This is a genomic window from Acinetobacter sp. ANC_7655 (assembly GCF_056784015.1).
On the sequence record NZ_JBWYJB010000001.1, the window covers coordinates 516,319 to 573,989 of the forward strand.

The following is a 57,671-nucleotide window of genomic DNA, read 5'->3' on the forward strand; positions in this document are numbered from 1 at the left end:
TTTTTCCCCTGCATATCCCCAAAGCCATAAAGAGACATAGCAGACCATAAAATAAATCAAAACAAAAAGCGCTAAATAAACACTATTCTCTGAAGCTGAAAATAGAGCTGTACCTGAAACAGCGGCAATCCAAGCTTTTGGATTCAGCCACTGCATTAAAGCACCTTGCGTAAAATTTGGAATTTTCTCTAGATCTTGTTGATCCGTTTTAATTTTCTCGTCTTTAGCACTTAAAATATTCCAGCCAATCCAAACCAATAGAGCCGTTCCTAACAGCGCAATAGCATCCAAAAGAACCGGATACAATAAAATAATCTGATATAGACCAAAGCAAACTGCTGCAAGTAAAGCAGTAAATCCAATGGTAGCACCTGAAATAAAAGCAAAAGTTTTTCGAACACCAAAGTTCATACTGCTACTGAGAATAGTTAAATTAACAGGTCCAGGAGAGATAGACATCGATAATGAAAAGGTAAACATAGAGAAAATTAAAGCCAGCATATTTTTTTATCTTTTAGTGTTTTTTAGTTTTATGGGGCTATATCAACCAGTTTCAATCAATCTTTTAAATTTAAATTATTTTTAAAATGGTTGGATCAACGCATTAAAGCAGTTTTAAAATCAAAAATAAGTTAAAATATGCGATTGCTTTATTTGTCTTTGGGAATGTTCATGAATTCTAAACCTCGTCTTTCTACATATTGGGTTACCTGTGCAGATGGGCTTGAAACCTTACTTCAAGAAGAAATTGAAGGTTTAGGAGTACAAAACGTTGAACGTTTCCCTGGGCGATTGGTTTTCAAAGGTCAATTGGCTGATGCCTACCGCATTTGTATGTGGTCTCGTCTTGCATCACGTGTTTTGACGCCTATTCATACGTTTGAAGTTGAATTTACTCACGATGCACGCGATGTAGCTGAAGAACTCTACGAAGGTGCAAATAGTTTTGACTGGTCGCTTATTTTTGCACCTCAAAGTACATTTGCTGTGCGTTTACATGTTGAACGTGAGATCAAGGTCAATAGCCAATTCGCCACATTACGTGTAAAAGACGGTATCGTAGATTCCTTCATGGAGGCTGTCGGTAAACGTCCAAGCATCGATATCAAACAACCAGAAATTACCATTTATGCTTTGGCTGGTAAGAAAGAACATACTTTTTGTTTAGATTTGTCTGGTGATTCATTGCATAAACGTGGCTATCGCCACTATATGACTGATGCACCCATCAAAGAAAACTTGGCTGCAGCCATCCTTCAACATGCAAAATTAATTGAAAAGAATCCAGATATTGTTCTTGATCCAATGTGTGGTTCAGGAACATTCATTATTGAAGCTTTGATGATGTTAACTGACCGTGCTCCTGGTTTGGTTCGTCGTTTCGGCTTTAATGGCTGGAATGGTCATGATCATGATCTTTGGATGCAAATTAAAGGTGAAGCTGCGGAACGTCACAAAGTTGCCTTAGAAAAACCGCTTCCAAAATTCTATGCCTTTGACGCAGATTGGGAAGCAGTAAAAGCAACCAAAAATAATATCCGCGCTGCAGGATTTGAGGCATTGCTAGATCAAATTCAAATAGAAGAGCGCACCCTTTCTGATTGGCCAGATTTTAAGGCAGAAGGTAAATCTGTGGTCGTTGTCACTAACCCACCTTATGGTGAGCGTCTTGGTGATAAAGGCTCTAGCCGTTCATTCTATCTTGGTCTATCTGGCTTACTTCAAAAGAACTTTGCCAACCAAACTGCCGCAGTTATTGCAGCTCAAATTGAACAAGCAGACGTGTTGGCATTTAGCGAAACTCAAACACTTCGCTTAATGAATGGTAAGCTACCTATTTATATTCGCTCAGGTAAGATTAAGCCGCCTGTTGTGACACAACCTTTCTTAGCCAATTGGCAACCACTTCAATTCGATAAAATTGAAGGTGCTGAAGATTTTACAAATCGCCTGCAAAAGAATATGCAGAATTTGAAAAAATGGGCAGTAAAAGAAAATATCTATTGTTTGCGAATTTATGATGCTGATCTACCAGACTTCAATGTCGCCGTAGATCTATATGGTGACCGATTGCATGTTCAAGAATATGCCCCACCAAAATCAATCGATCCTGAAAAAGCGAAAAAACGTTTTAATCTTGCTTTACAAGCTATCCGTGCTGTCACAGGTTTAGGTCGCGATGCCATTTTTATCAAGACTCGTGCTCGTCAGGAAGGTAAAAACCAATACACAAAACAAAGTACTGCCTCTAAACGCTTTATCGTTCAAGAAGGCAAAGCGAAAATTTTGGTTAACCTCACAGATTATTTGGATACTGGCCTTTTCCTCGACCATCGCCAAATTCGCTTACGCATCGCTGCTGAAGCAAAAGGTAAACATTTCCTTAATCTATACAGTTATACCTCAACTGCAAGTTTACATGCTGCGTTAGGTGGTGCTGCGAGCACGACCAGTGTCGACCTTTCAAATACTTATTTGAACTGGTCTAAAGAAAACTTTGTCTTAAATGGTTTAACGGTTGATCATGCTGACCAACAACACCAGTTCTTTGCCAGCGATTGTTTTGAATGGTTAAAAGAAGGTCATGAACAATATGACTTAATCTTTATCGATCCGCCAACGTTCTCGAACTCTAAAAAATTCCATGGTACGTTTGACGTTCAACGTGATCACTTATCCCTGATTAAACGTGCAATGAATCGTTTAACCACTGGTGGTACGCTGTATTTCTCAAATAACTATCGTGGTTTCGAATTAGACGACGAAATCAAAGCGTTTTATGACATTGAAGAACTCACCCATGAAACAATTGGTCTAGACTTTAAACGTAATACTAAAATTCATCGTTCATGGAAAATTAGACACCTTCAAGCCTAATGACTAGAGAGCTTGACCAATAAAAAAAAGGGCAATTCGTTTGCCCTTTTTTTATTTTTTTAAATTTTTTGAAGGTGAATATTCCTTTGTCACAATAATGGTTGGATCTGTTGAAACATAGACAGTGCGTGGTAGCGTATCATAAGGATAATACGTCAGTGGTTTAATGGTTTTGCTAATCTGCTCTGGATCTGCTTTTTTGCTCAATTCAAAATCAGAAACTGCATTTGAAACCAATTGCTTCTGATTAAACTCTTCTGCTTGAGTCTGAGCCAAATGTTGTTGATTTTGTATTTGTACCTCAGCGCTCTGTGATACTTCTTTTTTTAATTCTTGCACTAAATTTTCATTCAAATTCTGATCAATCACTTGCTGTTCGATGAGTTCAGATTCATCTAATTGCTGTGCAGTTGCCCATTGGAAACCACACATCAGCATGCAAGAAATTAAAATTGACCGTCGAAAAGTAACACTTATGAATTCCATTTTTTATCTCGAGAATTATTATTGTAATTTTATTTATATATTTATTAATTACAGCTAATCAAGTGCGTTCACTCGCATTCCGATGAACGCACCATATTCTTAAATACGACTCACTTCAAAGTAAGAGTATTTAGAACGATCAATCACGTCATAGGGTTTACTTTCATAACTATGAAGCGTGTGAACTGCTTTCATTTTATGTGATGAACACTGCTCTAGAACTTGCTTACGTGGGTCATTCTCAACCACAGTCACACAAAATGATGTTTTACCCTGAGCTTTCACCAATGTATTTACTTTGGTCAGCATAAACTTTAGTACGTCTAACGCACTTGGATCACAGAGGAAACTATGCGTCATGAGATAATCAAAGGATTGCCCTTCTTCGGGAAGCGTTAACTGTCCAGTAATTCGAGCATAAGTGTTATAGACAGGTTTTAACAGTTTTAACGTTGTAGAATAACTCGCCACTTTAGTTTGTTTGAAATCTTTTTGATCCCACAAACCAAATAAACCTACGATTTTATGATCTGAATTGAGCACTAAATGAAAGTCTTCTAATCTCAGCCCATACCAAAAAGGATGATTAGCTTCCAATAACTGTCTAAAGTCATAATCAGGTAAAAAATTATAATGGGAAGCCATTTCTTGTATAAAACCATTGACCGCATCAATCTTATCTATGGTCATTGTTTCAAGGCGAAGTTCAGCAGACTGCTTAAACTTAGGCACCTTAGAAATGGTAAAAGTGGTCATCGAATCAAAGATATAAGGTAAAGCATATCCTTCTCTTTCACGATGCATCATATTACGAGCTACTTTATTATCTTCTAAAATCACACTCTGGAAGATAATTTCACGAGGGAAACATTCAAAAATGTATTCCATAAATACATTAAACGCTTTTTTACCCCGAGCTGTAAGTTTGATTCGTAAATCTGATACATAGCGTAATTGTTCAGTGACGCCATTGATCCAATACGATTTCCAACCGATGTTCATCATGGCAATAATTTGATCAGGCTGATCTTGATGTACGACAACCAAAATTTCAGGCTTATTATATTGTGCATGTGTAGCCCGAAAATAACTCGGTTTCCGCTCAAATGAAATCACCATACCGTTACTCGGCATACTTTCAGAAATCAGCTCAATCAATTGAGGATCATCTTGCTCCGCAGCATAACGTAGATAAAATTCAGGCGAGATTTTTGATCGATATAGTAAATTTTGCTCTGTCATTTTTAAATTCTTAAATAAATTTCATTTTCTTCAACGGTTCTGGCTTGATATTCCCCTCAATCATGCCATTGCGCATTGCGATTGTCTTATATTCATGCCATGCTTCTTCCACATGCATCACGCGTGCTTCATCTAATTGCCCTAAATTACGTGCCAACTCATAGTGAAAATTTTGTTTTAGCAATTGATCTAACTGTTGATCGGACGGCTGCCCACTCACACTACCCTCAGAAAGCAAAACATAATAAGGTTTCGATTCGGTCTGTTCTATACCGAGTAAACTAATGGGTAAAAAACCGTTTTGTTTAAATGTATCGATCACACTCAAAGCAACAGATTGATCAATCTTTTCTCCGACCAAATCAACTGTCATCTTTCGACCGAGAAATTTAAAGCACGGAATGCCCTGATAAAAAGAATCAACCAATAATTCATCATCAATAATGTAGCGTTTTAGGCCAGACCCTGTCGTAATAATCGGACTCACGATTTGACCTGGTTTAAGCTGCCAAGCAGGATAAATTTGCTGAGTATCTAAATCTTGAAACTCATAAAAATGAGCTTGATACATCAAGGGATAATGATCATCTAAAGGTATAGTCACTACGCCTTCAGTGGCCCAAAGCCCTTTACCTTCAAAACTTACACCCTTAATTTTGGTTTTTAAAATTTGTGCCCAGTGCTGTGCGCTTGCGGTATCCCAAGATGAAATTAAAAATAGCTTTGGCCACAATTTTTTCCAACAAGTCGGATCTTCCAAATCTAATCGTTCTAGAATCTGGCTACGTTTTACTGATTTTTTGATTTTTAAAAAATCTAAACTTTGACGACTCCACTGACCAGTCGATAAAACCTCAACGATTTCACTCTTATTTTCTTGGATAATTTCGATCAGTTGCAGTGCAAAAGTTGGGCTCCACACTGAAATCATGCCGAGATTTTCATCTCTGACTAAATATACAGCCGTAGCGAACATCGCATCTTCAGCAGTTTCTGCCAAAGCAATGTCAGCAGGCACGGCCTGCGTAATTTGAGTTAAAATTCGTTTTGAAAAAGAAAGTAAGGCACTATCATCATTTAAATTATGAGTGGTCGTCAGTTGACGCTGGCTTTCAGGCAACCAAGATACAGACCAATAGTGAGTTGTACGTTTTAGTTCAGGATAACGACGATATAAACTCGTGAGCCATAAACCAATCGCCTGATCTATTTCATCTAAAAATTGTTGGGTATATGGAATAAATTTGAGTGCTTCACTTGAACCACTTGTAGGCTGGAATCGGATAATTTTACTTTTATTAAGTAAATTTACGCCTTGATTACGTGATGCTTCAACTTTCTGCTTCCAATCAGCATAACGTGTTACTGGAAAATGTTGAGCAAACGACTCATATTCCATCTTTGGATCATCACATATAACTTTTAATTTATCACGCTGAACTTTTTCCAATTGATCAGCGTATTGATAAAAGTCTTTAAATGATTTTTTACAGGCCAAATTTAAAACTTGATGAGCTGCAAATATCACAGACATTAGGCCACCTTAGAATCTTGATCTTGATCTTTGGTTTGAGCCGATTTAGATAATTTATCTTTATTCAGATTCGACTTATTTTTTTTGAGCGATGATTTTTTCACAAACCTTACCGCTGTTTGCAAAATATCAACCCAACGCAGCTCACCAATACACGGTAATTCAGTACCTTGAACCCAAGATGGATTGCATTCCTCAAAAAACTCAATTTTACGATTTTTCTGGCGCATTTCTTCTGTTATTGGGGCCACATCAGGTTTCAGACACTGATAGTTTTCTCCAAAATCAATCAGCTTTGATTCATCATCATAGTATTCTGCAAAATACTCACGACAATACGCTTCAACATAATCTTTTAAATATTCATCTTTATTTTCTGGATTTGGATAATAGTGATAATAATTATTTGCAAGAAGTAAGTAGGTCTTAAAGCCCTTTGAGATCAGCATCCAATAGATCGGTACCCCCGTATGACGTAATTTGAAGGTCATTACATAACGAAACATCGCACGTTGTAATGCTCGACTACCCCAATACGCCTCCTCAATAATGGTATCACCACTAAAAAAAGCATGGGCAGTTTTACCATTCACGGTAAAATTTCGCTCCATTACAGTTGAGAAACCCACTAAAAAATCTTTTTTGGGTTCTCGAATGATAAACACACCAGTCTTTTCCAGAAGGTCTCTTTCAAAAATTTCAAAGACTGTATTTGAATAATAGTTACTGTAAATATTGAACATCTTTTCAATATCACGGGGTTTTAAATCTTTTACCTTAACAAACTCACTATAAGGTTCTTTTTTTAATTTTCGGAGTCGTTTTAATTCTAGCATATTGATCCCATTAAGCTAAACAATGAATTCCTTTTGTGAATCAATAAACAAATTAAACATTTATTCACAAAAATATTGAGTGCAATCTTATACTTAATAGATTTGAGTAGCAATTTTATTAAAAAATAAATTTATTATTTTTAAATCACTTAAATGAAAAAAAACCTGAACGAATTCAGGTTTTCTAAGTTTGTTTATTAAATTCTAATTTAATTTAAGTTTACTAAAACTCAAATTTCCATCAGTGCTTTGTATAACAATTGTATCTCCTGGCAAAAATTCTCCCGCCAAGATTTTTTGAGCCAATGTATTTTCAACCTTTTGTTGAATAGCACGTTTAAGTGGTCGAGCCCCATAGATTGGGTCATATCCTGCCTCAATTAATTCATCGAAAGCAGTGTCATCTACAGTCAAACTTAAATCACGATCAGCCAAACGAGCACGTAAGCGATCTAACTGAATATCCGCGATACCTCGAATCTGCGATTTTTTCAGTGCATGGAAGATTACAAGCTCATCAATTCGGTTAATAAACTCTGGTCTAAAATGCTCAGAAACAGCAGCCATCACAACACTGCGTACATCTTGTTCCGTCGCCATGTCACCTAATTCGCGCACTTCATTTGAACCTAAGTTTGAAGTCATGACGATCACGGTATTTTTAAAATCCACCACACGCCCTTGCGAATCAGTCAAGCGACCATCGTCAAGTACCTGAAGCAGAATATTAAATACATCTGGATGAGCCTTCTCTACTTCATCAAATAACACCACGCTATAAGGCTTACGGCGAACTGCTTCAGTTAGCACACCACCCTCTTCATAACCAACATAACCAGGAGGTGCTCCCACCAAACGACTAACAGAATGTTTCTCCATAAATTCAGACATATCGATACGGATCATGGCATCGTCACTGTCAAATAAGAAGTTTGCTAAAGCTTTAGTTAACTCAGTTTTACCGACACCTGTTGGACCTAAAAATAAGAATGAACCACTTGGGCGATTTGGATCTGAAAGTCCAGCACGTGAGCGTCGTACAGCATTAGAAACTGCAACTACCGCTTCATCTTGGCCTACGACGCGGTTATGTAAAAATGTTTCCATACTGAGTAATTTTTCACGCTCACCCTGTAGCATTTTTGCTACAGGAATTCCTGTTGCTGCACTTACAACTTCGGCAATTTCATTGTCCGTCACTTTATTACGCAATAATTTAGGTTCAACTTTCTCTTCAGATGCTTCTTCACTGAGTCGTTTCTCCAAATCAGGAATTACTCCATATTGAAGTCGTGCCATTTCAGCTAGATCATTTTCACGTTGTGCCTTTTGCATCGCAATACGTGCTTGATCAAGCTCAGCCTGAGTTTGTTGATCGCCTTGGACCAAACGCTTTTCAGAAATCCACACTTCTTCAAGATCGCTGTATTCCTTCTCCACTTCAGCAATTTGTTTTTCTAAGTGTGAAACTTCAGCTTTACTTCCCGCATCTTCGTCTTTTTTTACAGCCTCAAGCTGTAATTTGAGTTGAATAAGACGACGCTCTAATTTATCTAGAGACTCAGGTTTTGAATCAAGCTCCATCTTAATTCGAGATGCCGCCTCATCAATTAGATCAATCGCTTTATCTGGTAGTTGACGATCTGTAATGTAGCGATGTGACATTTTAGCTGCAGCAATGATGGCAGAATCTAAGATTTTGACACCATGATGTACTTCATAGCGCTCTTTTAATCCACGTAAAATTGCAATCGTGTCTTCAACGCTAGGCTCGTCAACCAATACTTTCTGGAAACGACGTTCAAGTGCTGCATCTTTTTCAATGAATTGTCGATATTCATCTAAAGTTGTAGCACCTACACAACGTAATTCTCCGCGTGCTAAAGCAGGTTTCAACATGTTACCTGCATCCATTGCACCGTCGCCTTTACCTGCACCGACTAGAGTGTGCAACTCATCGATAAACAGAATAATTTCACCATCATGTTTAGCAAGATCTTTTAATACTGCTTTTAAGCGCTCTTCAAATTCACCACGATATTTTGCACCAGCTAAAAGCGATCCAAGATCAAGTGATAAGACACGTTTATTTTTTAAACTTTCAGGCACTTCTCCATTAACGATACGCTGTGCTAAACCCTCAACAATGGCAGTTTTACCGACACCCGGCTCACCAATCAAAACAGGATTATTTTTTGTACGGCGTGATAAAACTTGAACTGTTCGACGAATTTCATCATCTCGCCCAATCACTGGATCAAGTTTGCCAGAAAGTGCTCGCTCAGTGAGATCGATGGTGTATTTGTTTAATGAATCACGTTGATCTTCATGATTGTTACTCATGACTTTTTCATCACCTCGAACTTTAGTTATCGCCGCTTTTAAACCTGCGGATTGAACTCCAACCGCATTCAAAATAGTTTTGGTTGCACCCGTTTCCGCTAAACCAAGTAACACCCAATCTGTTGAAAGAAACTCATCACCCGATTTTTGTGCATAACTATCTGCCAAGTTAAGCGCTTTAACCGCATCTGGACTGAGATTGATATCCCCAGTTGGATGGGCAAGTGTTGGTGCATCAGCAAGCGCCTGTTGCAACTTTGTGCTCAATTCTCGTAAATTCGCCCCTGCCTGCTGCAACAAACTCATATTTGATGGCTCTTCAAGCAGGGTCGATAGTATATGGATGCCTTCAATCGCTGTATGATCCTTGCCCATTGCTAAAGATTGCGCATCAGATAAGGCTTGCTGTAAGCGATTTGTAAATTTTTCAAAACGCATTATTATTTTCCTCACAACAAATTTGGTACTTGCTTAGTTAATGGGTGAGAAGCGTCATATTTCAAGTCGGTTTTTAAATTATTTTCTTACATTTCAATTATTTAAAAAATAAAGATAGATTATAATTATAATATTTGTGCTGCTCATACATTTTTCAATACCACTTCACAATTTTTTCATGGTGATTATGATATTTATCTACTATTCACTAGATATGGATATGACAAAGAAAATATATTCTCAGTAAACGGTCATTATTGTTCTCAAATCATCACATAGGAGTACGCCGAACTTATATCGACCTAATCGGTACATGTTGTGCAAAATCATTCAATATGAATTTATAAGATAAACAATCAATTTTATATTTATTTAAAGAATATAGATAAAACTTATAATAATCACCGTTTTCCATAAACGGATGATTTAATCATTCAGGCATACTTACATGAATCATTTTATAAATCTCTCAGAAAATAAAGTCCATCAAGATAAAATTAAATTTATTTTATCTGAAGCAAAAAAAAATGTAGAAGATCATACACTCCTCTTTGCAGGCTCTTTAAAACCCCAAGATGCGTGGCTTTTGTTCCAATCCCAACAAGCGATCATTATTGATGTCAGAACACATGAAGAGCGAAAATTCGTAGGTTATGTCGAACATTCTGAACATATTCCTTGGCTCACAGGCATCTCACTTGAACGTAACCCTGAGTTTTTAGAGAAGTTACAATCTTTTGTTAATGCATATGACATCATTTTGCTCATGTGCCGTAGTGGAAAGCGCTCTGCAGCAGCAGCGAGTGTGGCGTATAACGCTGGTTTCACAAACGTATATAATATCGATCAAGGTTTTGAAGGTGATTTAGATCCCAACTCCCATCGTGGTACTTACAATGGCTGGCGATTTCATAATCTGCCATGGGTACAAGAGTAAAATTGATTCGCTCAAATTACATAAAAAAAGCAACCTTAAGGTTGCTTTTTTTAACTCGATAAAATCAAGCTTCGGCTTCAATGATTTCAAAATCATGTGTAATTTCAACACCGCCATCTGAAAGCATTTTACTTGCTGAGCAATATTTTTCTGCAGATAGCTCAACAGCTTTAGCGACTTGCTTTTCTTTAATTGCTTTTCCTGTAACCACAAAATGCAAATGTATCTTCGTGAAAACCGCAGGAATTGTGTCTGCCCTCTCAGCTTTCAACTGACATTGAACACCAGTCACATCTTGTCTAGATTTTTTTAATATGGTCACAATATCAAACGAAGCACACCCACCAAGCCCCATTAAAATGAGTTCCATCGGACGTGGACCACGGTTTTCACCACCGTAAGCTTCAGCACCATCCATGATAATTTGGTGACCGCTTTCAGATTTTGCTTCAAAAGCAACATTCTCTAACCAATGTACGCTAGTATGCATTGCAACTACCTAAAAAAAACTATAAATTTACTTAGGACTGTACACTAGCATATATTGAGCTGATAAGGAATTTCACCTCTTATGCTTCACGTGGCAAGTTTATTTAGGTCTAAAGATCTAGTTACTATCCAAATCGGAATTTAAAAAGCATGACTTCTAATTTTTCACAACTTAGTACAGATGCTTTGTCGCCAGGTCAATTACCTGAATCTGTCAAAGCTTTGCTCAAGCGTGCGCACATCAATAGATTTCCAAAACGAACTTCAATTATTGATGCGGGCTCAGAGTCGAAATCTCTGTATCTAATTTTAAAAGGGTCGGTTTCAATTATTTTACGTGAAGATGATGAACGTGAAATTGTGGTAGCCTATTTAAACCCAGGGGACTTTTTTGGAGAGATGGGATTATTTGAAAGTAATCCTCAGCGTACTGCAGAAGTACGTACACGTGATGTATGTGAGATTGCTGAAATTTCATATGCTAACTTCCATGAAGTAAGTAAGCAGTATCCAGATCTTAGCTATGCGGTGTTCGCACAGCTCGTTCGTCGCTTAAAAAATACAACTCGAAAAGTAACTGACCTAGCATTTATTGATGTATCGGGTCGTATTGCACGTTGTTTAATCGACTTGTCAGCTCAACCTGAAGCAATGATTCTTCCAAATGGACGCCAAATTCGTATTACTCGTCAAGAAATTGGTCGTATTGTAGGTTGTTCACGTGAAATGGTTGGTCGTGTTCTTAAAACACTTGAAGAACAAGGCATGATTGAAACTGATGGTAAAGCTATCTTAATTTTTGATTCATCATTAGAAGCAGTAAATTCTGTTGAAGAAGACTTTGACAACAATGATGATGAATAAATTTTCATCTGATCTACATTCAAAAAAGCAAATCTGACGATTTGCTTTTTTATTGCCTTTTCTCTGAAAACTTTCGAATTTATTTTACATACGTTTTGAATCTTAGATTAGGTATGATTTAAATATATCAACTTAAAAAATACAGCAAGGATGTTGAGCATGAAATTTAATCGACTTGGGCAAACAGATATACACGTTCCCGAAATTTGTTTAGGAACAATGACCTTTGGTGAGCAAAATAGCCAGTCCGAGGCTTTCCAACAACTGGAATATGCACTCGAGCGGGGGTTAAATTTTTGGGATACTGCAGAGATGTACCCAGTACCACCTAAAGTCGAAACTCAAGGAGCGACGGAAGAAATTATCGGCAATTGGATTCAGCAGCGCGGCCAACGTGATCAACTTTTTCTTGCTTCAAAAATTGCAGGTCCAGGCCAAGGTGGTAGCAATATTAGAGGCGGCACAACTCGCTATACTGCCAGCGACATGAGCTCAGCCTTAGACTCAAATCTTAGACGCTTAAAAACTGACTATATTGATCTTTATCAGCTGCATTGGCCTCAACGCCCAACCAATATGTTTGGTCAATTGGGTTATACCAATCACCATGCTCACAGTACACTAGATATCACACCACTCGAGGAAACCTTATCTGCCCTTCAAGCGGAAATTAATAGAGGTAGAATTCGTTATATCGGACTCTCCAATGAGACACCATGGGGAACCATGAAATTTCTACATTTAGCTGAAAAGTTAGGGCTGTCTAAATTTGTTTCTGTACAAAACCCCTATAACTTATTAAATCGTACCTATGAAATCGGCATGTCGGAGATTGCTAAATTTGAAGGCATCGGTTTACTGGCCTATTCACCGCTCGCTTTTGGCTATTTAACAGGAAAATTTAGACATGGTGCGAGACCTGCAAATGCCAGAGTCACCTTATACTCTAGATTTGTGCGTTATAGTAATCCTGAAAGTGAATGGGCAACTGAACAATACGCCCTCTTAGCAGAAAAACATGGACTGACATTAACGCAATTGGCGTTAGCTTTCATTAAGCAGCAGTTCTTCGTGACCAGCACAATCATTGGTGCAACCGATTTAAATCAACTCAAAGAAAATATTGATGCTTTTAATGTGTCATTGTCAGCAGAAATACTTCAGGAAATTGAGATCATCCATAAACAACAGCCAAATCCAGCACCTTAAGTGTCTAATAAATTCGATTTCAATACATTTGAATCAAAGCCATACTGTGATAACAATTTACTAAGTGGTGAATATAAAAAAAAGGATGCTAACGCATCCTTTTTTAGCTTTATTCTTTTAACGGCGACTTTGGTTATAAATCGCTTGAGCTGCAGGTAAGTTTTTACGCATCGCCTCAATTCGTTGAGCATTTGAAGGGTGTGTTGATAAGAAAGATGCATTGCCACCATTACTTGCTTTAGCCATTTTCTCCCATAATGTAATCGCTGCTTGTGGGTTATAACCAGCTCGAGCCATTAACATTAATCCACCCTGATCAGCACGGCTTTCCAAGTTACGTGAATAAGGCAACCCTACACCCAGTTGAGAACCAATTTGTGCAACTGCTGCGCCACCTTGACCTACCCCAGCTGCACTTAAACCAACACCTAAAGCCAAGTCAGTTAAAGCTTGAGCACCCAATTTACTTTTTGCATGCTCTTCCAAAGCATGGATCATTTCATGTCCCATGATGGCCGCAATTTCAGCATCTGTTAAATTTAAACGTTCCACAATACCTGTATAAAAAACAACTTTACCACCCGGCATGACAGAAGCATTTAATTCACTTGATTTAATTACAGATACCTGCCATTGGAATGGCTGACCCGTTTGATTCATTTGATCAGCATATGGACGCAAACGATTGTAGACATTGGTAATACGCTTATAGGTATTTGAGCTTGTATCCAATAAGCCCTTGCTGCGAGCTGTATCAATGGCTTGCGAGTAACTTTGTGCAGCAGCTGCATTTAATGTCGCTGAGTCCGCACCCGCCATATCCGCAAATGTTGTACACCCTGAAATCGAGATCACCGCAGATGCTGTAAGACCGAGCAATAATTTGTTCTTCATTATAATGTTCCAATCTACTTGAAAGTACTTGTTCATAATTATAGACAAACTCAACTAAGCTTAATATCTCATTTTTCTTCACTTTTTTATTTGTTATGTAATTTAGTAAACAAATTGATAGCTGATCCAAAAGACCAAACAAAAAATATTAAGCACGAGATAGGTTTGACTCCACGGTTTTAAACAAGTTTCAAGCTTCTCATCTTTACGTTTAAAAAATAAATAGGTGTTCTGAATTAAAATAATAGGGACCAATATGCAAGCGATCATAATCGACAGCCCAATAAAGACTTGGTAGACCACATCTTCGGCTACTGTTTGAGATCGAATTATCATCATCGCAATCGTGGGTGCCCCCCCCATTGCAAATAACAACGAATAAAACATTGTTCCAGAAATATTTTTATGCATCCTGCACACTCTATTATTTTATACATTCGATTTTAACAATCTCTAAGATTCAGCACAGCCAATTTTTATACAACTTTGGTCGTTGTTTAGATCAAAAAAAGCCCTGTGATATCACAGGGCTTTTTTAAAACTTTTAATTAAGCTTCAAACGGGTGACGAAGAATAATCGTTTCATCACGGTCTGGACCAGTTGATACGATGTCGATTGGACATTCGATTAACTGTTCAAGTCGCTTAATATAGTTGATTGCTGCTTCTGGCAATTGGTCTAAAGATTTAGCACCAAAAGTAGACTCAGTCCAACCAGGCATTGTTTCGTAAATTGGTTTTAAAGTTTCAAATGCAAGTGCATCAGAAGAACCTACGCAGCCCGAATCTGCAGCTTCATAACCTACACAGATTTTGATTTCTTCTAAACCATCAAGAACGTCAAGTTTAGTCAAGCAAATACCCGAAAGTGAGTTTACTTCTACTGAACGACGAAGGATTTCAGCATCGAACCAACCACAGCGACGTTGGCGACCAGTAGATGCGCCAAATTCTGAACCTACAGTACCAAGGTGCTTACCAATTGCATCACCAACATCGTTTGCAGCATCATAAACCAACTCAGTTGGGAATGGACCTGCACCTACGCGAGTTGTATAAGCTTTGGTAATACCCAATACATAGTCAAGGTGTAATGGACCAAGACCAGAACCAGAACTCACACCACCAGCAGTCGTATTTGAAGATGTTACGTATGGATAAGTACCATGGTCAACATCAAGAAGTGAGCCTTGAGCACCTTCAAACATGATGTTGTCACCGTTCTTACGATATTTATGCAATTCGCCAGTAACATCAACAACCAGTGGAGCAACAACTTCACGCCATTGATCACATAACGCAAGCACGTCTTCAAGCTTAACCGCTTCTACACCGTAGAATTGTGTTAATTGGAAGTTATGGTATTCAAGTAACTCTTCAAGCAATGCTTTAAGATGATCACCACCACGCACTAAATCAGCGACACGAACCGCACGACGTGCAACTTTATCCTCATACGCTGGACCAATACCACGACCTGTTGTACCAATCTTGGCATTCCCACGTTTTTTCTCACGTGCTTGGTCTAATGCAATATGGTTTGGCAAAATTAATGGACAGTTTGGAGAAATACGTAAACGTTCTTTAACTGGCACACCTTGCTCTTCAAGAATCGTCATCTCTTTGATTAACGCTTCAGGAGAAAGCACTACACCGTTACCAATTAAGCAAAGTACGTTTTCACGTAAAATACCAGATGGAATGAGGTGTAAAACAGTTTTCTTACCACCTACGACGAGAGTATGACCTGCATTGTGTCCACCTTGATAGCGAACAACTGCAGCCGCTTGATCTGTGAGCAGGTCAACGATTTTACCTTTACCTTCGTCGCCCCATTGGGTACCAAGTACCACAACATTCTTGCCCATAATAGCCTCATTGCATCATGCTGTTAAAATTGAAGAACATGATTTGAAATTTAGTATTCAAATCAGGTGATTAAATCTGTTCGAGTTTCCACTCACCCGCTTGATTCACCAACTGGTGAGTCGCGTTAGGTACTGAATTCAACTCATCTTGACCAAGCAACTGCACAACGCTTTTGCCTTGATCACGTAATCCTTGAATTGCTTTGACTAGGTCAGCATTATTGCCCTTAGGTGCAACGATCACTTCCAATGCTTTAAATTGACCAGCGCTTAAAGCGTATAAGTCACATGAAAAGCCAGTTGCTGGACGTGCACGACCAAAATGCTCACCAATACCATCATAACGTCCACCTTGAGCTAATGGCGCAGCACGATTTGGTGCATACACTGCATACATTAAGCCAGTGTGATAGTGATATGAACGAAGCTCTACTACATCGATACCAATATGCAGATTTGGCCAACGTTGCTGAATCGCATCTTGTGTGCTTTGAACTGCATTAAATGCTTCTTGGAATGCCGAATCTTCTAAGATTTCTTGGCTTAAATGTGATTTTAAAGCGACTAAATCACTTGCATAACGACCAAGCGAATAAAAATCAGATCCGAATTTAAGTTGTTGCGTATATTCAGCAAGTTCTGGCAATGCTTTACGCTGATATAAATCAGATAGATGCGACTCTGTAGCTTTGTTCAATCCTGCATGTTTAACTAAGCTACGGAATAGACCAACGTGTCCAATATCTAAATGGATCGCCTCAGTTACACCTGTATTTTTTAATAATTCCAACATAACATCGATCATTTCGACGTCAGCATCGATACTGTCTGAACCAAACAACTCAGCACCGAGCTGTAAAGGCGCACGTGTGGTATTGAAACCTTGTGGTTTGGTATGAAGTACCGTTCCAGCGTAGCAATAGCGTGCAACACCTTCAACTGGATACACGTGTGCATCTATACGCGCCACCTGAGGCGTCATATCTGCACGCACACCAAGTAAACGACCTGAAAGTTGATCGATTACTTTAAATGTGGCTAAGTCTAAATCTTGATTCGATTCTGAAAGAGAAGATAGAGATTCGATGTATTCAATAAATGGCGTGTACACCAATTGATAACCTCGAGCTGCGAGGAAATCTAACGCGGTACGACGCAAAGTTTCAATAACTTGCGCTTGCTCTGGTAATACATCAGCTACACCATCAGGTAATAACCATGTCTCTGAAATGGGCATGTTGTAAACCTAAATTCTGTCAGCGCGGAACAAATCCGCATAAAAAAATCGGGAACACACCCGATTTCTCCTAGTCTATCACGATCAACCCCCATGTGCATCAGACTTTTAAATAATTAAATCGGAATTTTAGATTATTCATAAGCTTCTATTGGTAATTCTGAACGCACTAGCAGTTGATCTATGTTATAGACTTAAGCCTTTATAAAAGACACAGCATTTCAGTTTCATGACTGATCTGGAAATGAATGACATAAATCTAGTAAACGATTGGTATATCCCCACTCATTATCATACCAAGCATAGACTTTAGCTTGCTTCCCGACCACCATGGTTTGAGTTAAATCTACAATGAGTGAAAACGGAGAATGATTAAAGTCAGATGATACTAAAGGCTCATCTGTTACCGACATAATTTCCGAAAATTGCTCTCGTGCTGCTGAAATTAACGCTTCATTTAACTGATGGTCTGTAATTGGCTGTTGCGCTATAAATGTCAAATCAATAGCTGCCACATTAATGGTAGGAACACGAATTGAGTAACCGTCTATTCGCCCTTCCATTTTTGGCATGACACGTTTGATTGCACCTAGAGCAGATGAAGTCGTTGGAATAATGTTTTGCCCAGATGCCCTCGCACGACGTAAATCGCGGTGAACATGATCTAAAACGGATTGATCCGCTGTAACAGCATGAATTTCTGTCATTAACGCACTTTCTATGCCAAAGGCATCGTCAATAATTTTGACCAGAGGAACCAATGCTTGTGTCGTACATGAAACACTCGAAATAATCTGATCCGTAGTTTTAACCTCTGTATGATTTACCCCGTAGACAATTGCAGCATCAACCGTATCAAAAGGTGCAGCCCCAATTATCACACGTTGAGCGCCAGCATTGAGATGGCGTGTCGCTTCTGCTCGAGATCTAAATAAACCAGTACACTCTAAAACAACATCAACGTTTAAACGCTTCCATGGCAGTTGATCAGGTTCTGTTTGACAGTGGACTTCAATAGTTAATTTTTTTTGATAGGCATGAATATTGAGAAATACTTGCTCTGCAACATAACTCAACTCCACTTCCCCATGAAATCTTCCATGTGTGGTGTCATATTTAAATAAATGAATTAAAGTTTCTACATCAGCCACATCATTAATCGCAACGATTTCAAAATTGAATTGTTTTGGATTTTCAAACCAAGCTCTTAAAACATTTCGCCCGATTCGTCCAAATCCATTAATTGCGATACGCTGCATATGTAACCTTCAACTCTTTAATACAAGTTCTTGAAAGCTCTATGTTAAAGTATTTCTAAAATATTCAGTAATAAATAATGGTCTTATGACTACTCAATATTTTTGATTGATCTTCGTGCGAGATACACTGCTTAAGCATTTGAAAATGATCTCAACACCAATAATGATTAAAATTTCACCTAAAATCAGAATTAAAGAGAATTGTCATTAAAACACTTTAAAATCATTGGTACAGGTGGCAAATTCCGTTATAATTTGGCGTTTTTAAACTTTTAGCCCGGTATGCTGGGGTGAATTTTTTTGTGAATTCGCACTTTATTTCCCAGACATATTATTTGCCAATACAGAATTAATGGAGTGACTTGGTTGTGAGTACTCGTTTTATGACATCAGCTGAAATTCGTGAAGCATTTTTGCGTTACTTTGAATCGCAAGGCCACACACGTGTCGCGTCGAGTTCTCTAGTTCCTGCCAACGACCCAACTTTGCTCTTTACAAATGCTGGTATGAACCAGTTCAAAGATTGCTTCTTAGGCCTAGAAAAACGAGATTATGTACGTGCAGTGTCATCACAAAAATGTGTTCGTGCTGGCGGTAAACATAACGACTTAGATAACGTGGGCTACACAGCTCGTCACCATACGTTTTTTGAAATGTTAGGTAACTTCTCTTTCGGAGATTACTTTAAACGTGACGCGATTAAATTCGCTTGGGATTTCTTAACCAATGAAAAATGGTTAGGTCTACCTAAAGACAAATTATATGCAACGGTTTATCACACTGATGATGAAGCATTCGACATCTGGAACAAAGAAATCGGTCTAGATGAGTCTCGCATTATCCGTATCGGCGACAACAAAGGCGGTCAATACGCTTCAGATAACTTCTGGGCAATGGGCGATACAGGTCCTTGTGGTCCATGTTCTGAAATTTTCTATGACCATGGCGATCACATTTGGGGCGGCTTACCAGGTACACCTGAAGAAGATGGCGACCGCTTCATCGAAATTTGGAACAACGTATTCATGCAGTTTAACCGTACTGCTGATGGCGTACTCCATCCGCTTCCTGCTCCGTCTGTCGATACAGGTATGGGCTTAGAGCGTATTTCTGCTGTTTTACAACACGTCAACTCAAACTACGAAATTGATCTATTCCAACACCTATTAAAAGCTGCAGCTGAAATTATTGGTTTAGATACTGCTGAACTTGAAGCGAAAGCGCAAGCGGAAGGCAAACCAGTTGAATACCCAGCATCACTTAAAGTCGTTGCCGACCATGCACGCTCGTGCTCATTCCTAATCGCTGATGGCGTAAACCCATCAAATGAAGGGCGTGGCTACGTTCTACGTCGTATCATCCGTCGTGCAGTTCGTCATGGTAACAAGTTGGGTGCGACAGGTTCATTCTTCCACAAAATGTTAAAGCCTTTAATTGAGGTGATGGGCGCTGCCTATCCTGAACTTGAAGCACAACAAGCGCGTATCGAAGCGCAACTTTTAAAAGAAGAAGAGCAATTTGCTAAAACCTTAGAACAAGGTTTGAAATTGCTTGAGGGCGAACTTGCGAACTTAAAAGGTTCTGTAATTCCAGGCGAAGTAGTATTCAAACTTTACGACACGTACGGCTTCCCAACTGACTTAACGGCTGACATCGCACGTGAACGTGATTTAACGATTGACGAAGCTGGTTTTGAAAAAGAAATGGCTGCTCAACGTCAACGTGCACGTGATGCGGGTAAATTCGCAATCGACTACAACAACGTTGTAAAAGTTGAAGGCGAAACTCAGTTTGACGGCTACGATGCAACTGCTGGTGAGGGTCAAATCATCGCAATCTATAAGGATGGCGAACAAGTTGATGAAGTCGTTGAAGGTGATGAAGCTTTAATCGTTCTAAACCAAACACCTTTCTATGCAGAAAGCGGTGGTCAAATTGGTGATACAGGTATCTTTAAAAACGATACAGGTATTTTCGAAGTTCAAGACACGAAAAAATCTGGTGGTGCGTTCGTTCACCAAGGTATCGTGACCATGGGTAACTTTAAAGTTACTCAAAATGTAGAAGCAACAGTTAAAGCAGACATTCGTGCAGCAACAGCACGTAACCACTCTGCGACTCACCTTCTACATGCTGCACTTCGTCAAATCTTGGGTTCACATGTTCAACAAAAAGGTTCATTGGTTGCTTCTGACGTGTTACGTTTCGACTTTGCCAATGATCAACCCGTGACATTTGAACAGATTCAAGAAATTGAACGTCTGGTAAATGCTGAAGTGATTGCCAATACGCCTGTAACAACCGAACTCCTTGACATCGAATCTGCAAAAGCTAAAGGTGCGATGATGTTGTTTGGTGAGAAATATGGCGAAGAAGTTCGCGTACTTTCTATGGGTTCAATCATTGAAGAGAAAAACTTCTCGATCGAACTTTGTGGCGGTATTCACGTAAAACGTACAGGTGACATTGGTCTGTTCAAAATCACTTCTGAAGGCGGTGTTGCTGCAGGTGTACGTCGTATTGAGGCAGTTACAGGTACGAAAGCAATTGAGGTGGCTCAAAAAGCTGATCGAGACATCAACACGATTAATGGCTTATTGAAAGCACAAAAAGATCAAACGATTGAGAAAGTTGAAGCCTTAGCGGACACAGCATCAAGCTTACAAAAGCAAATTGATCAATTGAATCAAAAACTTGCACATTTACAGGCGGCTGAACTACTTAGCCAAGTTAAGGAAATTGCAGGTCGCAAAACGTTAATCACGACTGTTCAAGGTATGGATGCGAAATCACTTCGCAATCTACACGACGGCGTGAAATCAAAATTAGAAAATGCTGTGATTGTCCTTGCAGGTGTAGAGGGTGACAAGGTGAGCTTGATCGCATCTGTAGCTAAAGACTTCACAGCTTCTATAAAAGCAGGTGACATCATCAAACACTTAGCAACTGAGCTAGGTGGTAAAGGTGGTGGTAAGCCTGATTTGGCACAAGGTGGCGCGCCACTTAACGAGAAGTTTGCTTCTGTCATGGCAGAATTAACTGCTTGGCTAGCTGCAAAATAAAACTTCACCTTTTGTGTAACTGACCTTGAACAACTCTTCAAGGTCATGGTTTATATGGAACAACTATGGCATTAATCGTTCAAAAATATGGCGGTACTTCAATGGGTACTCCTGAGCGCATTTTAAATGTTGCTCGTCGTGTAAAGCGTTGGCATGATCACGGCCACAAGGTTGTGGTTGTTGTATCAGCAATGAGTGGTGAAACTAATCGCCTACTCGCTTTAGCGAAAGCCATTACCGACACCCCTGACCCACGAGAATTAGACCAAATGGTTTCAACGGGTGAACAGGTAACGATTTCAATGTTAGCAATGGCACTGAACTCTATCGGTGTGGAAGCGAAATCTTTGACTGGACGCCAAGTTGGTATTAAAACTGACAGCTCATTCACAAAAGCACGTATTGAATCAATTGATACAGATGTCATGACTGAACAATTAGATGCTGGTCGTGTCATCGTTGTTGCAGGTTTCCAAGGTTTTGATGCTAATGGAAACACAACAACTTTGGGTCGTGGTGGTTCTGATACTTCTGGTGTTGCATTAGCAGCTGCACTCAAAGCGGATGAATGCCAAATTTATACAGATGTGGATGGTGTATATACAACAGATCCACGTGTTGCACCAAAAGCGAAAAAAGTTGATCGTATTTCTTTTGAAGAAATGCTCGAAATGGCTTCTCTTGGTTCTAAAGTTTTACAGATACGTTCTGTTGAGTTCGCGGGTAAATATCAAGTCCCTTTACGCGTACTCTCTAGCTTCGACAATGAAAATGATGGCGCATTTGACGAAGAATTCAAAAACAACGTCGGAACACTTATCACTACTGAATTGGAAGACAACATGGAACAGCCAATTATCTCTGGTATCGCATTTAACCGTGACGAAGCTAAATTAACTATCTTAGGTGTGCCTGATCTTCCTGGTATTGCATCTAAAATTTTAAAACCGATTGGTGATGCTAATATCGAAGTGGATATGATCATCCAAAACGTTGAAGAAGATGGTACAACTGACTTCACATTCACAGTCAATCGTGGCGAACTTGCTAAAGCTAAAAAAATTCTTGAAGAAACTGCTCAAGCAATCGGTGCTCGTGAAGTTGCAACACGTGATGATATTGTAAAAGTATCTATCGTAGGTGTTGGTATGCGCTCTCATGCTGGTGTTGCAAGTAAAATGTTTACAGCACTTGCTGATGAAGGCATCAATATCCTGATGATTTCAACTTCTGAAATCAAAATCTCTGTTATTATTGAAGAAAATTATTTAGAGCTTGCTGTTCGCTCACTTCACACTGCGTTTGGTCTTGACCGCGAACATGGTGAGTCTAGCGCACGTGCTTAATTTTCTGCCATGAGTTAGCAGAAACAATGCATACTTGATGAAGAAATATTCAGAGCCACTATAGTTTTTCCTATAGTGGCTCTGTTATATTAGGTCTAGAGGTTTATGGGATAATTTCAATAGTCCTGTGCGAATGGTTAAATTCGTCACATTTATCTATTAAAATATTTCGTGGTGCCGAGGTTGTTATTTTCACTTTTTGAAAAAACTATCGCAGGTTTAGCGTTTAAGCAAGGAGATAAACATGCTGATTCTCACCCGTCGTGTTGGTGAAACATTAATGATTGGGGATCAAGTCAGTGTCACTGTACTTGGTGTAAAAGGTAACCAAGTGCGAATTGGTGTGAATGCGCCTAAAGAAGTATCTGTACATCGTGAAGAAATCTATCAACGAATTCAGCATGAACGTGCGATGCATGAGCACTTGCAACATCTTGACCAAGATTACCAACCTTCTTACGAAGAAGAGAATTACACTCAAAATGATTTCAATCGTTGATTAGAAATGATTTTGTGACTAAAGCGGCTAAATTTAGCCGCTTTAAATTTTTGGTGTTTAAGCTGTTTAAAGTCCCAATGATTTGCGTACTGGACCAAAACTACGCCTGTGCTCTTCAACCACGCCAAACTGTGCAATAGCTTCAAAATGAGCTTTGGTCGGGTAGCCTTTATGTTTTGCAAAACCAAACTGAGGATATTTAGCATCAAGTTCTAACATTTGATGATCACGTGTCACCTTAGCCAGGATACTGGCAGCAGAAATTTCTGGATGTAATGCATCTCCTCCAACTACAGCATCACAACTCATACTCAATCCTTGGGGAATTTTATTACCATCAACCAATACATGTTGTGGTTGCACAGTCAATTGTTCAACGGCACGACGCATTGCCAACAACGAAGCATTCAATATATTGAGTTCATCAATTTCGTGATGACTCGCTTCAGCGATAGCCCAAGCTAGTGCTTTTTCTTTGATCTCTATAAATAATTTTTCACGTTTCTTTTCACTGAGTTTTTTAGAATCATTTAACCCAAGAATCGGATTGTTAGGATCCAAAATTACAGCAGCCGCAACGACCGATCCCACCAGTGGACCGCGCCCTGCTTCATCAGCACCAGCAATCAACATCATTTTCCTAATTTATCCTTAAAAAAATAGGCCGATCAAAATCAGCCTATTCATATATCTTTAAAATTAACGTACAGCTTCAGCTACACATTCATTAATAGTTTTAGTCACGATATTGCTGACGATTGTTGCACGTGCTGTTGGATCAATCGCTGCTGTAGCCAAATCAACCGTAGTTACGCTTTGAGGAGCTTTTTCACTTACACATCCACAAATTTCACCTTGGATATTTTCTTTCTGCTCTGCAGTCATTAATTTCGTTGCAGTTTTCCAAGCAGAAATATTGTTCAATTCAGTTGTGCATTTTGCATTGATCGCAATTTTAAGTGCAGCCGAACCTAACTGTTGAGTGGTATTTGCGGCAGGTGATGATGTCCCTGTTGTACCTGTAGCACAAGCTCCGAGCACTAATGTCATTGGTGCGAGTAAAGCGATTAATTTTTTCACAGTATTGTCCTTATCATCTTACGAATTGAGCTATTTTGCCTAATGTAACATCATGAAGAAATAGATTTTTTGTATTTCCCGACTATATGTTCAGTTATAAGTCGCATTCCGTTGCATATTTTCAACACTGTGTCCCATTTCAATACTTATAAATAATTTATGCTTAAATTATTATGTGCGAAATTCAATCATAAGTTTATATCATGAATAATAAATCCAAATATTACACACGTACAGCTCAAGTCTTGCATTGGGTCATGGCGATTATTTTTATCACGGCGTGGGCGATCGGCTTTTATAGCGGCAATTTTTTAAGTTATGAAGTAGATGGTAGCTTCAAAGGTGACGTCATCACGCTTCACAAAAATATTGCAACCACAATTATTTTTCTGGTCGTGGTTCGTATCTTTTGGCGCTACACTCATCCTGCACCCGAGTTACCAGAGACAATGTCTCCCCTCATGAAAAGACTCGCACATTTAGGGCATCTTGGACTTTATTTTATGCTTCTGGCTTTACCAATTACGGGTTGCTTATGGAGTTGGAGTCTCGGCTACCCTGCACCAGTATTATTCTTATTTGATCTACCCGCTTTAATAGGTGAGAATCCTCAAGTAACTGAAATTGTAAAACCACTTCATATTTGGATTTCTTGGGCTGCAGGTTTACTTTTACTCGGACATATTGCTGCGGCATTAAAGCATCACTTTATAGATAAAGATCATGTCTTAGACAGCATGACCAAACAACCTAAAGATTGATTGAGTACGGCTCTAAATTTCTGAGTTAGATTTAGAGCTAATCACACATGCTTTTAGGCTATTCAACATGGCTTTTCGAATGACTTCTTGCTTGATATCTTCGTTAACTGTTGCTTTGACAAGTTCCTGAGCCGGAATATCTTTTAAAGCATGATTTGATACACAATCACAGGTTTCTAATTTTAATTTCTTTTTGTTTTCTTCATTCATTAAATATGTCGTTATTTTCCATATTTTTGAATGGTCGACTTCACGCTCACATTGATACTGGATGACAGGCTTTAATATACGCTGTGTCAATGTCGTATTTGCATTCGCGATAACTACGGGCAACATTAGCAGACTCAAGCAAAACAAAGACTTCAATTTCAACATCACATTCGGCTCTATTGTTTAAAGCATATTAAACCAAAGGTGGGATTTTGCCCCCACCTTCCAGTATTTCACATAAACAAGTTTAACTGTTTTAAATTGCGAGAATTTTATCTTTCCACTTTTGTTTTTGCACATCGGAAATAAACGATGCTTCAAATGAATTTATAGCGAGTTGCTTTAATTCATGATTTGTTAAATCTAAGGCCTCAGCAATCGCAATAAAGTTATCATTCATATACCCACCGAAATAAGATGGATCATCTGAATTGACGGTTACATGCACACCCTGCTGTAACAAACGGCGAATATTATGATCTGCCATATCATCTACAACACAAAGCTTTAAATTTGATAATGGACAAACCGTTAAAGGCATTTTTTCAGCAATCAAACGCGCCAACAACTTTGGATCTTCTTCAGAGCGTACGCCGTGATCAATACGATTCACTTTAAGTAAATCCAAAGCTTCCCAGACATATTCTGCTGGACCTTCTTCACCTGCATGAGCAACAACCAAAAATCCTTCATCACGTGATTTTGCAAATACCCTTTCAAATTTAGAAGGTGGATGCCCAACTTCACTTGAATCTAACCCTACCCCAATAATTTGGTCTTTGTAAGGTAAAGCCTGTTCAAGTGTTTCAAATGCTGCCTCTTCACTCAAATGACGTAAGAAACACATAATCAAATGCGTTGTGATGCCTAATTTTACCTCAGCATCGTGGCAAGCTCGTTTTAAGCCTTTAATTACCGTTTCAAATGACACACCACGATCCGTATGGGTTTGCGGATCAAAAAACATTTCAGTATGAACCACTCGATCTTCTGCACATTTTTCAAAATATGCCCATGCAAGATCATAAAAATCTTGCTCATTGATCAATACATTCGCACCTGCATAGTAAATATCTAGAAATGATTGCAGATTGTGAAAATTATAAGCCTGTTTGACTTCTTCAACTGATTGATATGGGATTGCAATTTCATTGCGCTGAGCAATGGCAAACATCAACTCAGGTTCAAATGTCCCTTCAATATGGACATGAAGCTCAGCTTTAGGTAAAGCTTTAATTAACTCAACACGGTTCATTGCTACTCCTCATGAAACCAAAAATAAAAAGGGTGCAAACTGAGTTTACACCCTTTTAAAAACTGTTAAAAATTAGCCGCCAAACATTGCAAATTTTAGCGCCCATAATACTGCGATAATCCATACCATATATGGTACTGTAGATGCTTTACCTGTAAGTAACTTCACCAACGCATAACTGATAAAGCCCATGGCAATACCATCAGCGATTGAGTAAGTGAACGGCATAAACACGATCGTTAAGAAAGCAGGAACCGCTTCAGTAATATCATCCCAATCAATATGTGTAATACCCTGAATCATCAATACCCCTACAAAGAGTAAGGCTGGTGCAGTTGCAAATCCAGGAACAGATTGAGCCAACGGTGCTAAGAACAAACAAGCAATAAAAAGTAAGCCAACTATTACCGCTGTAAGACCTGTACGCCCCCCTGCTGCTACACCCGCAGAAGACTCAATATATGGTGTCGTTGATGATGTACCTAATGCAGCACCAGCAACAATCGCTGAAGAGTCGGCAAACAGAGCTTTCTTCAAACGTGGTAATTTACCATCTTTGAGTAAACCAGCACGATGTGAAACACCAACCAGCGTTCCTGTTGAATCAAATAGATCAACTAAGAAGAACACAAAAATTACACCGATTAAACTTGCGGTAAATAAGCCTTCAAAATCCATTTGCATGAATGTTGGTGCAATTGAAGGAATTTGACCAATCACACCTTTAAATTCACTCAATCCTAGGAATGTTGAGATTGCAGTCAGCACTAAAATACTAATGATAATCGCACCACGTATTTTAAAGTGATGCATAACAACAACCATCAAAAAACCGAATAAGGCTAAGAGAACGGTTGGTTGTTTTAAATCACCTAAACCCACTAGAGTCGCAGGATTATCCACAATGATGCCAGCATTTTTCAAAGCGATTAATGCTAGGAATAAACCAATACCACCACCAATAGCCAATTTTAAAGACATTGGAATGGCATTCACGATAGCTTCACGAATTTTAAACATACTGATCGCGATGAAGACCAGACCAGACACAAATACCGCAGCTAAAGCGGTTTGCCAAGGCACACCCATTCCTAAACATACCGAATAGGTGAAATATGCATTTAAGCCCATACCCGGAGCCAATGCGATTGGGTAATTGGCAATAATACCCATGACAAAACAACCAATTGCTGCTGCCAAACATGTCGCAACAAATACCGCACCATGATCCATTCCTGTTTCAGACAGAATCATTGGATTGACAATGATGATGTAGCACATTGTCAGGAATGTCGTCATCCCTGCAATCATTTCAGTTCGAAAAGTTGTTTTGTTTTCGCTTAGTTTAAATAAGCGTTCAAGCAAACCCGCTGAAGAATTTGGATTTGTCATTGTCGAGCCCCTGCTTAAGATCGAGCGAGTCGTAAAAATTATTTAGATCATTTATTCAATGATTCATTGGCAAATGTAGCTCAGATGACGCATTCAATAAACGTACCAAAATGACATTTCCGATAAATTGAAGCACAATTAAAAAAGCTGCAATAAAGCAGCTTTGATATGATGATCTATCAATTGAACAGTCGCTAGACAATTCGATCTATCGGGATATATTTTTAATTATAACATAGACTGAATTTGAAGGGCTGAATACACAGTCATAGGTTATAAAACGCTAAAATTTAATCTTTATTTAAATCACGTTAAAAAATATAAATTTAAATATACCCCTTAAAAAATCACTGATGATTTTTAGATCATTTAATTTTAAATGGTAGAGTAAATTAAGCTTGCTAACAGTGAATACTTTCTAAATTTGCACTCTTACCGATCAATATGAACATTATTTCATTTGGAGGTATTCCCAAATTAGGTAACCTAATCCAAAGCCCAAACAGGAATACGCAGTAATAATAAAGAAAACGAAACTTGCTTTATTCTTTTTTTTCAAGAAATTCATAATGCTCGCCTTAAGTTAACTCGTCATGCACTATGATAATGCATTTCGCTAATAATACCAGTTAAATAGAATTATTTCCCTTAAATATCAATAAATTACTATTTTTAATAAATACTATCAGTACTTTTCATAACCACTTCATTTTATTATAAAAAATTGAGCACCCTAACTAGATGCATCGATTTGCTGATCTTTAAAATAAAAAGGCCACTCTTCATAGTGGCCTTTCATTAGATCAGTTTTGTTGAGAAACAAAACGTGCTCTAGCAGCATGAAGCTTCTTATAGCTCTCAATAAGTTTTAAATGACGATCGAGACCTTCAAGTTGCATATTGGTTGGCGTCAATCCATAAAAACGCACATCACCTTCGATTGAGCCTATTGCAGCATCAACTCTCTCATCACCGAACATACGTCTAAAATTCGGTTCATAGTCTTCAATTTCCATTTCTTCATCTAACAACACTTCTAATACAACATCCATGCATTGATAGAATAAGCCTCGTTCTACAGTATTGGTGTTGTATTGTAAGAACTGTTCTACTTGGTCTTTCGCTTCTTCGAAATTTTCCAAAGCTAAGTTAATTAATAGTTTTAATTCAAGAATAGTTAACTGGCCCCACACCGTATTATCGTCAAATTCAACACCAATCAAGGTAATAATATCGGTATAGTCATCCACTTCAACTTCTTCAAGTTTCTCTAGCAAAGCTTCGAGCTGTTCATTATCTAAACGATGTAAGTTAAGAATATCTTCCCTAAAGGCTAAAGCTTTATTGGTATTGTCCCAAACCAGATCTTCAACCAAATACACCTCAGAATATCCTGGCACCAGAATTCGGCATGCAGTTGCACCTAAATGTTGGTATACAGCCATGTAAACTTCTTTACCCATCTCTTTTAGGATATTGAACATCTTTTCAGCTTCTTCAGCGTTTGTATTTTCACCTTGACTGGTGAAATCCCACTCTACGAAATCATAATCAGATTTCGAACTGAAGAATCTCCAAGACACAACACCCGATGAATCAATAAAGTGTTCCACAAAGTTATTTGGTTCTGTCAGTGCATGGCTATTGAAAGTAGGACGTGGTAAGTCATTTAAACCTTCAAAACTACGACCTTGTAAAAGCTCTGTTAGGCTGCGTTCCAATGCAACTTCAAAGTTTGGATGAGCCCCGAATGATGCAAAAACACCACCCGTTCTTGGATTCATTAATGTCACGCACATGACTGGGAATTTCCCACCTAATGAAGCATCTTTGACCAGCACTGGAAAACCTTGCTCCTCAAGCCCCTTAATACCCTCAACTATTTTTGGGTACTTTGCTAGAACATGTTCAGGTACATCTGGCAGGGTAATTTCACCCTCTAAAATTTCGCGCTTCACTGCACGTTCAAATATTTCAGATAAACATTGTACTTGTGCTTCAGCCAAGGTATTTCCTGCGCTCATACCATTTGACAGATACAAATTTTCAATCAAATTTGAAGGGAAATATACAATCTCACCATCCGACTGGCGTACAAAAGGTAACGAACAAATACCTCTCGCAGTATTGCCAGAATTTGTGTCGTACAGATGTGTGCCTAATAATTCATCTTCAGGATCGTAAATTTCAAGTGTATATTCATCTAAAATTTCTGATGGCAATTCACCATTTGGACCTGGTTGGAACCACTTTTCATCAGGGTAATGCACAAATTCAGCATTTGCGATTTCTTCACCCCAAAATTGGTCGTTATAGAAGAAATTACAATTCAAACGTTCAATAAACTCGCCTAATGCAGACGCTAAAGCACTCTCTTTCGTTGAACCTTTACCATTGGTAAAGCACATTGGCGCTTGTGCATCGCGAATATGTAAAGACCATACGTTTGGCACAATATTTCGCCAAGACGCAATTTCAATCTTCATTCCTAAGCCCGCCAAAATTGCAGACATATTGGCAATCGTTTCTTCAAGCGGTAAATCTTTGCCCTGAATAACAGTCACATTTTCCTTGGCAATATTTGGCATAAGTAAAGCTTGAGCATCCGCATCAATGCTTTCAACTTCCTCAATAACAAATTCCGGACCTGTTTGAATCACTTTTTTTACAGTGCAGCGGTCGATTGAACGTAAAATACCTTGTCGATCCTTCTCAGAGATATCTGAGGGTAATTCGACTTGAATTTTAAAAATTTGTTTATAACGATTTTCTGGATCAACAATATTATTTTGGGATAATCGAATATTTTCTGTAGGAATATCTCGTGCAGCACAATACACCTTTACAAAATAAGCTGCACATAAGGCTGAAGACGCAAGAAAATAGTCAAATGGGCCTGGCGCAGATCCATCACCTTTATAACGAATAGGTTGATCGGCAATAACCGTGAAATCGTCGAACTTTGCTTCCTGTCGAAGATTGTCGAGATAATTGACTTTGATTTCCATGCGGGCACCTACAGAACTTATCCAAACAGCTAGATAAGTTAAAAATAAATTAAAACGCATTGTAATCAGAAATGCTTGCAAATTGAATGAAAGTTTTTTAAATCCTCCCCTTAAGCTCTCTCTAATTGGGCGTTATCAGTGTTTTATTTACAAAAATTTTAATAAAAAAAGCTGGTACCGAAGTACCAGCTTTTTTTAATCCGCCAAACTGAAATTCAGTTCAAATTAAGTGTTATTAGATGCTTGCAATAGCAGCATTTAAAGTTGCACTTGGACGCATAACTGCATTTACTTTCTCTTGATCGATTGCGTAGTAACCACCGATATCAACAGATTTACCTTGAACTTCTGCAAGTTCAGCAACGATCTTCTCTTCATTTTCAGCTAAAGTCTTCGCTAAAGTAGAGAATGTCGCTTTTAATTCAGCATCTTCGTCTTGAGCTGCTAATTCTTCAGCCCAGAACTTAGCTAAATAGAAATGGCTACCACGGTTGTCTAACTCACCTGTACGACGTGATGGAGATTTGTCGTTGTCAAGTAATTTACCAGTTGCAGCATCCAATGTTTTCGCAAGAAGTTTAGCTTTAGGGTTGTTTTCTTTAATACCAAGCTCTTCAAGTGAAACAGCGAGTGCAAGGAACTCACCTAAAGAATCCCAACGTAAGTGGTTTTCTTCAACAAGTTGCTGTACGTGTTTAGGTGCTGAACCACCTGCACCAGTTTCGTACATACCACCACCCGCCATTAAAGGCACGATAGACAGCATTTTCGCAGAAGTACCAAGCTCCATAATCGGGAACAAGTCAGTGAGGTAGTCACGTAGAATGTTACCCGTTACAGAGATTGTATCTAGACCACGAGCAACACGTTCAAGTGTGTAACGCATTGCACGTACTTGAGACATGATTTGGATGTCTAGACCATCTGTATCGTGATCTTTTAAGTATTTTTGAACTTTCTTGATCAATTCGTTTTCGTGTGGACGGTATGGGTCTAACCAGAAGATTGCTGGCATACCAGAGTTACGTGCACGTGTTACAGCTAGTTTTACCCAGTCGCGGATCGGTGCATCTTTCACCTGACACATACGCCAGATATCACCTTCTTCCACGTTTTGAGACATTAAAACTTCGCCAGTTTCGATATCTGTGATGTTAGCTACACCAGCTTGCGCGATTTCGAATGTTTTGTCGTGTGAACCGTATTCTTCAGCTTTTTGAGCCATTAGACCAACGTTAGGTACAGTACCCATTGTGCGTGGGTCGAAGTTACCATTCCACTTACAGAAGTTGATCATTTCTTGGTAAATACGCGCAAATGTAGATTCAGGCATTACTGCTTTACAGTCGTAAGGCTTACCGTCAGCACCCCACATTTTACCACCTCCACGGATCATTGCAGGCATAGAAGCATCTACGATCACATCGTTTGGAGAATGGAAATTAGTGATACCTTTTGCTGAATCCACCATTGCTAAAGCGGGACGGTGTTCTTGACATGCGTGTAGATCTTCGATGATCTCTTCACGTAAAGAAGTCGGTAAAGTTTCGATCTTCTCGTAAAGACCAGCCATACCGTTGTTTACGTTAATACCTAGTTCGTCGAACAGTTTACCGTGTTTTTCGAACGCTTCTTTGTAATAAATCTTCACACAGTGACCGAATACGATCGGGTGTGAAACTTTCATCATGGTTGCTTTAACGTGTAAAGAGAACAAGATGCCCGCTTCTTTACAATCATCTAATTCTTTTTCATAGAAGTCGCAAAGTGCTTTCTTGCTCATGAACATAGAATCGATAATTTCGCCGTCTTGCAGTGCAACTTTGTCTTTAAGAACGATGGTTTTACCAGAATTGGTGATCAGTTCCATTTTCACATTGCGAGGACGATCTAAAGTCATAGACTTTTCGCCGTGATAGAAGTCACCTTCATCCATGTGAGAAACGTGAGTTTGTGACCACTGTTTCCACTCACCCATAGAATGTGGGTGTTTTTTCGCATAGTTTTTAACAGCAGCAGGCGCACGACGGTCAGAGTTCCCTTCACGCAATACTGGGTTTACTGCTGAACCTAAGCATTTACCAAAACGTGCTTTGAGTGCTTTTTCTTCTTCAGTCGTAGGATTCTCAGGATAATCTGGAATTGCATAGCCTTTTGATTGAAGCTCTTTGATACATGCAGTCAACTGAGCTACAGATGCACTGATGTTTGGAAGTTTGATGATGTTTGTGTCTGGATCTTGTGTAAGACGACCTAATTCTGCAAGATTGTCTGATACTTTCTGCTCTTCGCTAAGGTATTCAGAGAATTCAGCGAGCACGCGTGCTGCAACTGAGATGTCAGTTTTTACAATCTCAACACCAGCAGGCTTAGTAAAGGTCTCAATGATCGGCAGTAGTGAGTAAGTCGCCAGTAATGGCGCCTCGTCGGTCAGTGTGTAGATGATAGTTGACTTTCCACCAGCCATATATAGCCCCTTGCTTTGGATTGAGTTACAGAGCACCGAACTTTTGGTCCAGTCTCTTAGAACCGATTTGCTTAAATTAAAACGTTGAGAGTATCGTTCTTCGTCGCATTTCAGTCAATGAAATAAGCTTTTAGTACGCTATTTTGATGAAATAACATACAAAATAGTATCCATCTTTAGTTTGATAATACTGTATGAATTTCATTACTTCTGAATGAAAAGTGAAGAACTGGTAATGAACGTTGATCTCAACTTCCCTGTAATATGAACATTATACGTGTCTCATATTTAAACAGGATGGCAAAAGCGTACATTTCGGGCGTTATTGTAAGTGTTAATGTACGGGTATATTAATAAATTACGGAAATACCCAATATTTAGATTAAAGCATTTTGGGTATTTATACTTAAAATATATAATTTAATATCAAATTTAGAGATTTTTTAAACGCAATTTTTCTTGATAGAGCAAGTGATAACGAATACTTTACTTTTAAAAAAAGAAGTAATGTCTTGATTACGAAAAAAGGGCTTAAGTAAAATACTTAAGCCCTTTTTTTAAATCTTGGTAGGTATATCCAGACTCGAACTGGAGACCTCTACGATGTCAACGTAGCGCTCTAACCAACTGAGCTATACACCTAGAATGCTTCGCATCTTATGCAAAAATCACTTGGCTGACAAGCCTTTTTCATATTTAACCAAAAGAAATGAACAAGTTTTAATCATTGACTTAAAATTTGCGAACTCTTGTTTGGAAATACTCGATTGTGAATAACTTAAGTGCTCGTACAGAATGATAATTTCGAGGAAAACAGCTCTATCATTTTGACTTAAAGGTGATGAAATTCTTTCCAACCATTGTCGAACCGTTTCGTAAGAATAACGGCGATTGTGAAGTCCTAATTTTTTATTAAAAATATGAAGTACCCAATCGATTTGTGAATAGTGTTTTCTTTTTTTTCTCAACATCCATAGTGCATAACATCCTAATATGATCAGTGAGCCTGCAAGGATAATCACAAACACTGAAGCAACTGAATGAATTCCGAATTTTGTCATCCAATTCTGTTGTTGATCAGCGTTATATCCAACAATTTTACTTTGCCATTGATAACTTGCGTAATCACTCCATACACGAATTTTTGTCAAAAAAGGATATTTTGCAACTGACCAATTTGTATTCTCAGAGTAGAGTGTTTGATTATTTTGAATTAAATTTTGCATTCCCTGATCAATACGTTCAGGAGCAATCATTGCAGTGGGATCAATCCTCTGCCATTGACCTCCAAAATATACTTCAGTCCAAGCATGTGCATCTAACTGCCTCACTTCCCAACTTTTCTGGTCTGGCGCAAATTGACCTCCTTGATAACCTGTTACGACTCGGGCAGGAATACCGACATAACGCATCATCATGACAAAACTAGAAGCAAAATGCTCACAAAATCCTTGTTGTGAATTAAACATAAATGCATCTATCCGATCACCACTCAAAACACCGGGAGATAAAGAATACTGAAAGCTATTTTGCTTAAACCAGTCTAAAACTTGCTGGATATAACGCTCTGGCTGCTCTCCACTTTTAATAAATAAGTCCCATGCTAAACTTTGACTTTTGATATCGCGCTGACGGAGATACTGGGTGTAATACTGAATTTGAAACTGACTAAGTTCATGATTTATTTTCGTCCCACGCCCTAACCAAACTAAGTTTATAGGTTGAGCCGTTTGAATAGGTCGTTGAGCTGAAATACCACCGTCATAACGGAGATAATAATTTCGTTGTTGAGGTACAGATTGCTCTAATCCCATGATCCATTCTACAGAAGGATCTTTAGCCAAATACTGATATTCAACTTTTTGATTTAAAATAGAAATTTGATAAGAGTTTAACTCGTATAACCCTCTATTAAATCCATGACTCGTCCATTTTTGACCATCATATTGATCTAAGACCAAAGCTCGCCAATACATTTCTGAACGAGTCGGTAATTTTGTCATATCACCAATAATACGAAATGCTAATTCATTTGACTGAGACAGCTCAGCAATGTCACCTGGGGACATAGAATCACTGATTCCTGTCATCCCCTTATTTTGTTGAATGGGGATATGCCAGAGCGGAGGTAATCGTGGAAAAAAAATAAAGAGTAGTATAAAAAAAGGAATTGCCAATCCGATGAATTTACCAACATGAATGACATCGTGCTTTAAGCCATTTTTAGTTTCTCGAGTGGACAGAAACTCCGCGGTTTGAATTCTATAGAGTCCTACAAAACAGCTCACTAAGCACAGCACCACTCCCAAAGCAACATACAACGTTTGACTGTATAAAAACGTACTTGCCGCCACGAATAAGGCAAAATTAAAAACGATGATCAAATCACGTTTTTTTTGGGTTTCTAATGCTTTTGCAAATAGAAAAGTTGTCAGCGATGCTACCCCAGCCTCAACACCAACAAAGGTATGGTAATGCAGATAAATCGCGCCAAGTGCAATTGCTGTAAAACTAAATTTTATTGCTTTGGAGACATTTTTTTTACTTTTTTGAATATGCCATAAATATATAAGCTCAATACAGAGCACCAAAAATAAAGCATAAGGTAGATAAATAATCTGGATAAATAAAATGAGTGCCAAACTCAATAGCATGGATTGTGAAACTTTAGGATGTACCATATATCTAAACCTATTTTCTATTTCACACTTTATGCCTGAGCAAGCAGAATTTTAGCCTGCTTGATATGCTCAGCTCCAAATCCTTGATTCAATTCGGCATGAGGTAACACTAGCTTAAAAGAAATTTGTAATTGCTCACACTGCTCCACCACACCCATCATATATTTGAGCTTTTCTTCATGCTCGACTGACGGCATATGATGATAATGAATATCAACACATCGATCCTGTTGATGCTCTTCAAAAACTTTAATATACAAACCTTGGCCACGAGCTGCCTGCTTCCACGATACACTTTGTAATGAGTCGCCGACCTGAAAACTTCTTAATTCTTTAAACTCATCTTTTTCCTGATCCAATACAAATGCATTTGAAAAGCTTGTATTCGGATTTATTTTGGCTTGTGGCGCAATCCATGCATGTCGTCCATGAAAGATATAAGTCCAAGCTCGAACAAGACCAAATGGATACACTGAAGCAATGTGTATATCGGGATAGTTATACTTTCCTCGTTGATCAACATGAATCGGTATAACACATTCAGACTGTTTTTGGTCAATGTGAATGTGCTGTGTCTCAGAATCGATGGAGATCGATAAATAACGTGAATATGAATAAGGTTGATTCAAGTAGATTTTAAATAAAATCGAGTGCCCTACCTGTCCGACTTCATCAGTAATGATGTCTATCTCAAGACCATGCAATTGTTTAAAGGTGATATAAAAACTAATGCATAAGATCGCACTAATTAAAAAGCAGAAACCTAATATCAAATTATTGGCATAGTTAATACCCGCAATAAATGTGATCAAAATCAACACAAGATATAAGAAACCTTGCTGATAAATAAAAATCAAAATGTCGCGTTGACCAATTTTTTTACTCTGCTCAAACCGAAATCTTTTTTTTAACCATTGCTTCCAGATACTGGTCACCTGCATACCCTCAAATCAATTTAACCTGATTCATTAGGGAGACCGTCTCATCCTCACTCAAGTTTAATCGATGAGCGCATACTGCTGAAAATACAGCTTTTACATCATCAGGAATGACAAAGGCTCTGGCATGCACGATCGCTCTCGCTTGTGATGCTCGTTTTAAAGCCAATAATCCACGCGTCGATAAACCATGCGCACTTTTTCGTGTTACCGCAGCCAAATCCAATAAATAGTCTTGAATTGCATCACTTAAATGGACTTGATGAGTCAAGGATTGCAATCTTAGTATTTCAGTCTCATTAAATACATGGATCAACTGTGCGATTAATTTGGCACGTGATTCTTGTTGAAGAAGTATTTTTTCTGCATGGCGAGATGGATAGCCAAGAGATAACCGCATGAGGAATCTGTCTAACTGAGACTCTGGTAGTGCATAAGTCCCGCTTTGAAAGAGTGGATTCTGAGTTGCTATCACCCAAAAAGGCTGAGGTAAAGCATAACGCTGTCCATCAATCGTGGCGTAGCCCTCTTCCATCGCTTCTAGCAATGCACTCTGTGTCTTAGGACTACAGCGATTAATTTCATCTGCCAAAAGAACTTGGGTAAAGACAGGTCCGTACTTAAATTCAAACTGATGCTCTTTTTGATTAAAAACATTCACGCCAATTACATCACTGGCGAGCATATCATTGGTAAATTGGATTCTTTGAAATGATAAACCTGATAATGATGCCAAACTACTGGCCAATGTGGTCTTACCCAATCCAGGTAAGTCTTCAAATAAAATATGACCACCTGCAATTAAACTACATAAAGCCAATTCAGTTTGCGTATTTTTATCCAAAACAATTTGATTGATTTGTTCTAGAAATAATGAAATTTTGGGAGTAAATGATTGAATCTGAGATTCTAACTCAGGCTGTATAATATCTTTTGATTGAACACTCTGCTTCATTCCCCAAATCATCATTTACATTTCCAAAACTATATATTTCTACCATACAGGTTTTTTTTATTTTCTCAAATATTTCTAATAATCAGTGTATTAAAGAATCAGTATCAAACTTAATGCTGAATAAGCTTCAACTGTGTGAGCATCTCTTCAGGTCCAATTTGAAGGCTTGAATTATTGTTTTCCGCCAGCTTGATCTGTTCAATAAAATAGCTGTTGATCGGTGCATTCCCCCCGAGTGTATTAGCAAGTCTGACCACTTCACCATTAATCCAATCAACCTCCGTCGTGCGCCCTAAATTCAGATCATCCTGCATAGATGAACGAGCTAGTGGATCAATGGCTAACATTTTGCGACTGATCAACTTAAACAACCAATTAGGAAGTCGAAGAATATGAGGAATGATGTTCGCTGGTACAGGCGTTAATTGTGCGGGTTTAATATTTGCCTGCTTTAAAATCTGAAGCGTCTCTAACTGTGCCTGAGCAAGGCACTTTCTATACATTCGATTAGTAAGTTGATTTCTTAAAGTTAGACCAGATAAAGCGTTAATCGAATTGTTCAAGTTGAATAAGACTTTAGCCCACTGTACCTCTAACATATCATCACGGAATTCAACTTGCAGTTTCGCCGCATCTAACACTATTTTTAGCTGATTACTTTCTACAAATTTTTTTATCATTAATGTTCCATCAGAACCTTGATGGAAATGAGACGGTTTGAGTTCTGCGACATTAAATGGAACCATTCCTTCCATAATCTCCCATTCTGGCAGCATTTTTTTTAACCGTGGAACATTACTCACCCCATTTTGAAAACTGATGAGACTCGGTTTATTGAGAGTGTCACAGCTTCGTATTTCAGATGCCACTTGCTCTGTCGCTGCTGATTTTACACAAATCATGACTAAGTCCGTGTCTAAGACTTCTGCTAGATTTGTTGTAAGTCTTAATTGATCTGGAGTGAGCTTATGATGGTAGCCGTTTAAATCACTGAGCTCCAATCCATTTTGGCTTAATTTTTGATAGCTTCTTTCCCTACAGTAAAATGTCACCTGATGGCCTGCTGCGACCATTCTTCCACCGATATAACACCCAATCGACCCAGCACCATAAATTCCAATTTTCATGTTTTTATCCTTTGTTATTAATCAAGAGTATACGAGTTTCAGAACAATAAATTTGTCAGGTTTTATACAATTAAGACAAATAAAAAACGACACCTCAGTGCCGTTTTTTATGTAAAGCTAAAAAATTAACATGGACATTTCTTCATACCGCCTGCTGCACTTGGATAGCGTGCATCGACACAATAACGATGAAAAGTTTTTTCATCCATCGGCTCTAGGTCAGGGTGATGCTTTTTCATATGTTCTACATAGTTTTGGTAATCTGGGACACCCACCATTAAACGAAAACTTTGTTGTAGCCGCTGCCAAATCAGTTGAACTGTTTTGATTCCATTCAACATTAAAAACTTCTTCGGCTGAGCCAAAATCGTGAATTTAATGATTTTACCCAATGCCAGCTTTTGACGAATTTGTTCTTTCAAACTCATTTGGTCTCTCCTGCAGGGATTTGATCTGTATAAATTGCTTCAGCTTCCTGAGCCGTTGGCTGCGGACTTGCCAAAGCACGACGAATCACTTTAATGGCAGCAAACAACATCACCACGGCAACAATCATAAAGAATGCACACAACGCAGCATTAATCTGATTAGATAAAGCAACAGTTTGCATTTCCGCAATTGATTTCGCAGGCGCTAAAATTTCGTTTCGCTCAATAGCCGCATTGAAACGATCTGCTTGTGCCAAGAATCCGATTTTTGGATTTTCATGGAAGATTTTTTGCCAACCAGCAGTCATCGCTGTAATGAATAGGAAAATCGTTGGAACAATAGTGACCCACACATATTTTTCTTTCTTCATCTTGAACAAAATGACAGTTCCTAGCATCAGCGCCATCGCAGCTAAAATTTGGTTACCAATACCAAATAATGGCCACAAACTATTGATACCGCCCAGTGGATCAACTACGCCTTGATATACAAAGAAACCCCAGCCTGCGACTGCAACAGCAGTACCAATCAAGTTGCCCACAAACGATTTAGAGTTTTTAACCGCAGGGACAACGATACCCACAGTATCTTGAACCATAAAACGGCAAGCACGTGTTCCTGCATCAACAGCAGTTAGAATAAATAGCGCTTCAAACAATATTGCAAAGTGATACCAAAATGCCATCATTTCACGACTATTAAAAATTTCAGTGATGATGTGCGCCATACCAATCGCAAACGTCGGAGCACCACCAGTACGAGAAAGAATTGTGCTCTCACCAACCTCTTGAGCAAGTAGCGTTAAAGCTTCAGGTGTAACCACAAATCCTAAATTACGTACCGCTTCTGCGGCACTTTCAACCGTTGTTCCTATCACCGCAGCTGGTGAGTTAATGGCAAAATAAACGCCTGGATCCAAGATCGTTGCACAGATCATCGCCATGATTGCGACAAATGATTCCATCAACATACCGCCGTATCCAATCATCCGAATATCGCGTTCATTATTTACGAGCTTAGGTGTAGTTCCTGATGAAACCAATGCATGGAAACCTGAAATTGCACCACAGGCAATGGTAATAAATAAGAATGGGAAAAGTGATCCAGAGAATACAGGTCCCGTACCATCTACGAAGTGGGTAATTGCAGGCATTTTTAATTCAGGCATCGCAAATACGATACCCAATGCTAAACCTGCAATCACACCAATTTTCAAGAAAGTCGATAAATAATCACGTGGAGCCAATAACAACCATACTGGTAATACAGAAGCGATGAAACCGTAGATAATCAATGCCCATGTTAACTCTGTACCAGATAAAGTGAATAATTGCCCCCAATAAGGATGTTGAGCAATATTTTCACCGTAGATGATACCGAGCATCATCAGTACAAAGCCAATGATTGAAACTTCGGCAATCTTTCCTGGACGGATATATCGCATATATACGCCCATAAATAATGCAATTGGAATGGTGGCAGCAATACTAAACACACCCCATGGACTATTGGTTAATGCTTTAACCACCACGAGTGCAAGCACAGCAAGGATAATGATCATTACCCCTAATGCACCAAGCATCACAATAATTCCTGCAAATGAACCCAGTTCTTGTTTTGCCATTTCACCCAGTGAACGTCCGTCACGGCGTGTAGAAATAAATAAAACTAGAAAATCTTGGACTGCACCAGCCAGTACAACACCGACTAACAGCCAAATCGTTCCTGGTAAATAACCCATTTGCGCAGCAAGAATAGGCCCAACTAACGGACCAGCACCTGCAATCGCAGCAAAGTGATGACCAAACAGAACACTTTTATTTGTAGGCACATAATCTAGACCATCCGCTAGACGGTGCGCAGGTGTTAAACGCCGAGCATTTAACTCGAATACTTTATTAGCAATAAATAAACTATAAAAACGATATGCAATACTGTAAACACAGACTGCAGCGAGTACGAGCCAAACTGCGTTGACATGTTCTCCACGACTAACCGCTAATATTCCAAAGGATACTGCACCGATTATGGCCACAATAATCCAAATCAATTTCGAAGTCATGGATGACTTCGGTTGTATTTGATCCATATCAAACCCTCATTATTACGTATTTGCAATCAGCTCAATTTTATTATTCGTGTTACTGCTGTTTTCCCTTGCGACTATACTCCTCAATAATTCTTCTTTACCTTAGACCTTGGCATTAAAAAAGGGATGATTGTCATCATCCCTTTCGATAATAGTATAAATTTACACCATTATGCACGTTCTAAGTATTCACCAGTACGTGTGTCAACACGAACGCTTTCTTCTTGTTGTACGAATAATGGAACACGTACTACAGCACCTGTTTCAAGTTTCGCTGGTTTACCACCACCGCCAGAAGTATCACCACGTACGCCTGGATCAGTTTCAACAATTTTTAATACCACGAAGTTAGGTGCATTCACTGTTAAAGGAACACCATTCCATAACATGATTGTGCATTTTTCGTTTGAATCGTCTTTCAACCATTTCGCAGCATCACCCATTGCAACTTTGTCAGCCGCAATTTGCTCGAAAGTCACAGGATCCATGAAGTTCCATAGTTCGCCGTCGTTGTATAAGTAGTCCATTTCTACTTCTACGATATCTGCTGCTTCTAAAGAATCACCAGATTTAAATGTTTTTTCTAATACTTTACCTGATTTAAGGTTACGTAATTTAACACGGTTGAACGCTTGGCCTTTACCTGGTTTAACGTATTCGTTTTCCATGATTGAGCATGGGTTACCATCAAGCATTACCTTAAGGCCAGACTTGAAATCGTTCGTAGAATAATAGGCCATGAGAGGCTCACTCCAAACTTACTAACTTTAATCTATTAATGCGATGGGCTGCTACACTGTCATTTAGCAAGGCTGACAGGTGCATGATATGCCACATGCACATGCATTTATGCTGCGTATTCTAAATGACCAACCTACTCTGCCGCAATGATAAATTCCGAAATACAACGTTTAAGCTGTCTAAGTTCCATGCAGAACTACTGTTGTAGACTTAATTTGATCATCTTTAGGCTTGAGTATTTTCATCCCAACATTCAATAAAGAAGGCTTAATCAGGACACAACTGAGTTTTTCAATGGGTTTTGATTTAAAATGAAGCCTTTCATCTCCCTCTAAATTTAAACTGTATGACCCACTATTTGTATCAAGAGCAACATTGGCAAAATCAACTCAGCGATTTAATCACTGACCCACATGAGCTCATTGAACTCTTGGAATTGCAACCTGAAGATTTAATACATGGTGCAATTTTGGCATCAGCCCAATTTAAATTAAGAGTCCCTCGCGCCTTCGTCGCGAAGATGCAAAAATCTAATCCTGATGATCCACTGTTACTTCAAGTACTCCCTCATCATCTGGAGTTAAATGAACATCCTGATTTTGTGACAGACCCCCTTGATGAGGAGGCTGCCAATTTAATTCCAGGTGTATTACATAAATATCAGTCACGTTTTTTACTGACTTTAACAGGTGCATGTGCTGTTCATTGTCGTTATTGTTTTAGACGTCATTTTCCATATCAAGAAAATTTACCTAAAAATGACGACTGGAAAAAAATACAAGACTACTTACTCACTCATCCAGAAATCAATGAAGTGATCTTAAGCGGAGGGGATCCCCTAACACTTTCAAATCGTAAACTTGCCGTTTGGATCGATAGATTAAGTTCAATTCCACATCTTAAAATTTTGCGTATTCATTCTCGAGTTCCAATCGTTATCCCAAATCGGCTTGATGATGAACTTATTTCTCTGTTAAAAAACAGTAGGCTACGTATTATTCTAGTGGTACACTCAAACCATGCTACTGAAATTGATGACTTTACCGCTTCGAAATTAATGCAAATTTCACAACAAAATATTTTGGTGTTGAATCAAGCTGTGTTATTAAAAGGTATTAATGATCATCCTGATATTTTGGTTGATCTAAGTCATCGATTATTTGATGCGCGTGTGATGCCTTATTATTTACATGTGTTGGATAAAGTGAAAGGTGCTCAGCATTTTGATTTACCAAGTGAATCTATTGATTCAATCTATAAAGAGGTTTTGGCAAGGTTGCCTGGATACTTGGTTCCAAAGCTGGTTAGAGAAATTGCGGGAGAACAGAATAAAACACCGCTTTATGGAGTTGCCACTTTTTAGAGACTCATTCACATGCTTCAGGCTCAGATTTCAGAAATTTTTCACTATCCTACTGCCTTGACTCGAGATCAACTGAGTTTTGCAAATGCAAATGTTCAGGACTTGGGTTTTTGGGCATCTCAACTTTCAATTATGCAATTAGGTGACACCTCTGAAGCGGTGTTAAAAGCCCTATATGAAATCGCTGAACTCAAATGTTCGGAAACATTGCGCTTTGATCTTATTCAAGCGCTACACCCTTTGATCGAAAATATTTTAGAGAGACTTGAAAAAAACTTTTTAAATCAAGGTCTTTTTCTATCTGAACGTAACAAAGATATTATAGAATTAACCACTCGCTTGAGAACATTATTTGCTGATATCTACATAGATATTGCACAGCGCAGTGAAATGCAGCTAAAACAACAAAAGTTTTCTATTTTGAAGTTTGCTCAAAAGCGTAATGTGAAAACTGCACGACTCCTTTCCAGTTATTACGCTCTTCAACAATTGGGTTTATTGCTAGTACAACAACAGATGCTTTATCGTTCTGCCTTGTCTAAGCAATGGTTAATGACCCATTATCTGTATGATTTGGCATTAAAAAACCAAGAACACACGGTCAATATTAATTTATTGCAAGGCACTCATCACGCTTTAAAAAATATTCAACAGTGCTATGCCCAAGTCTTATTATTAGAAATATTTAATACTCACCAAATTCGTCCTTCTGAGATCTACGCGCTCTATCAATGCACAGCGGATTGGGCACAATTAGTGCAAGTTTTACCACGCGAAACCGCTTTATCTCGTTACGTCATTGATACCACTAAAGATCATCCGCCAGTTTACAACCGAAAACACCATGAGAGTTTTAAACCTAACATTTTCGTGGCGACACAATCGTTGCTTGAGCATGTCAACTTAACCATTCAAAAGGACAATGAATATTTATCTAAGAAAGAGAAAGCATATTTAACTGCGCCTCTTAAATTTCATGTACAAAATGTTTTAGGCTCGACCATTGAACGCAGACATGAACGTTATGAACATTCCGCTCAGTTACAACTCTGTTTCAGTTTACTTACCGCTCATTATTATCTCTCTAAAACCAAAACTTTTAGCGAAACCTTACGACTAACACCGCCTAAATCAAAATCAGAAGACGAGTTTGCATTTACATATTTAAATGACTACCCAGATGCCTATACAGACAAATCAAACAAGGTTCTAGATAAACAGGCACGTCAAATCCATGCGGCTCAAGTTTTAGATATCAGTTTAAATGGTTATCGCGTACGTTGGTTAGAAGAAGAAGCACCTCCAAATTTAAGAACTGGTGAATTTATCCTGATCAATGAGGGAGTGAACAGCAAATGGAAAGGTGGTGTAATTCGTTGGATCAAACAATCTGTTAAAAAAAGCTATGAACTTGGGCTTGAAGTGATTGGACCCGACATCCACCCTTGCGCCGCAAAAGTTTATACAGATCGAAGTTCTTTTAATTATCATCCATGTTTATTTGTACATACCTTGAAGATTGATGCTCCACAGCATTCTCTTATTTTGCCAAATTTACAGTTTTTCAAAGAACAACAATCTATTTATTTACGCTTAACTGATCAAGATATCAAAGTAGAATTGATAAAGACCATGCTCATCACACAAAGTTTTGTTCAATTTGAATTTGAATTATTTAATGATGAGCAGCATTATCTGATTGATGAATTTTTACAACATCAAAACCTTGAATCAAATCGTTTTCAAGACGTATGGGAAGCATTGAAGTGAAAAACCTACTTCTATCAACACAATTAAAGCAATCTGGAATGCGCTTACTCATTGTCGATGATAATCAGATTCGTTATAACCATATTATCTCTTTACTCGAAAAACGCGAGTACAAGGTAGAAGCAGTGCTACTCGATGATCAAGTGAGTCTTGAAAAGCAACTTCATTTAGATTGGGATTTAATTCTGTTTGGTCGTGCCTATGAACTGACCTTAACTCATTTTCTTCGACTGCTTGCAGATTCTGATAAAGCTTTTACCCCAACACTTTATCTAGCTCCAGAAGCGCTAGAAATGTCTGAAGTAAAACTCATTTCGATGGGCATCTACGATGTTTTAAATATTGATCAACCTGAACAATGTTTACTTAAAATTATTCGAGCATTGGCTTTTAGTCGCTTACAAAAAAATCAGATGCAATTAACGGATGAACTGAAACACAATGTTCAAATTAAACAAAATTGGATCGAAGAGCATAAAAAAGCAGTTGCAATCATAGAAGAAGGGATTGTCGTTGAATGCAACCATGAGTTTACGCATTTATTTGGCTTCAACACGTTTGATGACGTTATTGGATCCCCGCTCATTGATTTAATACAACCTGAGGATATTCAATCTTTTAAAGCACGATTTAAAAAATTAGCTTTCGGTAAATTTGAGTATGGACCTTTTGAACTGATTTCTCTTAATCCACAGTTAACACATCAAAATCCAGTCCAAATTGAATGTAATCCTACAGATCAAAATCAAATCATTGAAATTACGATTTCAACGCATTTTCAACAGGATGATCAACCATTTAGTCCTCAACTTGAGACTGCACCTCACCAAGACAGTAGAATTGCACCACACACAACATTGGCAAAAATTTTACAACATCTTGAAGAACACCCTGCTCAAGAAAATGCTTTAGTCATCTTCAGCCTAGCCAGTTGTCCAGACTATATCTTGAGTTCTGATTGGGATACTTTTAAAGGCTATTTCGGCAAACTTTCAGACTTTATTCTCGAACAGACCAATGGCGCTGTATTTAAAATTGAAACAGCCCTGTATGCCACTATCATTCAAGCTGAAACGATTAAAGTTCTAAAATCAAGACTCTCTGCGCTACATGCGCTTGAAAAACCTAGGCTCGTCAATCTGGGAGATCAAACCTATCAACAGCATGTCAAAATTGGTTATAGTCTCTTCAAACTGTCAGATTTAAATGTAGTTAATTTTGAACAGCTCATTGCAAATGCTTATAACACACCCCTACCCAATTTATTGAGCAATGATGCTGCTTTAGAGACAACGCTTGAAGAAATTGAAGAGATTCATTTTGAAGTTACTCAAGCAGATGAGCCGACCTCTATTCAGTTGAATACACCTTCTTCTGAAGTAGAGCCTGATCATTCAACAGAATTTGTATTTCAAGCAATTGAAGAACCTGTACAGTCAGACGAAGTTCACGGCGATATCCTAGTACATCTTCGTAAAGTTCTTGAACGCGATCAAATTACGCTAAAGTTCCAACAAATCTATGATAAAGAAGACACTAGTCTTAATACCTATGAAGTAAGCAGTGGGTTTATTTTTGAAAACCAATGGATTCAATTGGACGATATTGAAGAATTGGTGGATGACCCTGAGTTGTCTATTAAAATTGACCGATGGATTTTGGTTGAAGCAGCAAAGCAACTGCACAATTTTTTAACACAATATCCTGAAGCTAAACTGATTATTAATTTACGACACCATGTTCTTTTAAAGCATCATCAATTGGCAGAATTAATTTCAAAACTGCTCATGATTGTAGGAGCAAAAGCACCTCAACCACTGATTTTACAGTTTAAAGAAAAATACATTGCTCAACATTTAAATGAAATTCTGCCTGCGATTGAGGTATTGAGAGCGCAAGGTGCAGATATTGCCGTTTGTGAGTTTGGATTAAGTAAATGTAGCGATCTCATTCTCAAAGTTGCCAATATTCAGAATTTCACGCTGCATGAAGAATTCACAGATGATTTAAATACTGAAGAAGGTATTGAACGTTTTAAACAAGCGATTGAATACTTCAATAGTCATCGATCAGTCAATTTATTACTCAAAAATCTCAATGATATGAATAGCTTTGCCAACGCGTGGAATGTCGACGTGAGATTTTTACAAGGTGATTATTACCAGCGTAAATTGGATCAGCTCATGAATGTTCAAGATCAAAGTTAATTCCAAATTTTGGACATAAAAAAACAGGCTGAACGCCTGTTTTTTTATTTTGGGTATTAACGTTTGATAGAACGTGACATACCAGCAAAACGTTGTTTGAACTTGTCAATACGACCGCCAGTGTCAACGTTCTTTTGCTTACCAGTATAGAATGGGTGGCAAGCTGAGCATACGTCTAGGTAAAGTGTTTCTTTACCAACAGCTGAACGAGTTTCGATTACGTTACCGCAAGAGCAAGTAGCAACTAATTTTTCGTATTTTGGGTGAATATCGGCGCGCATGGTCGATTCTCCATAGAGTTAAGAAGGCTTTAGCTGTCATCGCAATTGATCACTCTCTTCATCCATTACAACAGACGCAGAGGAAAGGCTGAAATACAGCAGATCAACACCACAACAGACCATTCTTTTGGCCCACCGAGACGGCTTCCGTCAGAGCTAAGCACAACAAGTGGACGACATTATACGCCACTTTATTTCAGATAGCGAATTTTTCCTTTAAGACTTTTCAATTTGCTTGGACCAATGATTTGCAATAATTCCGCACACCATTAATTGGATTTGATGGAAAATCATAATTGGCAATATGATCATCCCCATAGGTTGTCCAATGAAAAGAATTTGCGCCATAGGCACTCCACTTGCGAGTGTTTTCTTAGAACCACAAAAAAATACAGCGATTTGATCGGCACGATTAAATCCAAACCACTTTGGGGCGTGATAGGCTAAAAGCATAATCAAAGTCAGAAGCACAGAGCATGCAATAATTAACCACATTAAGGTCACCCCACTGACTTCATTCCATAGACCTGCTACGACTGCACTACTGAATGCGCCATACACCACCAAAAGAATTGAGCCTTGATCAAAAGTTTTGACAATACTCGGGGCTTTTTGAATCAGAGGAAAAACGATAGGACGCAATAATTGTCCCAGAATAAATGGAACCAATAACAGCAGAATAATTTTGACGATCGCATTGGTTGGATCGAACCCATGATCAGACTGACCTAAAATAAATAAGGTCACTAATATAGGAGTGATAAACATACCAATAATATTGGAGAATGAAGCACTACACACAGCACTTGCGACATTACCACCTGCTACTGAAGTAAATGCAATAGAAGACTGAACTGTTGAGGGTAAGAAGCACATAAACAAGAAGCCCCAATACAATTCTTGTCCAAGCAAAGGTAACAATACAGGTTTAGCCATTAACCCTAGAATTGGGAAAACTGCGAACGTCAGTGCAAAGACCAAACTGTGTAATTGCCAATGTTTAATGCCTTGAATCACCGCCTCACGTGATAACTTTGCACCATGTAAAAAAAATAGGATTGCAATTGCAATCGTGGTGAAATAAGAAAAATAGTGAGCAGCAACACCTGAAATTGGCATCACTGACGCTAAAATCACCATAACAAACAGCAATATCGTGAAACGATCTAACGCTAAGAGCTTTAGCACCCCATATCCCTCTTTTTATTCTATCTGAATTGAAAATAAGCCCAATACACATTGATTGGGCTTATCTTTTAAATTTTACTCACCAATTAGCGAGTGAAATTTAATTATTTCTCGCGTTACTGTCTTGTTGAATAAGTTCAATCTTGTAACCATCTGGATCTTCCACAAAAGCGATTACCGTTACGCCGCCTTTCATTGGTCCAGCTTCACGAACAACGTTACCACCACGTGCTTTGATTTCTTCACACGCCTTATACGCATCATCCACTGCGATCGCAATATGACCATACGCATTACCCAGCTCATAGCTGTCTGTATCCCAGTTATGCGTTAGCTCAAGAACAGTATTGTTTTCTTCATCACCATAACCCACAAAGGCTAAAGTGAATCGACCTTCTTCATAATCACGTTTACGAAGCAAAGTCATACCGAGTACTTCAGTATAGAACGCCAATGAACGCTCTAAATTGCCTACACGTAACATGGTATGTAACATTCGCATAAAATTTACCTATTGATTGAAAGATGTACTTTTCAACTGATTTAACAATTTCGCCACCCAAATAACAAGTAACAAAATAGGTAAACCCATTAAAAAAGTCATAAAGAAGAATGATGAATAACCGAAGTTTGTCACTATTGTACCTGAATAGCCACCAATCATCTTTGGAAGCAATAACATCAATGAACTAAAAATTGCATATTGCATTGCTGTAAATGAAACGCTAGTCAAACTCGATAGGAATGCAATAAATACTGCACCAGCAAGTCCTGATGCGAGATTGTCAAATACAATGCCCATCACCAGCCACACCTTGCTATAAGGGACAACCACTTTACCTTTGAGTTCGACTATTTGATCACTATCAACTTGAACAGCTGGAAGATCAGATAAAGTCATACGTGATTTCGGCTGGATCGTTGAAACTGTTTTATAAATATGTTCTTGGGTTAATTCATGCGCCTGACCTGCATGCTGCACAACCGCTTGCACCGTAAATTTAGTGTGGTCTTTTAGACTGTCTCCCGGGACGACCACGCTCCAATTATTTTGATCCAACTTCGCAGGTATCACTTGCTGATTTGAAATATGAATATTCAGTGTTTGTAGTGTGCTGTCAGCTTTTAAGTTCGAGAGTTGACCGCGAATAATGACATCCTTGCTTAACTCATCTTGGTAGAGAATATCGTCCCCTCCAATGGCTTGGATGAAAATCTGAGAATCATCTTGACTCGAATAGCGTTGAAGCGGGATTTCAACACTCAGGGCTTTATCATAACCATCAGGGGTGGATAACACTTGAATACTATGATGTTCAGCAAAATTAGATGCAGGGAGCTTTAAAGACCAGTTCCCTACTTCATCAGGAGTCACTTGATGCTGTTGACTTCCCATTTGTACCAAGACTTGATTCATCGTTGGTCCAGATTTTACGAGCCCCACAAAGATGAGATTGGTCGTGCTGGCAACAATAGCGCCCACCAACATCATTTTCATAATGTTATAACGCTGAGCTAATAAGCCTCCAAGGAAGCCACCTAAAATTACAAAAAAAATGGCGAAAAACTTGTTAAACCAAGCGATTTCTTCTTTATCAAAATTCAAATCAAGATAAAAAAGATTGGCGACCACCCCAGCGACAATATCTGAAATTCGATAAAAACCAATGAGTAATAAAATAGCTAACGCAACTTTCAAACCATAACGTTTGAAGAAATCTAAAATCGGTGATAGCCATGTCTCGACGACTATTTTTTCATCAATGAGTTTTGCTCGGGTTAATCCAAAAACGACCAACACAGCCAACGCCACACTCGCGAAGAAACGTAAAACTTGCCCGATAAATGACAAAAAATTACCATCAATATTTAACTGTGAAATCCAAGCACCAAATTGGAGAAACCCACAAACGAAGACTACTGTTGAAATCACAAAGACGATAAATAACTGAAAATAATCCTTTACTTGATATTGATGAGGTTCTTGATTTACTACCGGTTCATGAATCACTAAAGTCGTCATAATCCCGATCATCATCAATCCAGCCATGAGCAAATAGGTGGACTGCCACGCCTCATAAATATAGTTACCCATGGCTGTACCAAGTGATGCAGCGAAGAGTAATGCACCGAGCTGAGTTACGATGGTCGCAATTCGATAACCTGCGTTATAAGTCGAAGCCATAACCGTCTGAACACTCGTATCTTGTGTCAACTCAATACGATAAGCATCCACAATAATATCTTGTGTCGCTGATGAGAATCCGAGAAAGATTGCGGATATCGCCATGAACGTTAAACTTGAAAATGGCCCTACACTTCCTCCATGAATACTCGGATCAGTAAATGCCATTGAACAAATAGCAATTGCGACCAAAATCTGTGAAACCAACAACCACCCTCGTCGTTTACCCAATTTCCTTGTTAAATAAGGCAATGGTAATCGGTCAATCAAAGGTGCCCAAATGAACTTGAAGGCATAAGCTAAGGCTGCCCATGAAAACATGGTAATGGTACTACGCTGAATACCGGCTTCACTCAACCAGAAAGATAGAGTTGAAAAAATCAGAAAAATTGGGATACCTGATGAGAAACCCAAAAAAAGCATAATGATCGCGCGTCGATCAAGAAAGGCTTTAAATGCCGAAGTCCATCCAGCTGATTCTGGTGACGAAGATTGTGATGTCATTGCGTTGTTATTTTCAGTGAAAAGTACTCTCGCTATTCAACTCTGTAATGCGCTTGGTTTCAATATAATTTACGCAAACTTCACCGAGTATTTCATCAATTTGATCTATCTCAACTTGATATTTTTGGCTAAACCTGTATACCTTAAACTATCAAATGTAAATTATAGTTTTGGATTTCACCTGTGACCCAGAGACACGATCAAATTAGTTCCACCGCAGTAGCTTTAACCACGACATCCACAAACTTAGAACAAAACTCGCAAAACAAGCTCCTATCCGTATTTGAACTTGAAGCCACGCAAAACACCTTGAATGCAACAGCACTCAAACCAGAACAACTGACGCATATTCCAAATTATGACAATATTCCTGCGTCTACAAAACGTATCAAGCCTCTTAATAATTTTTTAGGACAAGATCGTGCTAAAGCATCTGTAGAAGCAGGCATTGCCCTTCCATACTCAGGCTATAACATCTTTGCTGTGGGTACGGCAGGGTTGGGTAAACGCACCATGATTAAGCGCTTACTCCAACAACATGCCAAAGATATGCCTACACCGGATGATTGGGTTTATGTATACAACTTCAAAAATGCACGCAACCCAATTGCGCTTAACTTTCCTGCAGGACAAGGCGCAAAGTTTCAAAGTACGCTACATCAAACATGGCAAACCATTTTCAAACAGCTCGAACGTCGTTTTAGTGCTGAAACGTATCACAATCGGATAGAAAAAATTCGTTTAACGACAGGTCATGAACAACAACAAGCTTTGATTGAGCTCACCAAAGAAGGTGAAGAGCTTGATTTAAAGTTGATCAGTCGTAATGAAGAACACTGCTTTATTCCTGTTCATATTAAAGACAATAAAATTCAAGAGATGTCTCAAGATGACATCAATGCACTGAGTAGCAAAGAACGTTCTGAAATTGCGTCCAATATCCGTTATATGGATAAAAAGCTTGAGCGTTTAGGTTTACAAATTGGTGATCTTGAAGATGAAGCACGTGATATGGTGTCTGAGTTGAATCGTGACATTGCCAAACAAGTCATTATTCCTCGCATGGAACATATTTTAAATAAATTTCCAGATATCAAACATCTTGAACAATACTTAAAATTATATGCTCAAGATATTATCGACAATGTGGAAACCGTACTAGAACAGGAAGAAAGTGATTTTTCACCTGCATTATTTAACCGTGTCCCTGCGCGTTACCAAGCAAATTTAGTCATTAGCAACAAGCCAAATTCTGGGGCACCAGTCATCTTTGAAGATTTCCCCACACATTACAACTTACTTGGCCATGTTGAACAATTAACGCAAAATGGCACTATCAGCACTGATTTCACTTTAATACGACCTGGTGCACTGCATCGTGCCAATGGTGGTTTTTTAATGCTTGAGGCTGAGCAGCTTTTAGAACAACCTTATGCATGGCAAGGACTCAAACGAGCGATTAAGTCTGGTCAAATTAAACTCTCATCTCTAGAGCACATGCTAACGCTGACGGGCAGCATTTCAATTGAGCCAGCATCGATTCCATTACAATTGAAAGTCATTTTAATGGCTGAACCAGAAATCTATTATGAGATTCTGGAGGTGGAGCCTGAGTTAGGAAGTATCTTTAAAATCAGAGCTGATTTTACTGACACATTACAACGTAATGACGAAAATGAACAAGCTTATATGCATTTGATTGCAGACTATGTTCAATCCTCTAAACTACTTCCATTTGATCGTTCTGCCTTGGCTGCTTTACTGACCGACTCAAGTCGTCAAGCAGAGGATCAGAGTTCGTTGTCACTACATGCCTTAACTTTAGGTGATCTGATTCATGAATCTCATCACCATGCATCCAAATCTAATGCAACTATGGTGACAGCAGAACATATCGGCACTGCGCTCAAACACCGCCAATATCGTCTAGGTTATTTACGAGAGTTGTACTGGCAAGATTTATCTCGTGGTACACAGCTTATCGAAACGCGTGGTCATCGACTCGGTCAGATTAATGCTTTGTCTGTGATTCACTACGCAGATGTCGAGTTTGGCTTACCATCACGATTGACTGCTTCAGTGTATCAGGGTGGCGGCGATATTTTAGATATCGAACGTAGCGTGGAGTTAGGAGGTTCACTTCATGCTAAAGGTGTACTGTTAATGTCATCTTTCTTGAAAGCACATTTCGGACGTGAACAAACCTTGCACTTCTCTGCCGCTTTGGCTTTTGAACAAAGTTACGGTCAAGTCGATGGTGATAGTGCAACCGTTGCAGAACTTTCCGCTTTAATTTCTGCGATCAGCCAACTGCCGATTGATCAGTCATGGGCGATTACGGGTTCAATGAATCAACTGGGTCAAGTACAACCGATTGGTGGCGTCAATGCCAAAATCGAAGGTTTCTTTGATGCATGTAAACTTCAAGGTTTAACAGGCAAACAAGGTGTCATTATTCCACGTCAAAACATGCAGCATCTAATGTTACGTCAAGATGTGATTGATGCTGTCGAGGCCGGTCAATTCCATATTCATGCCATCAACACAATTGATCAAGCACTTGAGATTCTCATGGCGCGTCCTGTCGGAGAATTAAATAAAAAAGGTCGCTATTCCAAAGGATCAATTTACGCTGCTGTCATGGAGCAGCTAGAATATTGGCAAGCCATTGAAGATGGCGCTGAAATTGAAGAAGAGCCAAAGAAAAAGAAAAAAAAGAAGAAAAAAGACAAAGCTAAAAAAGATAAAGCGATCAATGCTGAAGAACAACCTTCTCAACTCGCTGATGAAACTTCAAACTAGTTTGAAGTTTTCAAAATAAAAAAAGCACCCATCGGTGCTTTTTTTATTGCGCTCAAATTAAGCTTCAGGCGCTGGGCTATATTGCTCCACGAGCATTTTTAATTCGCCTGTTTGGAACATTTCTAGCATAATATCACTACCACCGATCAACTCACCATTGATCCATAATTGTGGGAATGTTGGCCAGTTTGCAATTTGTGGCAAAGTCGCACGAATGTCTTGGTTTTCAAGAATATTTACATAAGCAAATGGGCGACCAATTTGGCTCAATGCTTCAACTGCACGTGCAGAGAAACCACATTGTGGGAACTGTGGTGTGCCTTTCATATAAAGAAGAACTGCATGTTTTGCAATTTGATCACGAATTAACGCTTCTGTATCACGCACTTGTTCAGTCATTGATTAAATCCTCAACTATTCTGCCTGCATTATACCTAAAACCGCCGTAAAGAGTATGGATTGGTAAATTTTTCCAGTTTAATTTGCAATTAGGCTTTTAATCTTAAGCAGATTTTGCTTAGATAAACTTTTATTTTCCACCTAACAAATACGAGTTAGACATGAACAATATCACCCTCGCTCCAGTTCAAACTGATCAACCATCTCATTTGATGCCTGTATTCAGCCGTCAACCGATCAGCTTTGTGCGTGGCCGAGGTTCGTATCTTTATACAGCTGAAGGTACAGAATATTTAGATGCGCTGACTGGCATTGCAGTATGTGGTCTAGGTCATGCACATCCAGTTTTGGCAGAAGCAATTGCAGAACAAGCGGCGACGCTTATTCACACCAGTAATATTTATGAAGTACCTTGGCAGACTGCAGCTGCGCAAAAGTTAGCTGAAGTATCTGGTATGGAAGAAATTTTCTTCTCGAATAGTGGTGCTGAATCAAATGAAGGTGCAATTAAAATTGCGCGTAAATATGGTCATCTGCAAGGTATTGCTCTTCCGAAAATCATTGTAGCTGATCATTCTTTCCATGGTCGTACAATGGCAACACTTTCTGCGACAGGCAATAAAAAAGTACAAGAAGGTTTTGGCCCGCTCGTTGAAGGTTTTATCCGAGTACCTTTTGGCGACATTGAGGCAATTGAAGAAGCAGCAATCAACCATCCAGATATCGTCGCGATTCTCGTTGAACCGATCCAAGGTGAAGGTGGTGTAAATACTGCCCCTCAAGGTTTTAGTTATCTTGAAGAAATTCGTCAAATCTGTAATCAACATAATTGGTTGATGATGCTAGATGAAGTTCAAACAGGTAACGGTCGTACAGGAAAATATTTCGCGTATCAACATACCAATATTATTCCTGATGTCATGACGACAGCTAAAGGCTTGGGTAATGGTTTCCCAATTGGTGCAGTGATGACTCAAGGTAAAGGTGTAGGTATTCTTACTGCAGGTAACCACGGATCAACTTATAGTGGTACTGCATTAGGTTCGCGCATTGTCTACACGATTATCGATTTGATGCAAAAAGAAAATATTGTTGAAAATGCAGCAACAATTGGCCAATACTTAGTTGATCAATTCCGTACACAACTTGCAGATCAAAACGTTATTGTTCGCGGCTTTGGTATGATGATTGGTATTGAATTACCAAAACCATGCGCAGAGTTGGTGGATATTGCACGCATAGAGCACAATCTAATTATTAATGTCACCGCAGGTAATGTCGTTCGTTTGTTGCCAGCGTTGAATATGAATCAAGAACAAGCTGATGATTTATTAAAACGCTTAGTTCCAGCGATTAAAAACTTTTTGGCTTAAGCCAAGATCAATAAAAAAGCCGCATATTGCGGCTTTTTTATTAAGAAGAACACTTAAGATGCTTCTTGGAATACTCGACCACCAGGCAACTGGCTGAAATATTGTTTTAAAGCATCTAGGCAGCGATGAATTTTCATTGGTTGTTGTTCACGTTTTAATGTCATTGCATTCAAAGTGTATGCAGGTAACTTCCATTCAGGTAAAACTTCAACCAATGTGCCATTCATTAATTCTTTTTGCACATCCAGATATAATAATCGCGCAATGCCGTGACCATTTTGGCACAGTGATTTAGCGACATAAACATTGTTTGTCTGTAAACGATTTTCCATGGACACATTTACCAATTCACGCGATGTACTGTGTTCAAATGTCATCATTTGCTGATTTTTTACAATATTTACTGGAATCAAATCATGCTGTGCTAAATCTTCAGGTCTTGAAATAACTGCATTTTGATTCAAATAACTTGGTGAAGCCACCAAGACTTGATCCACACGTGCAAGCGGCAGACAAGATAAGTGATTAGACTCATCCACGCGAGAACACATTCTCACTGCAATATCGATTCTTTCTTGAATCAAATCGACAAATTGATTTTCAACTTCAAAGTGAACGGTTAAACCACGATGTGCCGAAATCCAATGCGACAACGCAGGAACTACATGGGTTGCACCGAGTTCTGGCGTTGTTGCAATACGTAAATCACCAACTAAATCGTCTCGTAACTCATTAATTCGAATTTTACCGCGCTCTGCTGCAGCGAGCATTTCTTGACAGCTATGAAAAAAGGCCTGCCCTGCTTCCGTTAAACTTAGTTTTCTTGTGGAACGGTGCAGAAGTGTTACTTCCATTTCTTGTTCTAGTGAACGAATTTGCTGACTAACCGCACTCGTCGTAATGCCTAAATCTCGAGCAGCACCACTGAAAGAGCTTTTTTCAACAACACATGCAAATACGCCCATCGAGCGAAGTTGATCTAACATAAATTTCCCTCTGAAATTATGAGATGCTTCTCTAATTAACAAAAATTAACAAAAGCAACT

46 protein-coding genes and 1 tRNA gene (1 of these 47 running past the window's edge) are annotated in these 57,671 nt (G+C 38.7%); 13 read left to right on the forward strand and 34 right to left on the reverse strand.

Annotated elements, in window-relative coordinates; translation table 11 throughout:
- Positions 1-501 carry the 5' portion of a LysE family translocator gene (locus AC1M9N_RS02650; RefSeq protein WP_481612475.1) on the reverse strand. 117 nt of this gene lie to the left of the window's left edge, so only the first 501 of its 618 coding nucleotides appear in the window; it begins with the start codon at positions 499-501; its stop codon lies beyond the left edge, outside the window.
- 171 nt (positions 502-672) lie between these two features.
- Here AC1M9N_RS02650 and rlmKL point away from each other — a divergent pair, with 171 nt between their 5' ends.
- On the forward strand, positions 673-2,877 hold the full coding sequence (rlmKL, locus tag AC1M9N_RS02655; RefSeq protein WP_481589786.1) for a bifunctional 23S rRNA (guanine(2069)-N(7))-methyltransferase RlmK/23S rRNA (guanine(2445)-N(2))-methyltransferase RlmL: 2,205 nt from the start codon (positions 673-675) through the stop codon (positions 2,875-2,877).
- 51 nt (positions 2,878-2,928) lie between these two features.
- Here the strand turns inward: rlmKL and AC1M9N_RS02660 are convergent, their stop codons facing one another.
- The 5 genes from AC1M9N_RS02660 to clpB all read right to left on the reverse strand — a co-directional run bounded on the left by AC1M9N_RS02660 (position 2,929) and on the right by clpB (position 9,756).
- A complete protein-coding gene (locus AC1M9N_RS02660) occupies positions 2,929-3,363 on the reverse strand; it encodes a hypothetical protein (RefSeq protein ID WP_481612474.1) in 435 nt (144 codons plus the stop codon).
- Positions 3,364-3,462: 99 nt separating this feature from the next.
- Positions 3,463-4,605: a GNAT family N-acetyltransferase gene (locus AC1M9N_RS02665; RefSeq protein WP_481595507.1), complete on the reverse strand. Its 1,143-nt coding sequence runs from the start codon at positions 4,603-4,605 to the stop codon at positions 3,463-3,465.
- A gap of 10 nt (positions 4,606-4,615) precedes the next feature.
- Positions 4,616-6,139 (reverse strand): GH3 family acyl-acid amido synthetase, encoded by a 1,524-nt coding sequence (locus AC1M9N_RS02670; RefSeq protein ID WP_481954233.1) that lies wholly within the window; start codon positions 6,137-6,139, stop codon positions 4,616-4,618.
- Positions 6,139-6,975 carry a hypothetical protein gene (locus AC1M9N_RS02675; protein WP_481588431.1) on the reverse strand — a complete coding sequence of 279 codons (837 nt, stop codon included), beginning with the start codon at positions 6,973-6,975 and terminating at the stop codon, positions 6,139-6,141. Before AC1M9N_RS02675 ends, AC1M9N_RS02670 begins: the two co-directional genes overlap by 1 nt.
- A 204-nt stretch (positions 6,976-7,179) precedes the next feature.
- Positions 7,180-9,756 (reverse strand): ATP-dependent chaperone ClpB, encoded by a 2,577-nt coding sequence (gene clpB, locus AC1M9N_RS02680; RefSeq protein WP_481595509.1) that lies wholly within the window; start codon positions 9,754-9,756, stop codon positions 7,180-7,182.
- Positions 9,757-10,204: 448 nt separating this feature from the next.
- On the opposite strand from clpB, the gene AC1M9N_RS02685 reads away from it, so the two are divergent.
- On the forward strand, positions 10,205-10,693 hold the full coding sequence (locus AC1M9N_RS02685) for a rhodanese-like domain-containing protein (RefSeq protein WP_035265884.1): 489 nt from the start codon (positions 10,205-10,207) through the stop codon (positions 10,691-10,693).
- A 64-nt stretch (positions 10,694-10,757) separates the two neighbouring features.
- On the opposite strand, the gene AC1M9N_RS02690 is transcribed toward AC1M9N_RS02685, so the two are convergent.
- Positions 10,758-11,183 carry an OsmC family protein gene (locus AC1M9N_RS02690; RefSeq protein ID WP_035265883.1) on the reverse strand — a complete coding sequence of 142 codons (426 nt, stop codon included), beginning with the start codon at positions 11,181-11,183 and terminating at the stop codon, positions 10,758-10,760.
- Between the two features lie 149 nt (positions 11,184-11,332).
- Here AC1M9N_RS02690 and crp point away from each other — a divergent pair, with 149 nt between their 5' ends.
- Together crp and AC1M9N_RS02700 are read left to right on the forward strand one after the other, a co-directional pair.
- Positions 11,333-12,046 carry a cAMP-activated global transcriptional regulator CRP gene (gene crp, locus AC1M9N_RS02695; protein WP_035265881.1) on the forward strand — a complete coding sequence of 238 codons (714 nt, stop codon included), beginning with the start codon at positions 11,333-11,335 and terminating at the stop codon, positions 12,044-12,046.
- Positions 12,047-12,205: 159 nt separating this feature from the next.
- Positions 12,206-13,255, forward strand: coding sequence for an NADP(H)-dependent aldo-keto reductase (locus tag AC1M9N_RS02700; protein ID WP_481954234.1), 1,050 nt, complete (start codon positions 12,206-12,208; stop codon positions 13,253-13,255).
- 117 nt (positions 13,256-13,372) lie between these two features.
- On the opposite strand, the gene AC1M9N_RS02705 is transcribed toward AC1M9N_RS02700, so the two are convergent.
- The 5 genes from AC1M9N_RS02705 to gap all read right to left on the reverse strand — a co-directional run bounded on the left by AC1M9N_RS02705 (position 13,373) and on the right by gap (position 18,513).
- On the reverse strand, positions 13,373-14,149 hold the full coding sequence (locus tag AC1M9N_RS02705) for a M48 family metallopeptidase (RefSeq protein WP_035265878.1): 777 nt from the start codon (positions 14,147-14,149) through the stop codon (positions 13,373-13,375).
- Positions 14,150-14,251: 102 nt separating this feature from the next.
- Entirely contained in the window at positions 14,252-14,560 is a 309-nt protein-coding gene (locus AC1M9N_RS02710; RefSeq protein WP_481608348.1) for a hypothetical protein, read from the reverse strand.
- A gap of 137 nt (positions 14,561-14,697) precedes the next feature.
- A complete protein-coding gene (locus AC1M9N_RS02715; RefSeq protein WP_035265875.1) occupies positions 14,698-16,017 on the reverse strand; it encodes an adenylosuccinate synthase in 1,320 nt (439 codons plus the stop codon).
- Positions 16,018-16,087: 70 nt separating this feature from the next.
- On the reverse strand, positions 16,088-17,254 hold the full coding sequence (locus AC1M9N_RS02720; RefSeq protein ID WP_035265874.1) for an ATP phosphoribosyltransferase regulatory subunit: 1,167 nt from the start codon (positions 17,252-17,254) through the stop codon (positions 16,088-16,090).
- A 227-nt stretch (positions 17,255-17,481) separates the two neighbouring features.
- The gene (gene gap, locus AC1M9N_RS02725) at positions 17,482-18,513 is read right to left on the reverse strand and encodes a type I glyceraldehyde-3-phosphate dehydrogenase (RefSeq protein WP_481611708.1); all 1,032 of its coding nucleotides are present in this window, start codon (positions 18,511-18,513) and stop codon (positions 17,482-17,484) included.
- 368 nt (positions 18,514-18,881) lie between these two features.
- Here gap and alaS point away from each other — a divergent pair, with 368 nt between their 5' ends.
- The 3 genes from alaS (at position 18,882) to csrA (ending at position 23,420) form a co-directional block, all read left to right on the forward strand.
- Positions 18,882-21,575 (forward strand): alanine--tRNA ligase, encoded by a 2,694-nt coding sequence (gene alaS, locus AC1M9N_RS02730; RefSeq protein ID WP_481951701.1) that lies wholly within the window; start codon positions 18,882-18,884, stop codon positions 21,573-21,575.
- A gap of 65 nt (positions 21,576-21,640) precedes the next feature.
- On the forward strand, positions 21,641-22,921 hold the full coding sequence (locus AC1M9N_RS02735; protein WP_092766113.1) for an aspartate kinase: 1,281 nt from the start codon (positions 21,641-21,643) through the stop codon (positions 22,919-22,921).
- 244 nt (positions 22,922-23,165) lie between these two features.
- The gene (csrA, locus tag AC1M9N_RS02740; protein ID WP_035265869.1) at positions 23,166-23,420 is read left to right on the forward strand and encodes a carbon storage regulator CsrA; all 255 of its coding nucleotides are present in this window, start codon (positions 23,166-23,168) and stop codon (positions 23,418-23,420) included.
- 66 nt (positions 23,421-23,486) lie between these two features.
- Here csrA and rnhB read toward each other — a convergent pair whose 3' ends face one another.
- Positions 23,487-24,053 carry a ribonuclease HII gene (rnhB, locus tag AC1M9N_RS02745; protein ID WP_481595669.1) on the reverse strand — a complete coding sequence of 189 codons (567 nt, stop codon included), beginning with the start codon at positions 24,051-24,053 and terminating at the stop codon, positions 23,487-23,489.
- Positions 24,054-24,119: 66 nt separating this feature from the next.
- A complete protein-coding gene (locus tag AC1M9N_RS02750; RefSeq protein ID WP_180027580.1) occupies positions 24,120-24,500 on the reverse strand; it encodes a hypothetical protein in 381 nt (126 codons plus the stop codon).
- Between the two features lie 203 nt (positions 24,501-24,703).
- Here AC1M9N_RS02750 and AC1M9N_RS02755 point away from each other — a divergent pair, with 203 nt between their 5' ends.
- The gene (locus AC1M9N_RS02755; protein WP_035265864.1) at positions 24,704-25,261 is read left to right on the forward strand and encodes a cytochrome b; all 558 of its coding nucleotides are present in this window, start codon (positions 24,704-24,706) and stop codon (positions 25,259-25,261) included.
- Between the two features lie 12 nt (positions 25,262-25,273).
- Here the strand turns inward: AC1M9N_RS02755 and AC1M9N_RS02760 are convergent, their stop codons facing one another.
- The 14 genes from AC1M9N_RS02760 to efp form a co-directional block, all read right to left on the reverse strand.
- Positions 25,274-25,597, reverse strand: coding sequence for a hypothetical protein (locus AC1M9N_RS02760; RefSeq protein WP_481951703.1), 324 nt, complete (start codon positions 25,595-25,597; stop codon positions 25,274-25,276).
- A 130-nt stretch (positions 25,598-25,727) separates the two neighbouring features.
- Positions 25,728-26,726 (reverse strand): adenosine deaminase, encoded by a 999-nt coding sequence (locus tag AC1M9N_RS02765; protein ID WP_481591235.1) that lies wholly within the window; start codon positions 26,724-26,726, stop codon positions 25,728-25,730.
- Between the two features lie 72 nt (positions 26,727-26,798).
- On the reverse strand, positions 26,799-28,118 hold the full coding sequence (locus tag AC1M9N_RS02770) for an NCS2 family permease (protein ID WP_481589776.1): 1,320 nt from the start codon (positions 28,116-28,118) through the stop codon (positions 26,799-26,801).
- Positions 28,119-28,569: 451 nt separating this feature from the next.
- Positions 28,570-28,686, reverse strand: a complete 117-nt coding sequence (locus AC1M9N_RS02775; protein ID WP_092766106.1) for a hypothetical protein — start codon at positions 28,684-28,686, stop codon at positions 28,570-28,572.
- Between the two features lie 235 nt (positions 28,687-28,921).
- Positions 28,922-31,126: an OsmC domain/YcaO domain-containing protein gene (locus AC1M9N_RS02780; protein WP_481954235.1), complete on the reverse strand. Its 2,205-nt coding sequence runs from the start codon at positions 31,124-31,126 to the stop codon at positions 28,922-28,924.
- Between the two features lie 235 nt (positions 31,127-31,361).
- Positions 31,362-33,593: an NADP-dependent isocitrate dehydrogenase gene (locus AC1M9N_RS02785; protein ID WP_481954236.1), complete on the reverse strand. Its 2,232-nt coding sequence runs from the start codon at positions 33,591-33,593 to the stop codon at positions 31,362-31,364.
- Between the two features lie 565 nt (positions 33,594-34,158).
- Positions 34,159-34,235 (reverse strand) — tRNA-Val (locus AC1M9N_RS02790).
- Positions 34,236-34,261: 26 nt separating this feature from the next.
- Positions 34,262-36,274, reverse strand: coding sequence for a transglutaminase TgpA family protein (locus AC1M9N_RS02795; protein WP_481954237.1), 2,013 nt, complete (start codon positions 36,272-36,274; stop codon positions 34,262-34,264).
- Between the two features lie 29 nt (positions 36,275-36,303).
- Positions 36,304-37,209, reverse strand: a complete 906-nt coding sequence (locus tag AC1M9N_RS02800; RefSeq protein ID WP_481589773.1) for a DUF58 domain-containing protein — start codon at positions 37,207-37,209, stop codon at positions 36,304-36,306.
- Between the two features lie 10 nt (positions 37,210-37,219).
- Positions 37,220-38,179, reverse strand: coding sequence for an AAA family ATPase (locus AC1M9N_RS02805; RefSeq protein ID WP_035265922.1), 960 nt, complete (start codon positions 38,177-38,179; stop codon positions 37,220-37,222).
- Positions 38,180-38,277: 98 nt separating this feature from the next.
- Complete coding sequence (locus AC1M9N_RS02810; RefSeq protein ID WP_481594248.1) at positions 38,278-39,294, reverse strand: 2-dehydropantoate 2-reductase; 1,017 nt, start codon at positions 39,292-39,294, stop codon at positions 38,278-38,280.
- A 125-nt stretch (positions 39,295-39,419) separates the two neighbouring features.
- Complete coding sequence (locus AC1M9N_RS02815) at positions 39,420-39,722, reverse strand: YbdD/YjiX family protein (protein WP_481588442.1); 303 nt, start codon at positions 39,720-39,722, stop codon at positions 39,420-39,422.
- Positions 39,719-41,812, reverse strand: coding sequence for a carbon starvation CstA family protein (locus AC1M9N_RS02820; protein WP_481954238.1), 2,094 nt, complete (start codon positions 41,810-41,812; stop codon positions 39,719-39,721). The genes AC1M9N_RS02815 and AC1M9N_RS02820 overlap by 4 nt, the downstream gene beginning before the upstream one ends.
- A 170-nt stretch (positions 41,813-41,982) precedes the next feature.
- Positions 41,983-42,552, reverse strand: a complete 570-nt coding sequence (gene efp / locus AC1M9N_RS02825; RefSeq protein ID WP_035265851.1) for an elongation factor P — start codon at positions 42,550-42,552, stop codon at positions 41,983-41,985.
- 347 nt (positions 42,553-42,899) lie between these two features.
- Between efp and epmB the strand changes: the two genes are divergently transcribed.
- Genes epmB through AC1M9N_RS02840 form a run of 3 tightly spaced genes read left to right on the forward strand, consistent with a single transcriptional unit; the run spans position 42,900 to position 47,893 of the window.
- Positions 42,900-43,916, forward strand: a complete 1,017-nt coding sequence (gene epmB, locus AC1M9N_RS02830; protein WP_481596850.1) for an EF-P beta-lysylation protein EpmB — start codon at positions 42,900-42,902, stop codon at positions 43,914-43,916.
- Between the two features lie 12 nt (positions 43,917-43,928).
- On the forward strand, positions 43,929-45,686 hold the full coding sequence (locus tag AC1M9N_RS02835; protein WP_481954239.1) for a GTPase: 1,758 nt from the start codon (positions 43,929-43,931) through the stop codon (positions 45,684-45,686).
- Positions 45,683-47,893 (forward strand): EAL domain-containing protein, encoded by a 2,211-nt coding sequence (locus AC1M9N_RS02840; RefSeq protein ID WP_481954240.1) that lies wholly within the window; start codon positions 45,683-45,685, stop codon positions 47,891-47,893. The genes AC1M9N_RS02835 and AC1M9N_RS02840 overlap by 4 nt, the downstream gene beginning before the upstream one ends.
- A gap of 56 nt (positions 47,894-47,949) precedes the next feature.
- On the opposite strand, the gene rpmE is transcribed toward AC1M9N_RS02840, so the two are convergent.
- From rpmE to AC1M9N_RS02860, 4 genes are all read right to left on the reverse strand, one after another.
- A complete protein-coding gene (gene rpmE / locus AC1M9N_RS02845; protein ID WP_004971624.1) occupies positions 47,950-48,174 on the reverse strand; it encodes a 50S ribosomal protein L31 in 225 nt (74 codons plus the stop codon).
- 216 nt (positions 48,175-48,390) lie between these two features.
- Positions 48,391-49,362, reverse strand: coding sequence for a bile acid:sodium symporter family protein (locus AC1M9N_RS02850; RefSeq protein ID WP_481954241.1), 972 nt, complete (start codon positions 49,360-49,362; stop codon positions 48,391-48,393).
- A gap of 100 nt (positions 49,363-49,462) precedes the next feature.
- Positions 49,463-49,864 carry a lactoylglutathione lyase gene (gene gloA, locus AC1M9N_RS02855; protein WP_481588447.1) on the reverse strand — a complete coding sequence of 134 codons (402 nt, stop codon included), beginning with the start codon at positions 49,862-49,864 and terminating at the stop codon, positions 49,463-49,465.
- A 9-nt stretch (positions 49,865-49,873) separates the two neighbouring features.
- On the reverse strand, positions 49,874-52,051 hold the full coding sequence (locus AC1M9N_RS02860; RefSeq protein ID WP_481954242.1) for an AmpG family muropeptide MFS transporter: 2,178 nt from the start codon (positions 52,049-52,051) through the stop codon (positions 49,874-49,876).
- 183 nt (positions 52,052-52,234) lie between these two features.
- Here AC1M9N_RS02860 and AC1M9N_RS02865 point away from each other — a divergent pair, with 183 nt between their 5' ends.
- Entirely contained in the window at positions 52,235-54,853 is a 2,619-nt protein-coding gene (locus AC1M9N_RS02865) for a Lon protease family protein (protein ID WP_481608335.1), read from the forward strand.
- Between the two features lie 57 nt (positions 54,854-54,910).
- Here AC1M9N_RS02865 and grxD read toward each other — a convergent pair whose 3' ends face one another.
- The gene (grxD, locus tag AC1M9N_RS02870) at positions 54,911-55,252 is read right to left on the reverse strand and encodes a Grx4 family monothiol glutaredoxin (protein ID WP_481611700.1); all 342 of its coding nucleotides are present in this window, start codon (positions 55,250-55,252) and stop codon (positions 54,911-54,913) included.
- A 161-nt stretch (positions 55,253-55,413) separates the two neighbouring features.
- Here grxD and AC1M9N_RS02875 point away from each other — a divergent pair, with 161 nt between their 5' ends.
- Positions 55,414-56,625, forward strand: a complete 1,212-nt coding sequence (locus tag AC1M9N_RS02875) for an acetylornithine/succinylornithine family transaminase (protein ID WP_481954243.1) — start codon at positions 55,414-55,416, stop codon at positions 56,623-56,625.
- A gap of 53 nt (positions 56,626-56,678) precedes the next feature.
- Here the strand turns inward: AC1M9N_RS02875 and AC1M9N_RS02880 are convergent, their stop codons facing one another.
- Complete coding sequence (locus AC1M9N_RS02880; RefSeq protein WP_179998372.1) at positions 56,679-57,611, reverse strand: LysR family transcriptional regulator; 933 nt, start codon at positions 57,609-57,611, stop codon at positions 56,679-56,681.
- Between the last annotated feature and the right edge of the window lie 60 nt (positions 57,612-57,671).

Bases quoted from the DNA above. Each gene is read 5' to 3' on its own strand.
- AC1M9N_RS02710 (WP_481608348.1), bottom strand. From the start codon at position 14,560: ATGCATAAAAATATTTCTGGAACAATGTTTTATTCGTTGTTATTTGCA.
- AC1M9N_RS02705 (WP_035265878.1), bottom strand. From the start codon at position 14,149: ATGAAGAACAAATTATTGCTCGGTCTTACAGCATCTGCGGTGATCTCG.
- rpmE (WP_004971624.1), bottom strand. From the start codon at position 48,174: ATGCGCGCCGATATTCACCCAAAATACGAAAAATTAGTTGCTACTTGC.
- AC1M9N_RS02760 (WP_481951703.1), bottom strand. From the start codon at position 25,597: ATGTTGCCCGTAGTTATCGCGAATGCAAATACGACATTGACACAGCGT.
- AC1M9N_RS02755 (WP_035265864.1), top strand. From the start codon at position 24,704: ATGAATAATAAATCCAAATATTACACACGTACAGCTCAAGTCTTGCAT.
- AC1M9N_RS02795 (WP_481954237.1), bottom strand. From the start codon at position 36,274: ATGGTACATCCTAAAGTTTCACAATCCATGCTATTGAGTTTGGCACTC.
- AC1M9N_RS02785 (WP_481954236.1), bottom strand. From the start codon at position 33,593: ATGGCTGGTGGAAAGTCAACTATCATCTACACACTGACCGACGAGGCG.
- AC1M9N_RS02720 (WP_035265874.1), bottom strand. From the start codon at position 17,254: ATGCCCATTTCAGAGACATGGTTATTACCTGATGGTGTAGCTGATGTA.
- AC1M9N_RS02665 (WP_481595507.1), bottom strand. From the start codon at position 4,605: ATGACAGAGCAAAATTTACTATATCGATCAAAAATCTCGCCTGAATTT.
- AC1M9N_RS02735 (WP_092766113.1), top strand. From the start codon at position 21,641: ATGGCATTAATCGTTCAAAAATATGGCGGTACTTCAATGGGTACTCCT.
- AC1M9N_RS02780 (WP_481954235.1), bottom strand. From the start codon at position 31,126: ATGGAAATCAAAGTCAATTATCTCGACAATCTTCGACAGGAAGCAAAG.
- AC1M9N_RS02770 (WP_481589776.1), bottom strand. From the start codon at position 28,118: ATGACAAATCCAAATTCTTCAGCGGGTTTGCTTGAACGCTTATTTAAA.
- AC1M9N_RS02700 (WP_481954234.1), top strand. From the start codon at position 12,206: ATGAAATTTAATCGACTTGGGCAAACAGATATACACGTTCCCGAAATT.
- AC1M9N_RS02815 (WP_481588442.1), bottom strand. From the start codon at position 39,722: ATGAGTTTGAAAGAACAAATTCGTCAAAAGCTGGCATTGGGTAAAATC.
- AC1M9N_RS02685 (WP_035265884.1), top strand. From the start codon at position 10,205: ATGAATCATTTTATAAATCTCTCAGAAAATAAAGTCCATCAAGATAAA.
- rlmKL (WP_481589786.1), top strand. From the start codon at position 673: ATGAATTCTAAACCTCGTCTTTCTACATATTGGGTTACCTGTGCAGAT.
- efp (WP_035265851.1), bottom strand. From the start codon at position 42,552: ATGGCCTATTATTCTACGAACGATTTCAAGTCTGGCCTTAAGGTAATG.
- crp (WP_035265881.1), top strand. From the start codon at position 11,333: ATGACTTCTAATTTTTCACAACTTAGTACAGATGCTTTGTCGCCAGGT.
- AC1M9N_RS02775 (WP_092766106.1), bottom strand. From the start codon at position 28,686: ATGAATTTCTTGAAAAAAAAGAATAAAGCAAGTTTCGTTTTCTTTATT.
- gloA (WP_481588447.1), bottom strand. From the start codon at position 49,864: ATGCGAATGTTACATACCATGTTACGTGTAGGCAATTTAGAGCGTTCA.
- AC1M9N_RS02690 (WP_035265883.1), bottom strand. From the start codon at position 11,183: ATGCATACTAGCGTACATTGGTTAGAGAATGTTGCTTTTGAAGCAAAA.
- rnhB (WP_481595669.1), bottom strand. From the start codon at position 24,053: ATGTTGATTGCTGGTGCTGATGAAGCAGGGCGCGGTCCACTGGTGGGA.
- AC1M9N_RS02670 (WP_481954233.1), bottom strand. From the start codon at position 6,139: ATGTCTGTGATATTTGCAGCTCATCAAGTTTTAAATTTGGCCTGTAAA.
- AC1M9N_RS02860 (WP_481954242.1), bottom strand. From the start codon at position 52,051: ATGACATCACAATCTTCGTCACCAGAATCAGCTGGATGGACTTCGGCA.
- AC1M9N_RS02660 (WP_481612474.1), bottom strand. From the start codon at position 3,363: ATGGAATTCATAAGTGTTACTTTTCGACGGTCAATTTTAATTTCTTGC.
- AC1M9N_RS02765 (WP_481591235.1), bottom strand. From the start codon at position 26,726: ATGAACCGTGTTGAGTTAATTAAAGCTTTACCTAAAGCTGAGCTTCAT.
- AC1M9N_RS02810 (WP_481594248.1), bottom strand. From the start codon at position 39,294: ATGAAAATTGGAATTTATGGTGCTGGGTCGATTGGGTGTTATATCGGT.
- csrA (WP_035265869.1), top strand. From the start codon at position 23,166: ATGCTGATTCTCACCCGTCGTGTTGGTGAAACATTAATGATTGGGGAT.
- AC1M9N_RS02880 (WP_179998372.1), bottom strand. From the start codon at position 57,611: ATGTTAGATCAACTTCGCTCGATGGGCGTATTTGCATGTGTTGTTGAA.
- AC1M9N_RS02875 (WP_481954243.1), top strand. From the start codon at position 55,414: ATGAACAATATCACCCTCGCTCCAGTTCAAACTGATCAACCATCTCAT.
- AC1M9N_RS02835 (WP_481954239.1), top strand. From the start codon at position 43,929: ATGCTTCAGGCTCAGATTTCAGAAATTTTTCACTATCCTACTGCCTTG.
- gap (WP_481611708.1), bottom strand. From the start codon at position 18,513: ATGCAGCGTATCGCAATTAATGGATTTGGACGAATCGGGCGAAATGTT.
- grxD (WP_481611700.1), bottom strand. From the start codon at position 55,252: ATGACTGAACAAGTGCGTGATACAGAAGCGTTAATTCGTGATCAAATT.
- AC1M9N_RS02820 (WP_481954238.1), bottom strand. From the start codon at position 41,812: ATGGATCAAATACAACCGAAGTCATCCATGACTTCGAAATTGATTTGG.
- AC1M9N_RS02715 (WP_035265875.1), bottom strand. From the start codon at position 16,017: ATGGGCAAGAATGTTGTGGTACTTGGTACCCAATGGGGCGACGAAGGT.
- clpB (WP_481595509.1), bottom strand. From the start codon at position 9,756: ATGCGTTTTGAAAAATTTACAAATCGCTTACAGCAAGCCTTATCTGAT.
- AC1M9N_RS02675 (WP_481588431.1), bottom strand. From the start codon at position 6,975: ATGCTAGAATTAAAACGACTCCGAAAATTAAAAAAAGAACCTTATAGT.
- AC1M9N_RS02805 (WP_035265922.1), bottom strand. From the start codon at position 38,179: ATGATTTGGGGAATGAAGCAGAGTGTTCAATCAAAAGATATTATACAG.
- epmB (WP_481596850.1), top strand. From the start codon at position 42,900: ATGACCCACTATTTGTATCAAGAGCAACATTGGCAAAATCAACTCAGC.